51 protein-coding genes and 1 pseudogene (1 of these 52 only partly in view) are annotated in these 56,301 nt (G+C 64.2%); 19 read left to right on the plus strand and 33 right to left on the minus strand.

The window, feature by feature from the left end:
* Positions 1-1,013: serine hydroxymethyltransferase (glyA, locus tag A9D60_RS03650; protein WP_302621838.1), on the minus strand; the 1,013-nt coding region annotated here is incomplete at both ends.
* Position 1,014: 1 nt separating this feature from the next.
* Positions 1,015-1,290, minus strand: a pseudogene (gene glyA, locus A9D60_RS25950) (serine hydroxymethyltransferase); the annotation flags it as partial.
* Positions 1,291-1,459: 169 nt separating this feature from the next.
* Here glyA (A9D60_RS25950) and A9D60_RS03660 point away from each other — a divergent pair.
* Positions 1,460-2,221, plus strand: coding sequence for an NAD kinase (locus A9D60_RS03660; RefSeq protein WP_065266352.1), 762 nt, complete (start codon positions 1,460-1,462; stop codon positions 2,219-2,221).
* A 349-nt stretch (positions 2,222-2,570) separates the two neighbouring features.
* On the opposite strand, the gene A9D60_RS03665 is transcribed toward A9D60_RS03660, so the two are convergent.
* From A9D60_RS03665 to A9D60_RS03680, 4 genes are all read right to left on the minus strand, one after another.
* Complete coding sequence (locus tag A9D60_RS03665; RefSeq protein WP_065266353.1) at positions 2,571-4,013, minus strand: amidase family protein; 1,443 nt, start codon at positions 4,011-4,013, stop codon at positions 2,571-2,573.
* A 143-nt stretch (positions 4,014-4,156) separates the two neighbouring features.
* Complete coding sequence (gene prpE, locus A9D60_RS03670) at positions 4,157-6,046, minus strand: propionate-CoA ligase PrpE (protein WP_065266452.1); 1,890 nt, start codon at positions 6,044-6,046, stop codon at positions 4,157-4,159.
* A gap of 263 nt (positions 6,047-6,309) precedes the next feature.
* Positions 6,310-6,702, minus strand: coding sequence for a GFA family protein (locus A9D60_RS03675; protein WP_065266354.1), 393 nt, complete (start codon positions 6,700-6,702; stop codon positions 6,310-6,312).
* Between the two features lie 48 nt (positions 6,703-6,750).
* Positions 6,751-9,024, minus strand: coding sequence for an NADP-dependent malic enzyme (locus tag A9D60_RS03680; protein WP_065266355.1), 2,274 nt, complete (start codon positions 9,022-9,024; stop codon positions 6,751-6,753).
* A gap of 163 nt (positions 9,025-9,187) precedes the next feature.
* Between A9D60_RS03680 and A9D60_RS03685 the strand changes: the two genes are divergently transcribed.
* From A9D60_RS03685 to A9D60_RS03710, 6 genes are all read left to right on the plus strand, one after another.
* A complete protein-coding gene (locus A9D60_RS03685) occupies positions 9,188-10,273 on the plus strand; it encodes a cupin domain-containing protein (protein WP_065266356.1) in 1,086 nt (361 codons plus the stop codon).
* 105 nt (positions 10,274-10,378) lie between these two features.
* The gene (locus A9D60_RS03690) at positions 10,379-10,771 is read left to right on the plus strand and encodes a cytidine deaminase (RefSeq protein ID WP_065266357.1); all 393 of its coding nucleotides are present in this window, start codon (positions 10,379-10,381) and stop codon (positions 10,769-10,771) included.
* Positions 10,771-12,075 (plus strand): thymidine phosphorylase, encoded by a 1,305-nt coding sequence (locus tag A9D60_RS03695; RefSeq protein WP_065266358.1) that lies wholly within the window; start codon positions 10,771-10,773, stop codon positions 12,073-12,075. The genes A9D60_RS03690 and A9D60_RS03695 overlap by 1 nt, the downstream gene beginning before the upstream one ends.
* Complete coding sequence (locus tag A9D60_RS03700; protein ID WP_065266359.1) at positions 12,075-13,286, plus strand: phosphopentomutase; 1,212 nt, start codon at positions 12,075-12,077, stop codon at positions 13,284-13,286. The genes A9D60_RS03695 and A9D60_RS03700 overlap by 1 nt, the downstream gene beginning before the upstream one ends.
* A 76-nt stretch (positions 13,287-13,362) precedes the next feature.
* The gene (gene upp / locus A9D60_RS03705) at positions 13,363-13,995 is read left to right on the plus strand and encodes a uracil phosphoribosyltransferase (RefSeq protein ID WP_065266360.1); all 633 of its coding nucleotides are present in this window, start codon (positions 13,363-13,365) and stop codon (positions 13,993-13,995) included.
* Between the two features lie 173 nt (positions 13,996-14,168).
* Entirely contained in the window at positions 14,169-15,446 is a 1,278-nt protein-coding gene (locus A9D60_RS03710; protein WP_065266361.1) for an SPOR domain-containing protein, read from the plus strand.
* 70 nt (positions 15,447-15,516) lie between these two features.
* Here the strand turns inward: A9D60_RS03710 and A9D60_RS03715 are convergent, their stop codons facing one another.
* The 3 genes from A9D60_RS03715 to A9D60_RS03725 all read right to left on the minus strand — a co-directional run bounded on the left by A9D60_RS03715 (position 15,517) and on the right by A9D60_RS03725 (position 19,166).
* Positions 15,517-16,329 carry a class I SAM-dependent methyltransferase gene (locus tag A9D60_RS03715; RefSeq protein ID WP_065266362.1) on the minus strand — a complete coding sequence of 271 codons (813 nt, stop codon included), beginning with the start codon at positions 16,327-16,329 and terminating at the stop codon, positions 15,517-15,519.
* Positions 16,330-16,421: 92 nt separating this feature from the next.
* Positions 16,422-17,432 (minus strand): hypothetical protein, encoded by a 1,011-nt coding sequence (locus A9D60_RS03720; protein WP_065266363.1) that lies wholly within the window; start codon positions 17,430-17,432, stop codon positions 16,422-16,424.
* A gap of 105 nt (positions 17,433-17,537) precedes the next feature.
* Positions 17,538-19,166 (minus strand): AMP-binding protein, encoded by a 1,629-nt coding sequence (locus A9D60_RS03725; RefSeq protein WP_065266364.1) that lies wholly within the window; start codon positions 19,164-19,166, stop codon positions 17,538-17,540.
* A gap of 76 nt (positions 19,167-19,242) precedes the next feature.
* Between A9D60_RS03725 and A9D60_RS03730 the strand changes: the two genes are divergently transcribed.
* From A9D60_RS03730 to A9D60_RS03740, 3 genes are all read left to right on the plus strand, one after another.
* Positions 19,243-20,166: a DMT family transporter gene (locus A9D60_RS03730; protein WP_065266365.1), complete on the plus strand. Its 924-nt coding sequence runs from the start codon at positions 19,243-19,245 to the stop codon at positions 20,164-20,166.
* 144 nt (positions 20,167-20,310) lie between these two features.
* Entirely contained in the window at positions 20,311-20,976 is a 666-nt protein-coding gene (locus A9D60_RS03735; RefSeq protein ID WP_065266366.1) for a sulfotransferase family 2 domain-containing protein, read from the plus strand.
* Between the two features lie 181 nt (positions 20,977-21,157).
* Positions 21,158-21,832: a Hint domain-containing protein gene (locus A9D60_RS03740; protein WP_065266367.1), complete on the plus strand. Its 675-nt coding sequence runs from the start codon at positions 21,158-21,160 to the stop codon at positions 21,830-21,832.
* A 79-nt stretch (positions 21,833-21,911) separates the two neighbouring features.
* On the opposite strand, the gene A9D60_RS03745 is transcribed toward A9D60_RS03740, so the two are convergent.
* The 9 genes from A9D60_RS03745 to A9D60_RS03785 form a co-directional block, all read right to left on the minus strand.
* Positions 21,912-24,113 carry a 3-hydroxyacyl-CoA dehydrogenase NAD-binding domain-containing protein gene (locus tag A9D60_RS03745; protein WP_065266368.1) on the minus strand — a complete coding sequence of 734 codons (2,202 nt, stop codon included), beginning with the start codon at positions 24,111-24,113 and terminating at the stop codon, positions 21,912-21,914.
* Positions 24,110-24,595 carry a cupin domain-containing protein gene (locus tag A9D60_RS03750; RefSeq protein ID WP_065266369.1) on the minus strand — a complete coding sequence of 162 codons (486 nt, stop codon included), beginning with the start codon at positions 24,593-24,595 and terminating at the stop codon, positions 24,110-24,112. Before A9D60_RS03750 ends, A9D60_RS03745 begins: the two co-directional genes overlap by 4 nt.
* Positions 24,595-25,806: an acetyl-CoA C-acetyltransferase gene (locus A9D60_RS03755; protein WP_065266370.1), complete on the minus strand. Its 1,212-nt coding sequence runs from the start codon at positions 25,804-25,806 to the stop codon at positions 24,595-24,597. Before A9D60_RS03755 ends, A9D60_RS03750 begins: the two co-directional genes overlap by 1 nt.
* Before the next feature lie 10 nt (positions 25,807-25,816).
* Positions 25,817-26,449, minus strand: coding sequence for a glutathione S-transferase family protein (locus A9D60_RS03760; protein WP_065266371.1), 633 nt, complete (start codon positions 26,447-26,449; stop codon positions 25,817-25,819).
* 277 nt (positions 26,450-26,726) lie between these two features.
* Positions 26,727-27,875, minus strand: coding sequence for an acyl-CoA dehydrogenase family protein (locus tag A9D60_RS03765; protein ID WP_065266372.1), 1,149 nt, complete (start codon positions 27,873-27,875; stop codon positions 26,727-26,729).
* 23 nt (positions 27,876-27,898) lie between these two features.
* Positions 27,899-28,111 (minus strand): hypothetical protein, encoded by a 213-nt coding sequence (locus A9D60_RS03770; protein WP_065266373.1) that lies wholly within the window; start codon positions 28,109-28,111, stop codon positions 27,899-27,901.
* A gap of 73 nt (positions 28,112-28,184) precedes the next feature.
* Positions 28,185-29,966 (minus strand): acyl-CoA dehydrogenase C-terminal domain-containing protein, encoded by a 1,782-nt coding sequence (locus A9D60_RS03775; RefSeq protein WP_065266374.1) that lies wholly within the window; start codon positions 29,964-29,966, stop codon positions 28,185-28,187.
* 73 nt (positions 29,967-30,039) lie between these two features.
* Entirely contained in the window at positions 30,040-30,441 is a 402-nt protein-coding gene (locus tag A9D60_RS03780) for a MerR family transcriptional regulator (protein ID WP_039170295.1), read from the minus strand.
* 285 nt (positions 30,442-30,726) lie between these two features.
* Positions 30,727-31,095: a MerR family transcriptional regulator gene (locus A9D60_RS03785; protein ID WP_065266375.1), complete on the minus strand. Its 369-nt coding sequence runs from the start codon at positions 31,093-31,095 to the stop codon at positions 30,727-30,729.
* Positions 31,096-31,218: 123 nt separating this feature from the next.
* Between A9D60_RS03785 and A9D60_RS03790 the strand changes: the two genes are divergently transcribed.
* From A9D60_RS03790 to A9D60_RS03800, 3 genes are read left to right on the plus strand one after another with little or no spacing between them, the layout of a single operon-like run.
* A complete protein-coding gene (locus tag A9D60_RS03790; protein ID WP_019295800.1) occupies positions 31,219-31,641 on the plus strand; it encodes a PaaI family thioesterase in 423 nt (140 codons plus the stop codon).
* On the plus strand, positions 31,638-32,156 hold the full coding sequence (locus tag A9D60_RS03795) for a PaaI family thioesterase (RefSeq protein ID WP_065266376.1): 519 nt from the start codon (positions 31,638-31,640) through the stop codon (positions 32,154-32,156). Before A9D60_RS03790 ends, A9D60_RS03795 begins: the two co-directional genes overlap by 4 nt.
* Positions 32,157-32,160: 4 nt before the next feature.
* A complete protein-coding gene (locus A9D60_RS03800) occupies positions 32,161-33,480 on the plus strand; it encodes an MATE family efflux transporter (RefSeq protein WP_065266377.1) in 1,320 nt (439 codons plus the stop codon).
* A 112-nt stretch (positions 33,481-33,592) separates the two neighbouring features.
* Here A9D60_RS03800 and arsC read toward each other — a convergent pair whose 3' ends face one another.
* From arsC to A9D60_RS03815, 3 genes are read right to left on the minus strand one after another with little or no spacing between them, the layout of a single operon-like run.
* Positions 33,593-33,934, minus strand: coding sequence for an arsenate reductase (glutaredoxin) (arsC, locus tag A9D60_RS03805; RefSeq protein ID WP_065266453.1), 342 nt, complete (start codon positions 33,932-33,934; stop codon positions 33,593-33,595).
* Positions 33,931-34,989: a quinone-dependent dihydroorotate dehydrogenase gene (locus A9D60_RS03810; RefSeq protein ID WP_065266378.1), complete on the minus strand. Its 1,059-nt coding sequence runs from the start codon at positions 34,987-34,989 to the stop codon at positions 33,931-33,933. Before A9D60_RS03810 ends, arsC begins: the two co-directional genes overlap by 4 nt.
* Positions 34,986-35,324, minus strand: a complete 339-nt coding sequence (locus tag A9D60_RS03815) for a DUF952 domain-containing protein (protein WP_065266379.1) — start codon at positions 35,322-35,324, stop codon at positions 34,986-34,988. Before A9D60_RS03815 ends, A9D60_RS03810 begins: the two co-directional genes overlap by 4 nt.
* A gap of 163 nt (positions 35,325-35,487) precedes the next feature.
* Between A9D60_RS03815 and A9D60_RS03820 the strand changes: the two genes are divergently transcribed.
* Complete coding sequence (locus tag A9D60_RS03820) at positions 35,488-37,068, plus strand: bifunctional metallophosphatase/5'-nucleotidase (RefSeq protein ID WP_065266380.1); 1,581 nt, start codon at positions 35,488-35,490, stop codon at positions 37,066-37,068.
* Between the two features lie 162 nt (positions 37,069-37,230).
* A complete protein-coding gene (locus A9D60_RS03825) occupies positions 37,231-37,539 on the plus strand; it encodes a J-domain-containing protein (RefSeq protein ID WP_065266381.1) in 309 nt (102 codons plus the stop codon).
* Between the two features lie 6 nt (positions 37,540-37,545).
* On the opposite strand, the gene A9D60_RS03830 is transcribed toward A9D60_RS03825, so the two are convergent.
* Entirely contained in the window at positions 37,546-39,294 is a 1,749-nt protein-coding gene (locus A9D60_RS03830) for a tetratricopeptide repeat-containing sulfotransferase family protein (RefSeq protein ID WP_065266382.1), read from the minus strand.
* A 90-nt stretch (positions 39,295-39,384) separates the two neighbouring features.
* On the opposite strand from A9D60_RS03830, the gene A9D60_RS03835 reads away from it, so the two are divergent.
* A complete protein-coding gene (locus tag A9D60_RS03835) occupies positions 39,385-40,074 on the plus strand; it encodes an SOS response-associated peptidase (protein WP_065266383.1) in 690 nt (229 codons plus the stop codon).
* Positions 40,075-40,077: 3 nt separating this feature from the next.
* Here the strand turns inward: A9D60_RS03835 and A9D60_RS03840 are convergent, their stop codons facing one another.
* Positions 40,078-40,665 (minus strand): MarR family winged helix-turn-helix transcriptional regulator, encoded by a 588-nt coding sequence (locus tag A9D60_RS03840; protein WP_441295054.1) that lies wholly within the window; start codon positions 40,663-40,665, stop codon positions 40,078-40,080.
* Positions 40,666-40,731: 66 nt separating this feature from the next.
* Here A9D60_RS03840 and mnmH point away from each other — a divergent pair, with 66 nt between their 5' ends.
* A complete protein-coding gene (mnmH, locus tag A9D60_RS03845) occupies positions 40,732-41,784 on the plus strand; it encodes a tRNA 2-selenouridine(34) synthase MnmH (RefSeq protein WP_065266384.1) in 1,053 nt (350 codons plus the stop codon).
* A gap of 81 nt (positions 41,785-41,865) precedes the next feature.
* On the opposite strand, the gene selD is transcribed toward mnmH, so the two are convergent.
* From selD to A9D60_RS03880, 7 genes are read right to left on the minus strand one after another with little or no spacing between them, the layout of a single operon-like run.
* Positions 41,866-44,028 carry a selenide, water dikinase SelD gene (gene selD, locus A9D60_RS03850; protein ID WP_065266455.1) on the minus strand — a complete coding sequence of 721 codons (2,163 nt, stop codon included), beginning with the start codon at positions 44,026-44,028 and terminating at the stop codon, positions 41,866-41,868.
* 31 nt (positions 44,029-44,059) lie between these two features.
* A complete protein-coding gene (locus A9D60_RS03855; protein WP_065266385.1) occupies positions 44,060-44,461 on the minus strand; it encodes a Na+/H+ antiporter subunit G in 402 nt (133 codons plus the stop codon).
* Positions 44,462-44,471: 10 nt separating this feature from the next.
* The gene (locus tag A9D60_RS03860) at positions 44,472-44,741 is read right to left on the minus strand and encodes a K+/H+ antiporter subunit F (protein ID WP_065266386.1); all 270 of its coding nucleotides are present in this window, start codon (positions 44,739-44,741) and stop codon (positions 44,472-44,474) included.
* Positions 44,738-45,235: a Na+/H+ antiporter subunit E gene (locus A9D60_RS03865; protein ID WP_065266387.1), complete on the minus strand. Its 498-nt coding sequence runs from the start codon at positions 45,233-45,235 to the stop codon at positions 44,738-44,740. The genes A9D60_RS03860 and A9D60_RS03865 overlap by 4 nt, the downstream gene beginning before the upstream one ends.
* A complete protein-coding gene (locus tag A9D60_RS03870; RefSeq protein ID WP_065266388.1) occupies positions 45,232-46,770 on the minus strand; it encodes a monovalent cation/H+ antiporter subunit D in 1,539 nt (512 codons plus the stop codon). The genes A9D60_RS03865 and A9D60_RS03870 overlap by 4 nt, the downstream gene beginning before the upstream one ends.
* Positions 46,770-47,123 carry a Na+/H+ antiporter subunit C gene (locus tag A9D60_RS03875; RefSeq protein WP_065266389.1) on the minus strand — a complete coding sequence of 118 codons (354 nt, stop codon included), beginning with the start codon at positions 47,121-47,123 and terminating at the stop codon, positions 46,770-46,772. Before A9D60_RS03875 ends, A9D60_RS03870 begins: the two co-directional genes overlap by 1 nt.
* Positions 47,124-47,125: 2 nt before the next feature.
* Entirely contained in the window at positions 47,126-49,987 is a 2,862-nt protein-coding gene (locus tag A9D60_RS03880; RefSeq protein WP_065266390.1) for a monovalent cation/H+ antiporter subunit A, read from the minus strand.
* A gap of 256 nt (positions 49,988-50,243) precedes the next feature.
* Here A9D60_RS03880 and A9D60_RS03885 point away from each other — a divergent pair, with 256 nt between their 5' ends.
* Together A9D60_RS03885 and A9D60_RS03890 are read left to right on the plus strand one after the other, a co-directional pair.
* Positions 50,244-50,717 carry a rhodanese-like domain-containing protein gene (locus A9D60_RS03885; RefSeq protein ID WP_083194095.1) on the plus strand — a complete coding sequence of 158 codons (474 nt, stop codon included), beginning with the start codon at positions 50,244-50,246 and terminating at the stop codon, positions 50,715-50,717.
* Between the two features lie 62 nt (positions 50,718-50,779).
* Positions 50,780-51,559, plus strand: coding sequence for an alpha/beta fold hydrolase (locus A9D60_RS03890; RefSeq protein WP_083194096.1), 780 nt, complete (start codon positions 50,780-50,782; stop codon positions 51,557-51,559).
* 227 nt (positions 51,560-51,786) lie between these two features.
* On the opposite strand, the gene mdoH is transcribed toward A9D60_RS03890, so the two are convergent.
* The 3 genes in view from mdoH to A9D60_RS03910 are tightly spaced (each overlapping or abutting the next) and all read right to left on the minus strand, a layout consistent with a single transcriptional unit that may run on beyond the window.
* A complete protein-coding gene (gene mdoH, locus A9D60_RS03900; protein ID WP_065266457.1) occupies positions 51,787-53,664 on the minus strand; it encodes a glucans biosynthesis glucosyltransferase MdoH in 1,878 nt (625 codons plus the stop codon).
* The gene (locus A9D60_RS03905; protein ID WP_065266393.1) at positions 53,661-55,169 is read right to left on the minus strand and encodes a glucan biosynthesis protein; all 1,509 of its coding nucleotides are present in this window, start codon (positions 55,167-55,169) and stop codon (positions 53,661-53,663) included. Before A9D60_RS03905 ends, mdoH begins: the two co-directional genes overlap by 4 nt.
* On the minus strand, positions 55,166-56,301 hold the 3' portion of the coding sequence (locus A9D60_RS03910) for an OpgC family protein (protein ID WP_065266394.1). The gene runs 127 nt beyond the window's last position; 1,136 of the gene's 1,263 nt are visible here — the last part of the coding sequence; its start codon lies beyond the right edge, outside the window — the gene reads right to left on this strand; it ends in the stop codon at positions 55,166-55,168. Before A9D60_RS03910 ends, A9D60_RS03905 begins: the two co-directional genes overlap by 4 nt.

The raw sequence follows: 56,301 nt of genomic DNA on the forward strand, positions 1-56,301 counted from the left end.
TGGGCGCGGCCCAGCGCCTTGTCGGCGATGTTGCCGGTGACGCCCTTGGGGCGCAGGTCCACGAGCATCACATGGGTGTCGGTGCCGCCGGTCACGATGTCCAGGCCGCCCTGGATCAGCTGGTCCGCCAGTGCTGCCGCGTTGGCGCGGACCTGCTTCTGGTAGGCCTTGAACTCCGGCTTCAGCGCCTCGCCGAAGGCTGCCGCCTTGCCTGCGATCACATGCATCAGCGGGCCGCCCTGGATGCCCGGGAAGATCGCCGAGTTCACCTTCTTGGCGATCGCCTCGTCGTTGGTCACGATCATGCCGCCGCGGGGGCCGCGCAGGGTCTTGTGGGTGGTGGTGGTGGCGACATGCGCATGCGGGAACGGCGAGGGGTGCTCGCCAGCCGCGATCAGRCCTGCGATATGGGCCATGTCGACCATGAAATAGGCRCCGACGCTGTCGGCGATTTCACGGAACCTGGCGAAGTCGATCTGGCGCGGGATGGCGGAGCCGCCGGCGATGATCAGYTTCGGCTGGTGCTCGTTGGCCAGCGCCTGRATCTGGTCGTAGTCGATCAGGTTGTCGCTCTGGCGCACACCGTAATGCACTGCGTTGAACCACTTGCCCGACTGGTTCGGCGCCGCGCCGTGAGTCAGGTGGCCGCCGGAGGCCAGGTCCATGCCGAGGATGGTGTCGCCGGGCTGGATCAGTGCCTGGAACACGCCCTGGTTGGCCTGCGAGCCGGAGTTCGGCTGCACGTTGGCGAATTCACAGCCGAACAGCGCCTTGGCGCGGTCGATCGCCAGGTTTTCAGCGACGTCGACATACTGGCAGCCGCCGTAGTAACGGCGCCCCGGGTAGCCTTCGGCGTATTTGTTGGTCAGCACCGAGCCTTGCGCTTCCATCACCGCGGCGGAGACGATGTTCTCGGACGCAATCAGCTCGATCTCGTCGCGCTGGCGGCCCAGTTCGGCAGTGATCGCGCCAAACAGTTCAGGATCGCGCTCAGAAAGCGCTTGGGTGAAAAANCAGCGCCTTGGCGCGGTCGATCGCCAGGTTTTCAGCGACGTCGACATACTGGCAGCCGCCGTAGTAACGGCGCCCCGGGTAGCCTTCGGCGTATTTGTTGGTCAGCACCGAGCCTTGCGCTTCCATCACCGCGGCGGAGACGATGTTCTCGGACGCAATCAGCTCGATCTCGTCGCGCTGGCGGCCCAGTTCGGCAGTGATCGCGCCAAACAGTTCAGGATCGCGCTCAGAAAGCGCTTGGGTGAAAAAGCCGGTGTCACGGGTCGCTTCAGTCATGGTGGCTCCGTTGGAGTAGGGATCAGAATTGAGGGATTTCCTATAGGAAACATCCTTGCGCCGGAAGCCTGTAAAGCGACATTTCCCTGCGACAGAACGGCAACTATGGTCATCGGCGGAAAGCTGTGATTGTTTCGGAACCAGATGCCTAATACCGGAAACAGGTTTCATGAGTTTGAGAATCGCCTTTCTGGCCAGCGACGTTGATGTCGCACAGGATGCGCTGGCTGAGCTGAGCCGCCGCTACGGCCATGTGCCCCCGGAGGAGGCCCAGGTGATCGTGGCGCTAGGCGGTGACGGCTTCATGCTTCGGACCCTGCATACCATGATCGATCACCCGGCGCCGGTTTACGGCATGAACCGCGGCACCGTCGGCTTCCTGATGAATGAGTACCGCGAGGACGGGCTGATCGAGCGGCTTGAGGAAGCAGTGCAGGAGATCATCAACCCGCTGTCGATGACCGCAATGGACCGCCGCGGCGAGGTGCACAAGGCTCTGGCGATCAATGAGGTCTCGCTGCTGCGCGCAGGCCCCCAAGCGGCGCGGCTCCGGATTTCGGTAGACGGAAGGGTGCGGATGGAGGAACTGGTCTGCGACGGCGCGCTGGTTTCCACCCCGGCGGGCTCTACCGCCTATAACTACTCCGCCCATGGCCCGATCCTGCCGATCGGCTCCGATGTTCTGGCGTTGACCGCCATTGCTGCTTTCCGCCCGCGGCGCTGGCGAGGCGCGCTTTTGCCCAGCAATGCGATGGTGCGCTTTGACGTCCTGGAGGCGGACAAGCGCCCGGTGATGGCCGATGCCGACTCGATTTCGGTGGCCGATATCGACTGGGTGGAGATCCGCACCGACACGCAATTCCGCCATAAAATACTGTTCGACCCAGGCCATGGGCTGGAAGAAAGACTGATTTCCGAACAGTTTACCTGATTGTTTAACGCGGGGTTCACGAGGCCGTGAACCTCCCGGTAACCATTCTGTGCGAGGATTTATCCACAGGCCGATGTTGTTGGCGTCGCCTGAGGCTGCAAAGCCGATGTGCCGGACCGGCGGTTTTGATGTGTTCCAGTTTTGTGATTGATGCCGGTCTGGCCCGGCACGCCTGCGCGAAGTCCGGCAGGCGGGAAATGCCGCGCTGGTAGTGAGTGTCTTGGGTCAGGAAGAACCCCGGGGGCAGCTGAGGCTGCTCCCGGGGACTGCATACTCTTTTGCGTAACTGGGATGTGAGGGCAACCTTGCGGAAGCGCCCGAGGCCAGCACTCTGACGCCGGGCAGGCCGCTACACGACGCCAGCTGCCATCTTCGTCCACAGCGGCAGGCACATGCGCCCGGCCCGGGCTTCAATTGCGGCGCAGGCATCTACCGCCAGATCCTCGCGCCAGCGCCGGGCGGCGATCTGCACGTTGATCGGCTGCGGCCCTTTGGGCAGTTCGGACAGCCGGGCAGGAACCGAGGCGGCAGGCAGGCCGAGGAAGTTCATCGCATATGAATAGACCGCGCAGCCCAGAACCTCATGCACGCCTGCCGCGCCTTCGGTATCACGGTCCGGCTTGAAGAAGGGCTGCGGCAGGAAGGGCGAGAGGACCAGCGGATACTCCTCCATGAACAGCGACCATTCCCGCGCATAGTGGGTCCGCTTGGCCATCATTTGCAGCAGTTCGTCCCCGGCAAAGGGCGGGAACTCCTGGAAATAGACCGCAAAGATATCGCGCACGGTCTGCGACCCGGCGGCGTCCACATCGCCTTTCATCAGCCCATAGATCTCACCCATCAGCGCGCGGTAGCCGGTGCGCCCGGCGTCGAACACGTTTGGTGGCTCAACCTCCTCGACGTGGTAACCGGCATCAGTCAAGGCATCGCGGGCAAACTCCAGCGCCGCCTCGACTTCGGGATGCAGGTCGTAGCCATGGGTGTTCTTGGTATAGGCCACCTTGATCGGGCCATCCAATGCGGCGCCGCGCCAGGGCATCGGCACATGGAAGGGGTCGCGGGGATCGGCGGCAATCAGTGCGGGCATCGACAGGTGCAGGTCCTCTGCCGAGCGGGTGATCAGCCCCTGCACCGACATCAGCTGCGCCAGCAGCCCGCGCTCCGCCGTCTGGCTGGGATTCCAGGCGGGCACCCGGCCCAGGCCCGGCTTGACGGTCACCGCGCCATTGGCGGCGGCGGGGAAGCGCAAGCTGCCGCCGATATCATTGCCATGGGCCAGCGCGCCGATCCCGGCCATCACCGCCGCCCCCGCGCCGCCGGAGGAGCCGCCGGGTGAGATGTGCCGGCCCCAGGGGTTACGGGTGCGGCCAAACAGCGGGTTGTCGGTATCGGCGCGGAACGAAAACTCCGGCGTGTTGGTGCGCCCGATCACCACCGCGCCGGCCTTGTGCAGGTTCTCCACCACAGGGGCGTCTGCCGGGGCAATCAGGTCCTTCAGCGCGGTGACGCCGTTGGAGGTGGCGTGGCCCTTCTGGTCGATATTGATCTTGATGGTGACCGGCACCCCGTGCAGCGGTCCGGGTGCCGCGCCGTCTGCGCGGGCCTTGTCCAGAGCCAGCGCGCGCTCCAGCGCCTCGGTGCTCAGGTTCTCGACCACTGCATTAAGGACGGGGTTCACTGCGTTCATCCGGTCGATGGAGGCCTGGACCGCGGTTTCCGCGCTCAGGTCGCCCGCGCGGGTAAGTTTCGTCAGTTCCGTGGCGCTCAGGCGCCAAATGTCGGTCGTTGCCATGCACAAGCCTCCCTGGCTGCAGCCTAGGCGGGCTGGGCGGAGTTGCAAGCAAAACCAGACGGAAAACAGGCTCCGCCAACAGGCGGAGCCTTCAAAATCCTCGCAGGATTTTTGGCCGTTTCCTGTGCCGGGAAACGCGCGCGTTACTTGGCGTAGCCGATGCTCTGAAGCGCCACGGTGATCTCGTCAAGGATTGCCGGATCATCGATGGTTGCGGGCATCTTCCACGGAGTCCCGTCGGCGATGTTCACCATGGTGCCGCGCAGGATCTTGCCGGAGCGGGTCTTGGGCAGGCGGTCGACCACAACCGCCAGCTTGAAGGCTGCCACAGGTCCGATTTTTTCGCGCACCAGTTTCACCACCTCGGACACCACTTCCGCGTTGTCGCGGTCGGCGCCAGCGTTGAGGCAAAGGAAGCCCACTGGCATCTGCCCCTTGAGGCTGTCCGCCACGCCAATGACTGCGCATTCGGCGACATCCGGGTGGCCTGCCAGAACTTCCTCCATGCCGCCGGTCGAGAGGCGGTGCCCGGCCACGTTGATCACGTCATCGGTGCGCGCCATGATGTAGAGGTATCCGTCCTCGTCCTTCATCCCCGCATCGCCGGTCTCGTAGTAGCCGGGGAAGGTGGTCAGGTAGCTCTTTTTGAAGCGGTCTTCGGCGTTCCAGAGGGTCGGCAGGGTGCCCGGCGGCAGCGGCAGTTTCACCGCAATCGCGCCCAGCTCGCCCGGCGCAACCGGGTTGCCGCCTTCGTCCAGGATGTCCACTTCATAACCGGGCATCGGCACCGCAGGCGAGCCGAGTTTCGTCGGCAGTTCCTCGATACCCAGCGGGTTCGCTGCAATCGACCAGCCGGTCTCTGTCTGCCACCAGTGGTCAACCACCGGCACCTTCAGCTGCTCCTGCGCCCAGGTGATGGTATCAGGGTCCGCGCGCTCACCGGCCAGGTAAACTTGTTTGAGGCAGCTCAGGTCATATTTCTTGACGAATTCGCCCTTCGGGTCTTCCCGCTTCACCGCGCGGAAGGCGGTGGGGGCGGTGAAGAAGCTCTTGACGTTGTGTTCGGAAATCACCCGCCAGAAGGTGCCCGCATCCGGTGTGCCAACCGGCTTCCCCTCGAACACGATGGTGGTGTTGCCGTGGATGAGCGGTGCGTAGCAGATATAGCTGTGGCCCACGACCCAGCCCACATCGGAGGCCGCCCAAAACACATCGCCGGGGTCGACGTTGTAGATGTTCTTCATGGTCCAATTGAGCGCCACCAGCTGGCCCGCGGTGTGGCGGATCACCCCCTTGGGCTGGCCGGTGGTGCCGGAGGTGTAGAGGATATAGGACGGGTGGTTGCCTTCGACCGGCACACATTCAGCAGGCTCCACGCCGTACTGGAAGCCGTGCCAGTTCACGTCACGGCCCGGGATCAGTTCCGCCACTTCCTGCTCGCGCTGGAAGATCACGCAGAAGTCTGGTTTGTGGCTGGCAAGCTCGATGGCACCGTCCAACAGCGGCTTGTAATGCACGATCCGGCCTGGTTCGATGCCGCAGGAGGCGGCGATGATCGCCTTCGGCTTGGCGTCGTCGATCCGCACCGCCAGCTCGTTGGAGGCAAAGCCGCCGAACACCACAGAATGCACCGCGCCGATGCGCGCGCAGGCCAGCATCGCCTCCAGCGCCTCGGGGATCATCGGCATGTAGATGATGACCCGGTCGCCTTTCTCCACGCCCTTGGCGCGCAGGGCGCCGGCCAGGTTGGCGACGCGGTTGCGCAGCTCGACATAGGAGATTTCACGCTTGGTTTGGGTGACCGGGCTGTCGTAAATGATAGCGGTCTGCTCGCCGCGGCCCTGTTCGACGTGGCGGTCAACGGCGTTGTAGCATGTATTCACCTTGGCATCGGCAAACCACTCGTAAAGGCCTTCGCCCTTGTCAAACAGCGCTTGCTTCGGGGCCTCGTCCCAGCTGATCGACTGGGCGGCCTCCATCCAGAAACCTTCCGGATCCTGTTTCCAGGCGGCGTAAATATCCTGATATCCCATGGTGTTCATCTCCTCCTGCCAATTGCGTAGGCGACTAAGCGGCGGCCGGGCAAGTTTTGCCGCATCTTCACGCAAGGTTCGTCAAGAAATTTACAGGTTTTGCCCGGATTTGCGCGGATGATTTACCGGATTTACAAGGCCGGGCGGGTTTGCACTCCGGCCGCTTTGCAAAGTGGTGTTTGCTGCAGAATATTCCGGAAAAGCCCGAAAAGTTTGCAAACTTGCAAATTTGGGCGCGGCGCACTCGGGCGTGCCGCCGGGAATCACCCGTCTGAGGATTTTGCGTAGCGGGGCAGGCTGTCTTTCAGCTCCAGCCAGCTCACATGGTCGGAATGGAACACATGGAACCTGGGCGGCATCTGGCTGGGGCTTTCCAGCGTCGAGGTATACAGGTGGATGTTCACCGGATCGCGGGCCGTGCGGTAGGCCATCTGGGTGCCGCAGGTGCTGCAGAACAGACGTTCGACGCCTTCCGATGAGTTGTAGATTTTGGGGTCCGCTCCAGACCAGTCCACCGCCTCATGCGGCAACCCGAAAAACGCGGTGACTGGTGCCGCGCAGTTACGGCGGCAGTCGGCACAGTGGCAATAGCAGCTCCAGGCGGCTTCGGCCTGGCTCTCCCAATGCACTGCGCCGCAGTGGCAATGCCCTCTCATATCCGGCCTCCCTGACTGGGCGGCCGGCGGTAATGCTGGGCCGCGCCGTTAACCGTAGTGCGCGACCGGGGTGCCGGCAATGGCGGCCATGTTCAGCAGGCCCCGTGCGGTGATTGAGGGGGAGACGATATGGGCGCGGTTGCCCATGCCCATCAGGATCGGCCCCACTTCCAGCCCGCCGGCCCGCATCTTGAGGATGTTGCGCACGCCGGAGGCCGCGTCGGCATGGGCAAAAATCAGCACGTTGGCGGCGCCGTCCAGCCGCGAATTGGGGAAGATCCGCTCGCGCAGTTCCGGGTCCAGCGCGGTGTCGATGTTCATCTCGCCCTCATAGACGAAATCGCGGCGCTTATCGTCGAGGATTTCGATGGCGGCGCGCAACCGGCTGCCGGTGTCGCAGGAAATATTACCGAACTGCGACTGCGAGCACATGGCGATCTTCGGCTCCATTCCGAAACGGCGCACATGGCGGGCGGCGCCGATCACGGTTTCGGCGATCTGTTCCGGCGTCGGTTCCACATGCACATGTGTGTCGGCGATGAACAGGGGGCCGTCCTCCAGGATCATCATGGACAGTGCGCCGTGCGGCGAGTAGGTGCCGCCGCCCAGCACCTGCTGCACATAGTTCAGGTGCCAGCGGTATTCGCCGAAGGTGCCGCAAATCAGGCTGTCTGCCTCACCGCGGTGCACCATGATGGCGCCGATGGCAGTGGTGTTGGTGCGCATGATTGCCTTGGCCAGGTCCGGTGTGACGCCACGGCGCTGCATCACCTTGTGGTAGCTGTTCCAGTAGTCGCGGTAGCGCGGGTCATTTTCCGGGTTCACCAGCTGGAAGTCGCGGCCCGGGCGCACGTCCAGACCCAGCCGTTCGCAGCGGCGTTCGATCACGTCCGGGCGGCCGATCAGGATCGGGGTCTCGGTGGTTTCTTCCAGGATCGCCTGGGCTGCACGCAGCACCCGCTCATCCTCGCCTTCGCTGAACACGATGCGGCGGGCGGCGGCGCGGGCGGCCTCGAAAACCGGCTTCATCAGCAGGGCGGATTTGAACACGGTCTGGTTCAGCTTCTGCTTATAGGCTCCCATATCCTCGATGGGGCGGGTCGCCACGCCGCTTTCCATTGCAGCCTTGGCCACGGCAGAGGACACAACCGCCACCAGCCGCGGATCAAAGGGTTTCGGGATCAGGTAATCGGCGCCAAAGGTCAGCTGTTCGCCCTTGTAGGCCGCTGCCGCCTCCGCCGAGGTGGTGGCGCGGGCCAGTTCGGCAATGCCGTCGACGCAGGCAATCTGCATCTCGTCGTTGATCTCTGTCGCGCCCACGTCCAGCGCGCCCCGGAAGATGAAGGGGAAGCACAGCACGTTGTTGACCTGATTGGGAAAATCGCTGCGCCCGGTGGCGATGATCGCATCCGGCGCCACCTTGCGTGCCTGGTCGGGCATGATCTCCGGCGTCGGGTTGGCCAGCGCAAAGATGATCGGACGCTTGGTCATCTTGGCGACCATTTCCGGCTTCAGCACGTTGGGGCCAGAGAGGCCCAGGAACATGTCGGCACCGTCCATCACCTCGTCAAGTGTGCGCAGGTCCGAGGCCTGGGCGAAGGCCGCTTTCTGCGGGTTCATGTCCTCTTCGCGGCCCTCGTAGACCAGCCCGTGAATGTCGCACAGCCAGATGTTTTCGCGCTTCACGCCCAGTTTCACCAGCATGTTGAGGCAGGCAATCCCCGCCGCGCCGCCGCCGGTGGAGACGATCTTGATATCCTCGAACGATTTGCCCGCCACATGCAGCGCGTTCTTGGCTGCTGCACCGACCACAATTGCGGTGCCGTGCTGGTCGTCGTGGAACACCGGGATGTTCATCCGCTCGCGGCACAGTTTCTCGACCACAAAGCAGTCCGGCGCCTTGATGTCTTCGAGGTTGATGGCGCCAAAAGTCGGCTCCAGCGAGCAGACAATATCCGCCAGCTTCTCCGGATCGCTTTCGTTCACCTCGATGTCGAAACAGTCGATGCCCGCGAAGTTCTTGAACAGCACCGCCTTGCCCTCCATAACCGGCTTGGAGGCCAGCGCGCCGATGTTGCCAAGCCCCAGCACAGCCGAGCCGTTTGACACAACCGCCACCAGATTGCCGCGGGAGGTATAGCGGGCGGCATTGGCCTCATCCGCCTTGATCTCCACGCAGGCCTCCGCCACGCCGGGCGAATAAGCGCGGGACAGATCGCGCCCGTTTGCCATCGGCTTGGTTGCGCGGATCTCCAGCTTACCGGGGCGGGGAAACTCGTGATAGTTGAGTGCGGCTTGCCGCGTGCTCTGTGAATCGGACATCTGGCGCTCCTCGGAAAGGGTATTGTTTAGCGTTAAACCATTTTTTCTGCCGGAAACATAGCCCAAACTGACGCAAACGGACGCGGCGGCAGCACAGGCGGCGGGTTCTTGCATATACCTTGCCGCAGGGTCACTGTCCTGCCAACAGATCAGGGAGTGAAAAATGAGCGAAACAATCGCCGAGATCCGCCTGCCGACGGATGAGCTGCGCAACGATATTCCGTTTTATACCAAGGTTTTGGGTATGAAGATGGACATGATCTACCCGGCGGATGATCCGCGCACCGCGGTGTTTTCCGGCCACGGGCTGCGGCTGCGGGTTGAGAAAGGCGCAGAGGAATCCCCCGGCACTATCCGCATTCTGACTGAAGATCCTGATGGATTTGCCGAAGGACAGCGCCGCCTGACTGCGCCCAACGGAACGGAAATCGAGATCGAGGAGCGCCACCCGCCGATGGTGATGCCGGAAACGGTGCACAGCTTCGTGGTCCGCCGCCTCAAGGATCAGGCCCCCTGGATCATCGGCCGCGCGGGTATGCATTACCGCGACCTGGTGCCGGACCGGCTGGGCGGGTCGATCATCGCCAGCCACATCCGCATTCCCGATGGAGGCCCGGTCCCGGATATGGTGCATTTCCACCGCGTCGGCTTTCAGCTGATCTTCTGCATCCACGGCTGGGTCGATGTGGTCTATGAGGATCAGGGCGAGAAGATGCGTCTGACGGCGGGCGACTGCTTTATCCAGCCGCCGGAAATCCGCCACCGGGTGCTGGAGGCCAGCGACAACGTGCAGGTGATCGAGATCGGCGTCCCGGCAGAGCATGTGACCGAGATCGACCACCAGATGACACTGCCGACACCTCACCACCGGCCCGAACGGGAATGGCAGGGCCAGCGGTTTGTCTATAACAAGGCGGAAGGCGCCGCGTGGGGTCTGTTCCGCCTGCCGGGCTATATCTGCCGCGACACCACGATTGCGGCAAACACGAAGGGCGTCGCAGGCGTGCAGGTGGTGCGCCGGGGCGACGGCGATCCGCAATGGGCGGCGCATGACACCGACATCCACTTTACCTTCGTGATGAACGGCGAAGTGACGCTGGAAGGGGAAGGCCGCGAGCCTTACCAGCTGGAGCAGGGCGACGCCTTCGTGATCCCGCCAGGCATGAAAACCCGCCTCAGCGCGCCGTCGGACGATGTGGAATTGCTGGAAGTGACGCTGCCGGGAGTGTTCAACACCACGCTGGGTTGAACTCAAACCAGAGCAAAGAACTGCACTGGGGGGCTTCCGCTCTCCAGAACAATTCAGCTATCCTGCGGCATCTTGACCAAATGATCAAAAAAACGGGGAATCGCCATGAGCCTCAAAGCCGCCGCTGCCGCTGTCCGTGAAAACGCCCACGCGCCTTATTCCAACTTCAAGGTCGGCGCCGCTGTCCGCTCCTCCTCCGGCCAGATCTATGTGGGCTGCAATGTCGAAAACGTCGCCTATCCCGAAGGTACATGTGCCGAGGCTGGCGCCATCGCCTCCATGGTGGCTGCGGGGGAGAAAGAACTGGCCGAGGTCTATGTGATCGCCGATTGCCCCACGCCGATTACGCCCTGCGGCGGTTGCCGCCAGAAGATCAAGGAATTTGCCAGCGGAGACGCCAAGGTCATCATGGCCACCACAGATGGCGACGAGCAGGAAACCACCATCGGCGCTCTGCTGCCTGGGGCCTTCGACGCGGACCATATGGAGCGCAGCTGATGGACGCCCGCGCCATCAACGCCTGCCTGCGCCGCGGTGAAACGCCGGGCGAGGACGCGCTGCGCTGGTTTGCCGAGGGCCTGGCCAGCGGCGCCGTCTCAGACGCGCAGGCCGGGGCCTTTGCCATGGCAGTCTGCCTGCAGGGCCTCAGCGTCGAAGGACGTCGCGCCCTGACGCTGGCGATGCGCGACACCGGCGATGTGCTGACGTGGGACCTGGACGGTCCGGTGCTGGACAAGCATTCCACCGGCGGTGTGGGCGATTGCGTCTCGCTGCTGCTGGCGCCTGCGCTGGCGGCCTGCGGGGCTTATGTGCCGATGATTTCGGGGCGCGGGCTGGGCCATACCGGCGGGACGCTGGACAAGCTGGAGGCGATCCCCGGCGTCTCCACCAGCGTCAGCGAAGACCGCCTGCGCCGGATGATGCAGGACATGGGCTGCGCCGTTGTTGGCGCCACCGCGCAGATTGCGCCTGCGGACAAGCGGCTTTATGCGATCCGCGACGTAACCGCGACGGTGGAAAGCCTCGACCTGATCACCGCCTCGATCCTGTCCAAGAAACTGGCGGCCTCTCCGGATGCACTGGTGCTGGATGTAAAGATCGGCTCCGGTGCCTTCATGAAGACCGCCGGTGACGCCCGCGCGCTGGCGCAATCACTGTGCGATACCGCAAATGCGGCGGGCTGCAAGACTTCCGCGCTGATCACCGACATGAACCAGCCGCTGGCACCAGCCCTCGGCAACGCGCTGGAAGTGGCAGAGGTGATGCGGGTGCTGACCGGCGGCGCATCCGGGCCGCTGGCAGAGATCACCGCAATTCTGGGCGGCGAGCTGCTGGTACTCGCAGGCCTCGCAGCGGATGCGGAGGAGGGAGCGGCAAAAATAACCGCAACCCTCACCGATGGCCGCGCGGCGGAGCGTTTTGCCAAGATGATTGCTGCCATGGGCGGACCTGCGGACTTTGCCGCAAAATGGCAGGATCACCTGCCTGGCGCGGAAGTGGTGCGCGAGGTAAAGGCGCCCGCTGCCGGGCATGCCGCAGCCATGAACGGTGAGGCGCTTGGCCTGGCGGTTGTTGCCCTCGGCGGCGGCCGGATGGTTGAAAACGACCGCATTCACCCCGGTGTCGGTATTTCGGACATTGTCCGCCTGGGCCAGCAGGTCGGGGCAGGGGACACGCTTGCGCGCATCCACGCCGCCAGCGATGATGCAGCAGACATGGCAGAGGCTGCGTTCCTGGCTGCCATCGCCATCGGCGACGCGCCGGACGACCTTCCGCCGCTGGTTCACGAAAGGATTTCCTGATGCCCCGTGCCTTCCTTGTGGTGATGGATTCCGTTGGTATCGGCGGCGCGCCGGATGCCGGGACCTTCTTCAACGGCGATCTGCCAGACCTCGGTGCTAACACGCTGGCCCATATCGTGCAGGCCTGTGCCGCTGGCCAGGCAGAGGAGGGCCGCAGCGGCCCGTTGAACGTGCCGAACATGGAGCGCCTCGGCCTGGGTGCCGCAATGCGGCTCGCGTCCTCTGTGCCGTTTCCGGGCCTGGATGACGCACCGCAGGGCCGCTGGGGCTGCGCCGCCGAACTCAGCCGCGGCAAGGACACGCCGTCGGGCCATTGGGAACTGGCCGGGCTGCCGGTGCCCTGGGACTGGCACTACTTCCCCGATCAGGCGCCGTCTTTCCCCGAAGACCTCTCTGCCTTTGTCGCTGAGCAGGCGGGCACTGATGGCATATTGGGCAATTGCCACGCCTCTGGCACCGTGATCCTCGATGATCTGGGCGCGGAACACATGCGGACCGGCAGGCCGATCTGCTACACCTCCGCCGACAGCGTGTTCCAGATTGCCGCGCATGAAGAGACATTCGGCCTCGACCGCCTTCTGAAGCTCTGCGAGACCGTCGCCCCGCGCCTTCATGCAATGAAAGTGGGCCGGGTCATCGCCCGCCCGTTCTTGGGCTCCGCGAAGGAGGGCTTCACCCGCACCACCAACCGCCGCGACTTTGCGATCACCCCGCCGGCGCCGGTGCTGACGAACTGGGTGCAGGGTGCGGGCGGCAAGGTCCACGCCATTGGCAAGATCGGCGACATCTTCTCCATGACCGGTATCGACACCCTGAAAAAAGGCGCCGATGCCCATCTGATGAAGCACCTGATCGACGCGGTGGAGACGGCTGAGGACGGCAGCCTGACTTTCGCCAATTTCGTCGAGTTCGACACCCTGTATGGCCACACCCGCGACATCTCCGGCTATGCAAGGGCGCTGGAGTGGTTTGACGCCGAACTGGGCCGCCTTCTGCCGCGCTTGCGGCCGGGCGATATGCTGGTGCTGACCGCCGATCACGGCAATGACCCCAGCTGGCCCGGCTCTGACCACACCCGCGAACAGGTGCCGGTACTGATCGCAGGCCTTGACGCGGGCCCCGTCGGGCAGGTCAAATTCGCCGATGTGGGCGCCTCTATCGCGGCCCATCTGGATGTGCCTGCGCAAGGTCCCGGCAAAAGCTTTCTTTGACCCCATGGTCAAAACACGCTTGCCTGCCGCGGCCAAGCCCGTAAAAGCGCGGAAAAGCAAACTTTAGGAGTGCCCCATGACCGACCACCTGACCGTTGTTGATCACCCGCTTGTGCAGCACAAGCTGACCCTGATGCGGGACAAGGGCACCTCCACCGCGGGGTTCCGCCGCCTGCTGCGCGAGATTACCCAGCTTCTGGCCTATGAGATCACCCGCGAAATGCCGCTGACCACCACCAGCATCGAAACCCCGATGGAGGAGATGGAGGCGCCGATCCTCGCTGGCAAGAAGCTGGCGCTGGTGTCGATCCTGCGCGCGGGCAACGGCATGCTGGACGGGGTGCTGGAGTTGATCCCTTCGGCCCGCGTCGGATTTGTCGGCCTTTACCGTGACGAGGAAACCCTGGAGCCGGTGCAGTACTACTTCAAGGCGCCCGAGGGCCTGAAGGACCGGCTGGTGATTGCCGTGGATCCCATGCTCGCCACCGGAAACAGCTCTGCTGCGGCCATCGACCTGCTGAAGGAGGCCGGCGCCAACAACATCCGCTTCCTGTGCCTGCTGGCCTCGCCCGAAGGCGTCGAGCGCATGAAGCAGGCCCACCCGGATGTGCCGATCGTGACCGCCTCCCTGGACCGCGAGCTGAACAAGAAGGGATATATTCTTCCAGGCCTCGGCGATGCCGGCGACCGGATGTTCGGCACCAAGTGATCGGTTGCAGCCAGGGCGGGGCGTACTTGTCCTGGCAGCCGTCTCCGGCACGGGACAGGAATTGGTTTCAATTTATGCAAAAATTGCCCGCATAAAGGCCTATTGTTGCTGCGGAATCTTTACTCACAGGCAAGATTCGGGCATCCTGTAGCCACATTTTGTGGGGCTCAGGAATGAAAATAACTAGAATTATTGCACTGGCCATCATCGCGGGGACAAGCAGCGCAGCGGGGATACAGGCACAAACCCTGCGCGACGCCAGCCCGCCAGCCGAATATCCGCCGCTCTCCTACAAGGGAAAGCAGTATGTGGACAGCCGCGGCTGCATTTACATCCGGGCGGGCATTGACGGGGACGTGAATTGGGTGCCGCGGGTCAATCGCGCCCGCAAGCATCTTTGCGGATACGCCCCGACCCGGGTTGCCGGAACCACCCGGCAGCGGCAGACCGCGTCAAAACCGGAACAGATCACTCTTGAACCCAGCCAGCAGCCCGCACCGGCCGCTTCGCAGCCAAGCGTTGTGACAACCGCCAAGCCGGTCCGGAAACCGCAACCGTCTAGCGTTCAGCCTGCAACGGTTGCGGCAGTGCCTGCGGCCCCCAAGCAGCCGGTCAGGAAGGTTGCCCCGGCCGCAGCAAAACCCGTAGCCGCGGCGCAACAGCCGTCGGGCAACACGGGCTGTGCAGGCCTGTCCGGTATCAGCCGGCAGTATTCCAATTCCAACGGCGTGCGGTGCGGCCCTCAGGAAGCTCCGCCCGTTACTTATGTCGGGCCGCAGTCCTCTGTGCGGATCACACCCAACACCCGTGTGGTGCAGACGCATATTTACCAGGAGCGTCGTCTCAGTAACAGCTTCCAGGTGCCCAAGGGCTACCGCCCGGTCTGGACCGACGGGCGCCTGAATCCGAAGCGGGCAGAGCGCACGGTGCGCCCGGCGGTGATCGTCAGCAGCGTCCAAGCCCCGGCAGGGTATGAGGTGGTGGAGCGGGAGGATGGCCGGATGAATCCGATGCGCGGTGTGCGCACGCCAGACGGCGACGCGCAGATGGCGCAGATCTGGACCCGAGGCGTGCCGCGCAAACTGGTTCAGCTGCCGCTGGACCGCCCCGCGCTCACGCTGCCGCGCGATGCGCGCGTCAGCCCGGCCGAGGCCCGGCCCAAGGGATTGCGCCTGTCGACGCGGTCGGCTCCCGGCGCCGCGGCGCCGGAACAGGCGGTTGTCAGCCGCCGCTATATCCGGGCAGCAACCTATGCGGATCCGTCCCAGGCCAAGGCGGCGGCCCGCAAACTGGCCGCCACCGGTCTGCCGGTGCGTCTCGGCACCGTCAGCCGCAAGGGTCAGCCTTACAAAGTGGTTCTGTCAGGGCCTTATCAGGATGGCAGCCAGGCGGCTGCGGCATTGGCCAAAGTGCAGCGCGCCGGTTTCAGCGGTGCCAGGCTCAGCAAGTAAGGAAGTGAATTGCCCTTTGTACAGGCCGGGCCGCTGCCCGGCCTTTTTGTTTAGGCCTGACAAGCGGAGGTTAGCGCCGGCGGCAGGTGAAAATGACAGCCTCCAGCGGCATCCGCAGCGGTGGCGGTCCGAAACGGTCCCGCATTTCGTCCAGAATGGCGCTGGCAACCTCATCGGGATCAACACCGCCACGGGAGCGGATCTCGTCGATCATCGGATTGCCATAGACCAGGGCTTCGGCAAATTTCTCTGGGTCTTCAATCGTCTTGTTCAGCTTGGCGGTTTCGTGGCTGACGTCTGACCAGTCGTTTCCGTCGAGGTCCGCTTTGACCGCTCCGGGCTCGCCGTAATGGAAGGGCACCTTGTAAAAGCCTGGCGGGTCGTTGGGGAAGAACTGCGCCGCGATGGTGTCGGCAATACCGGCAAACGGGTTCTGCGTCATGGGTGCCCAGACATTGAAGACGTAGTGCCCGCCGGGACTAAGGACCCGCGCGGCCTCACGGAAGGCGGCGGGTTTGTCAGGAAAGAACATCACTCCGAACTGGCAGGCAATCAGGTCAAAGCTGCCGTCAGCAAAGGGCAGCGCCATCGCGTCGGCGGGCTGAAAGCTGACATTGGTGGTGTCTGACAGCTTCGCCTTTGCCAGCGCCAGCATCGGTTCATTCAAATCTGTGACTGTCAGGTTGCAGCCGGGCGGTAGCCTGCGCCGCAGCCGCTGCGAGACAATGCCGGTTCCCGCGGCAAGTTCCAGAACGTCCTTGGCTGCAAAGGCACCGCAGCGTGCAGCCAGGTCATCAGCGTAATTGAAAAAGATGACTGGCCCGAGGCCGCTGTCGTAGTAACCCGGAATGTCCCCGGTGAAACTGGCTGAACTCTCCGGCATGGCTCACGTCCCCCATCATGCGTTTGCGCAGATTTGACGATCTTACCAGATCCGTCGCATTTTCGCGATTGGCGGGATGAGGCGCGGCAGAGTCAGCCGCAGATGTTCTGCAACTGCACCCAATCGCGGTCGTTCAGAACCGGCTCCAGCTCGCGGCCGGCCATCGGGTCTGCCTCGATCAGCCCCAGCACCGTCTCGCCGGTGATGTCCAGCGCATAGGCATAGGGGGAGGAGGGCAGGGCGGCGCGGGCGAACTCTGCCAGCAGCACTTCATCGGACAGCTGGGGCCGGGGGCTGGACAGGGTGGCCTCTGAGTAGGCATCCAGCGCCGCGCGGTCCAGCTCTCCCGTGGTCAGAAGCTTGAAGGTGGCGCGGAAACCACCGGCCTCCAGCAGCTCCTGCATCGGGTCGCTGGCCTCTGCCCGGGCGCGTTCGGCGAGAACCGCGCCTGCCGCAACGGCCGGGTCCTCGAAATCCTCGACGAACGAGCGGTTCAGCAGAACGATGCCGCCGGGCAGATGCAGGCTGCCGGGAATGCCGGAGCGCAGGATCGCCAGCTGCCGCACGCCGGTGCGCTGCGCCAGGGCTTTCAGGATCGGTACAGCTTCCGGCGTGGCGCAGGCGGGGCCGGAGACCCGCTCAATCCGCCCCAACAGCGCCTGTCCGATGGCCTTGCGCTTGATGTCCGGCACCACGCTGACCGCGTGGCGCGTGACGGCGCCGGGTAGCCACAGAACCAGCAGCGCGAGAACCAGTGCCAGGGTGCCCAGGATACTGACCGCCCGCAACCGCCCGGGCCGCGCGCGCGACCGCCCGATGGCGTTTTGCACCCGGGCGATGGCTTCCAGCATGGCGGTTTCGTCCTCCGTCAGCTCCAGCGTCTCGCCGGGGTCGCCGTCGGGGTGGAACAGGGCGGGAAATTCGCCGGGATTGGCACGCTCCACCGCCGCCAGCGACCAATGCGCCAGCGGCTGGTCGTTCATGCTGGCAATGGTCAGCGTCGCGTCCCCCAGCGAGATGATCACATCCCGCCGCTGCGCCTCAGGATCAGCGCGCCACAGGCCCGCAGCCTCCAGCCGCTCAAATTCCTTCAATGCCGTCATGCAGCCCGCCCGGTCCCCATCCTTATCGTTGGCGCCAGAATAATCACATAAAACAGGGGCGGCAATTTGCTTTGCCGCCCCCGGATGCAGTTTCGCCGTGAAAAGTTACAGGTTCTTGGCGATTTTTCTCAGTTCGAACTTCTGAATCTTGCCGGTGGAGGTCTTGGGCAACTCCTGGAACACCACTTTCTTGGGCGCTTTGAAACCTGCCAGCGTCTCGCGGGTGAAGGCGATCAGCGCCGCTGCGTCCTCTTTGGCACCGGCTTTCAGCTCGACAAAGGCGCAAGGAACCTCGCCCCATTTCTCATCCGGCATCGCGGCGACTGCAGCCAGCAGCACATCGGGATGCGCCATCAGCACGCCCTCCACCTCGACCGAGGAAATATTCTCGCCGCCGGAGATAATGATGTCCTTGGCCCGGTCGGCGATCTGGATGTAGCCGTCCGGGTGCTGCACCGCCAGGTCGCCCGAATTAAAGTAACCGCCCTTGAACGCTTCGGCAGTGGCCTCCGGGTTCTTGAGGTAACCCTTCATCACCACATTGCCGCGCAGGGCGATCTCACCCTGACTCTGGCCGTCCATCGGCAGCACATTGTGCTCGCTATCGCGCACCACCACCGGCTCCAGCATCGGCATGGCGACGCCCTGGCGCGATTTCTTGGCGGCGATGCTCGCCTTGTCCAGCGCGTCCCAGTCCTCTGCCTTCCAATAGCATTCGGTGACATGGCCGAAGGTTTCGGTCAGCCCGTAGACATGGGTGATGTTGAAGCCGAGGTTTTCGATCTTCGACAGTGTCGCAGGGGCGGGCGGGGCACCGGCGGTGAAGACTTCAACCGTGTGGTCAAAGGTGCGGCGCTCCTCGTCCAGCGCGTTGACGATCATGTTCAGCACGATCGGCGCGCCGCCGAAATGGGTGACGCCCTCGTAATGGATGGCGTTGTAGATGTTCTGCGCGGTGATATCGCGGCAGCAGACCAGGGTGCCGCCAACCAGCGGCATCATCCAGGTGTGGTTCCAGCCGTTGCAGTGGAACAGCGGCACGATGGTCAGGTAGACCGGGTGCAGCACCATCCGCCAGGACACCACCGTGCCCATGGTCATCAGGTAGGCGCCGCGATGGTGATAGACCACGCCCTTGGGCCGCCCGGTGGTGCCGGAGGTATAGTTCAGCGCCAGGCTTTCCCATTCATCCTCAGGCATGATCCACTGGAATTCCGGATCGCCGCTGGTCAGCAGCGCCTCGTATTCCATGTGACGGCCGGTGGCGTGCCAGCCGGCTTGGTCGTCGGCCGCTTCAATCAGGATCGGGGCAGGGCCGTCCATCTCCTTGACAGCGGCCTCCGCCAGCTCAATGAACTGAGGATCGACCAGCACCGCCTTGGCTTCACCATGCTCGAATATATAGGCTACCGTGCCCACATCCAGCCGGGTGTTGATGGTGTTCAGCACCGCGCCGCAGGCGGGTACACCGAAATGCGCCTCTGCCTGGGCGGGGATGTTCGGCAGCAGGGTCGCCACCACATCGCCGGGCTTCACCCCCAGCTTTACAAGGCCGGAGGCCAGGCGTGTGCAGCGCTCATGATACTCCGCATAAGTCTTGCGGTGCTTGCCATAGCTGACCGCTAAACGGTCCGGAAACACCTGCACCGCCCGCTGCAGATGGCTGAGCGGCGACAGCGGCACATAATTCGCGGCGGTCTTCTCCAGACCGGTTTCATCCGCCATCCACCCCATCAGTTTCCTCCCCTGAATCACTTTGGTGTCGCTTAGAGGACAGATATTGCGGAAAGTTGCGGGCAATGGGAAGGGTATGAAACAAACAGCCGCACTCTCCGCCCCGGGCACCAGCCAGACCGCAGCCGCGCAGGCGATGCTGGCTGCCATGCTGATTATCGGCATCACCGACAACGCCGTGCCGCTGATGGCGGAGAACATCGGGCTGGGCCAGTTCTACCTGTTGCGCACATTTGTCGCACTGCCGTTCCTGTGGCTGATGGCGCGCGCAGGGCTGGGCGGGCTGCGCTGCCGCAATTTCGGGGCCGTACTGCTGCGCGCGGTGCTGGTCGCGGTGTCGATGGTGTTCTATTTCACCGCCGTGGCGCTGATGCCGATCGCCCAGGCGCTGGCGGGGCTGTTCACCTCGCCGATCCTGATCGTGGTGATTTCCGTTCTGTTCCTGAAAATGCGGATCGGCTGGATCCGGGTCGGCGCGGTTCTGGGCGGCTTTGCCGGCGTCCTGATGGTGCTGCAGCCGGACACAGCCGCGTTCAACTGGCTGATTATGGTGCCGGTGGCGGGCGGCCTGTTCTATGCGCTCGGTTCCTTGGCCACCGGGCTTTACTGCCAGGGCGAAAGCACGGTGGCGATGCTGTTCATCTACCTGCTGGTGCAGGGCATGCTGGGGGCGATGCTGCTGGCCGGGCTGGAGATCTGGCCGCAGGATGTGCCGACCGGTGCGGATGGTTTTGCCGTTCGCGGGTGGGTCTGGCCGCTGTGGGAAATCTCGCACTTGATCCTGCTGCAGGGCTGCGCAGCGGTGGGCGGCGTCTTCCTGATCACCAAGGCCTACCAGCTGGGTGAGGCGTCTTATGTCGCGGTGTTTGAGTATTCGGTGATGATTGTCGGGCCGGGTGTGGCTTGGGCCTATTGGGGGCAGGCGCTGAATATCTGGCAGATGCTGGGAATCGCACTGATCATCACGGCAGGCACCACAATCGCGCTGCGCTCGAGGTAGCGGGCAGGGGCGCTGCCCCTCTTGGCCCCGAGGGGCCAATTCACCCCGGAGTATTTACGCAAAGGTGAATGGGCCGGCGAGGCGCTCAATGGCAGGCGTAATTCCATCGTTTCCTTGCGCAGATCAATATCCTAGGGTCGGCCCATGATCCTGAGCCAAGGCCGCCGCTACGTTTTCATTCACATCCCCAAGACCGGCGGCACCGCCTTGGCGCTGGCGCTGGAGGCACGGGCGATGGCGGATGACATGATGCTGGGCGATACGCCGAAAGCGCTGAAGCGCCGCCGCCGTCTGAAGGACACCGAAACGCACGGGAGGCTGTGGAAGCACTCCACCCTGGCCGATATCGAAGGTCTGGTCCCAAAGGACACTCTGCGCGGTATGTTTGCCTTCACCCTGGTGCGCAATCCCTGGGACCGCGCGGTCAGCTATTACCACTGGCTGCGGGAACAGAGCTTTGCGCATCCGGCCGTCGGGTTGGCGAAAACCCTGGAGTTCCGCGCCTTTGTGCAGCACCCGGAGATCATCGCGGCCTTCCGCAGCAGTCCGGCGTCTTCCTACATGCGCCATGCGGACGGGACGGAGCAATGCCAGCTGTATATCCGGCTGGAGAACTTTCAGACTGACGCGCAGCCGCTGTTTGATCACCTTGGGTTCTCGTTAGAGCTGCCTCTGGTGAACGAGAGCGGCCGCCAGCGGGACTGGCGCAGTTACTACGACGATACAACGGCCGAAGCAGTGGCCGGCGCCTGCACGCAGGATATCGCGCAATTTGAATACTCTTTTAACGATTCTATCCTATTCAGATAGCGTGAAACGCGCTGAATGCCTCCGGACCGGGGGTAATCCGGAACAGGTTCGGCAGATTGGCGCGGTAACGTGAACAATGTCCGGTTTTTGCCTTAGTTCCGTCCCATAAGTGGCAAGGATCAAGGAAAAAAATCGGTCCGGCCGGCGGGATTCCCGTCAGGCCTGCAGGAAAGGAAAGCGGATGCTGGATTGGCTTCTGAAACGCACCAGCACCCCGGCAGGCGGGGTCATGAACAGCGGCTTTCCCCTGGTCCCGGCGGGCCAGGGCGGTTTTCTGGCAGGCACCCATGTGGCTTCCAACCTGGGCTGGCGCCCGGTGGAGGCGCTGACGCCCGGTGACAAGGTTCTGACTTTCGATCATGGCATGCAAACCGTAGTGGAGCTGCAGCGCGAGGTTATGATCCCGGCGGAGGGTGATCTGGAACCCGCCCGCTGCCCGCTGTTTGTGCCGCGCGATGCGCTGATGAACCGGGTGCCGATGTGGCTGATGCCGGATCAAGGCGTGCTTCTGGAAAGCGAACTGGTGGAGGACGCCCAGGGCGATCCCTTTGCCATCGTTCCGGCCTGCACACTGGAGGGCTACCGCGGTATCCGCCGCATGCACCCCGGCGCCCAGCTGGAACTGGTGATGCCGCGATTCGCGGAGGACCAGGTGATCTATCTGGAAGCCGGGATGCTGGGCTACTCGGCGGCCCCTGTGAACCTGATGTGCGGCCGCCTGTTCGAAGAGCAAGGCGCCTACCGCGTGCTGAACCCGGACGAGGCGCGCGGCCTGGTGCTGTCTATGATGGCAGAGGAAGAATACTGGCCCGCAGGCGCCGCTGCCGGTGCGGCGCAGCCCGAGGTCCGGATGTAAGCTCCGGCCTCCAGCCTCCTGACCTGAAAGAAAAAAGGCCGGCGCAGGGGCGCCGGCCTTTCTCGTTTTATACTTGTCTTCAGGCCGCTGCGGAACTTTCCGGTGCAAAGCGGGTGTAGAAGCTCTGGCCCTTTTCCGCCATCTCGCGCAGCAGCGCCGGGCAGGCGAAACGCTCGCCGAACTGTTCGGTCAGGCTGTCGCAGCGCTCTGCCGCGTAAGGCGTGCCCAGGATGTCCAGCCAGCTGAGCGGCCCGCCCGACCACGGCGCAAAGCCCCAGGCCAGGATGGCACCGACGTCGCCCTCGCGGATGTCCATCAGCACGCCTTCCTCCAGCGCCCGCACCGCTTCCAGCACCTGCGCGAACATCAGCCGCTCCTGCACCTCGATCAGGTCGGGCTGTTCAGCCGCCAGCGGATATTTCTCCTGCAGGCCTTTCCAGTATTCGACGCGCTTGCCTTTGTCGTCATAGTCAAAGAAGCCCGCGTTCGACTTGCGGCCCAGACGGCCCAGTTCTTCCATCCAGAAGATCAGGTCATCTGCCGGGCTCTCCGGGTAAGCAGCGCCCATTGCCGCCTTGGTGGCGCGGGCGATCTTGGCACCCAGATCAATCGAGGTCTCGTCGGTCAGCTGCACCGGCCCGACCGGGAAGCCCAGCTGGCGCGCGGCGTTGTCGATCAGCACCGGGCTGACGCCCTCGGTGATCATGCGCAGGCCCTCGTTGATGTAGGGCAGGATGCAGCGGTTGGCGTAGAAGAAGCGCGCGTCGTTGACCACGATCGGCGTCTTGCGGATCTGGCGCACGTAATCCAGCGCCTTGGCCACCGCGCGGTCGCCGGTCTCCTTGCCCTTGATGATCTCCACCAGGAACATCTTCTCAACAGGTGAGAAGAAGTGGATGCCGATGAACTGCTCCGGACGGCTGGAGGCCTTGGCCAGCTCGGTGATCGGCAGGGTGGAGGTGTTGGAGGCAAAGATGCAGTCTTCGGAAATAATCGCCTCGACCTTTTGGGTCATCTCGGCCTTGACGCCCGGATCCTCGAACACCGCCTCGATGATCAGGTCGCAGCCCTTCAGCGCGTCCAGGTCCGGGGTGGCGGTGATCTGCGCCAGCAGCGCCTCTTTCTTCTCCTCGGTTGCCTTGCCGCGCTTGATGCCCTTGTCCATATAGGCGGCGGAATAGGCCTTGCCCTTGTCGGCGGAGTCCTGGTCGCGGTCGATCAGAACAACCTCCATGCCGGCCTGGGCGGACACCAGCGCAATGCCTGCACCCATCATGCCCGCGCCCAGCACGCCGATCTTCTTGACGGACTGGTCCGGCACATCCTTGGGCCGCACCGCTCCTTTTTCCAGCGCCTGCTTGTTCAGGAACAGGCTGCGGATCATGGCAGAGGACGACGGGTTCATCAGCACATTGGTGAACCAGCGCGCCTCGATCTTCAGCGCGGTGTCGAAATCAACCAGCGCGCCTTCATAGATCGACGAGAGCAGCGCCTTGGCCGCCGGGAAGGCGCCCTGGGTCTTGCCATGCACCATGGCGGAGGCGCCGACAAAGGTCATGAAGCCCGCGGGGTGATAGGGGGCGCCGCCGGGCATCTTGTAGCCCTTGGCGTCCCAGGGCTTGACCAGATCACCGTCCTTGGCGTTCAGCACCCACTCCTTGGCCGCAGCCAGCGCATCATCGGCCACGGCGTCGATCAGCTGGGCGCCCTTGGCCTTCTTCGGGTCCATCATCTTGCCTTCCAGCAGGACAGGGGCCGCCGCCATTGCGCCCACCATGCGGGAGTACCGCGTGGTGCCGCCGCCGCCGGGGAAGATGCCGATCATGATCTCCGGCAGGCCAATCTTGGCCTTGGGATTGGAGGTCATCACCCGGTGATGGCAGGCCAGCGCAATCTCGGTGCCGATGCCGGCGCAGGTGCCGTTGATCGCGCAGGCCACCGGCTTGCCGCCCTTCTTGGTCTTGGGGTCCATGCCTGCCAGCTCCAGCTTGCGCAGGATGCGGTGACCGCCCATGGTGAAATCGAACAACCCCTGAGCCGGGTTCTCGCCGGATTCCTCGCGGATGGTCGCCAGCACATTGAGGTCCATGCCGCCGGCAAAGTCCTTCTTGCCGCTGGTGATCACGATGCCCTTGACGGCCTCGTCCTCCAGCGCCCGGTCCACATATTCCTCCACCAGGCCAAAGGCCTCGCGGGTGAGGACGTTCATGGACTTGCCCTCGGCGTCCCAGGTGATGATTGCGACGCCGTCTGCGTCCACGTCGTATTTGAAATCGCTCATGTGTCTTCTCCGGTCTGGTCAGCCGTCAGCGGGCTGCCGTCCTTGCGGGTGAATGTGAACTCGCTCCTTGCGAATTTCACCATCATGTCCAAATCGCTGTAATAGCCGGTCTCTGTCGGGGTGCGGGTGCCCACCACCAGAAAGGCGGCAGGCTTGTCCGAACGGTTCACCAGATGGTGGCCGTTCGCCTCGCCCGCCGGAAAGGCGGCGCAGTCGCCCGGCATCATCTCATGCGCGCCCTGATCGTCGATCAGGGTGCAGATGCCCTCGGTCACCATCAGGAACTCGTCCTGCTCCATGTGGTAATGGCGCAGGGAGGAGGCCGCGCCGGGCTCCAGCCGCACGATGTTGACGCCGAACTGGGTAATTCCGCCGGGATCGCCCAGCGGCTGCACGCTGCGGCCCGCACAGGCCTCAGCCAGATTGCCGGGATAGCCCGATCCGGTGCGCCAGGGCAGTTGGGATAGGTCCAGCTTCGGCATCAGACGCGCTCGATGATGGTGGCGGCACCCATGCCCGATGCGATGCACAGGGTGGCGAGGCCGCATTCCTTGTCCTGCCGCTCCAGCTCATCCAGCAGGGTGCCGATGATGATCGCCCCGGTGGCGCCGAGCGGGTGGCCCATGGCGATGGAGCCGCCGTTGACGTTCACCAGTTCCGGATCGACGTCAAACGCCTGCTGGAAGCGCAGCACGACGGATGCAAAGGCCTCGTTTACCTCGAACAGGTCCAGGTCGCCGATGGTCATGCCGTTGTCGGCCAGGATCTTCTCCGTCACCGGCACCGGACCGGTCAGCATGATGGTCGGATCGGTGCCGATCTTGGCGGTGGCCTTGATACGCGCGCGCGGCTTCAGGCCGTGACGCTCACCAAACTCCTTGTTGCCGATCAAGAGCGCCGCAGCTCCATCCACGATGCCAGAGGAGTTGCCCGCATGGTGGATATGGTTGATCCGCTCCAGATGCGGGTATTTCAGCATCGCCACCTTATCAAAGCCCGGCATCTGCTCGCCCATCATCTGGAAGGCGGGGTTCAGCGCCCCCAGCGCCTGCATGTCGGTTCCGGGGCGCATGTATTCATCATGGGCCAGGATCGGCAGGCCGTTCTGGTCGGTGACGGTGATCACCGATTTGCCAAACCGCTTCTCCTCCCAGGCTTTGGCGGCACGGCGCTGGCTCTCCATTGCCAGTGCGTCTGCCTGATCGCGGGTAAAGCCATACTCAGTTGCGATAATATCGGCCGAAATGCCCTGCGGCACGAAATAGGTCTCCATCGCCAGCGAAGGATCCACCGCAATCGCCGCGCCGTCGCTGCCCATGGCCACCCGGCCCATCATCTCGACGCCGCCCGCGATATAGGCATCGCCCGCGCCGCCCTTCACCTGGTTCGCCGCCAGGTTCACCGCTTCCATGCCGGAGGCGCAGAAGCGGTTGATCGCCAGCCCCGGAATGCGCTCGTCCAGATCGGAGGCCAGCACGGCAGAGCGCGCCAGGCAGCCGCCCTGTTCCATCACCTGGGTCACGTTGCCCCAGATCACGTCCTCGACCGCGTGGCCTTCAAGGTTGTTGCGCTCCTTGATCGCGTTCAGCGTCAGGGCAGACAGGCGGACCGAAGTCACCTCATGCAAGGAGCCGTCCTTGCGTCCCTTGCCGCGCGGGGTGCGCAGCGCGTCATAGATATATGCGTCTGTCATTGTGCTCTCCTCAGGCCCGGTCCGACGGGTTGCCGGGCATCAAGTCATAGGGGTGTTTCCAGCCGGGCAGGGCGCTGATGCGGTCCAGCCAGGCGTCGATTCGCGGCCATTCGGCCCGGTCAAAGCCGAAGGGCTCCGGGTAGTAGAGGTAGCTGCAGCAGCTGATGTCGGCATTGGTGAGGCTGTCGCCAACAATCCACTCGCGGCCCTCCAGATGGTGTTCCAGCGTGGTATAGGCGGCCTTGAGGCGGCCTTGCATGAAGTTGATCACCTCTTGCGACCGGTGCTGCTCCGGCAGGAAGTTGATCAGAAAGCGGGTCATCCCGGCCTGGCTGGACATCTTGTGATTGTCCCACAGCACCCAGCGCAGCACTTCGTATTTTTCCTCGGGGCGGCCCCCGAACTTTCCGGTCTTGTCAGTGATATACTGCTGGATCGCCCCCGACTGGCTGAGCGTCAGATCGCCGTCCACCAGAACGGGCGCCTCGGCCATGGCGGAAAACTCCCGGAACTCCGGCGTGCGGGCCGCGCCGCCGAAAAAGTCGACAAAAACCGGCTCCCAGTCCAGCCCCGACAGTTCCAGCGCCAGCGCAGCCTTGTAAGAATTTCCGCTTTCGCCAAAGCAATGCAGTTTGAGTGTCATCTGTTGCTCCCTGTTTCGGATGGCGGAGCGGGGGTTTCTCAACCCCGCACCCCCGTGGAGTATTTTGGAAAGATGATGGGGCATTAACCCGCCTCATCGCTCCGTTCGCTACCTTGGGCTTGCGGTAAAGGCTGGAGAGCTGATGGCCGTGAAAGGTGAAGACGTCCCTGCCCATTTGGCGAAGGCCTGGGGGCAGGGGTTTTCCTGCTCCTTCATCTTTCTCCAAATACTCAAAATCCATCATCCGCTTCCAGCTACGCCGCCGCGGCCCCAGCGCCTACAGGGACCGCGCAATCAGTTCCTTCATGATCTCATTGGTACCGCCATAGATCCGCTGCACTCGTGCGTCGGCCCACGTCTCGCCCACAGCGTATTCCTGCATGTAGCCGTAGCCGCCATGCAGCTGCAGGCATTCGTCCAGCACTTCTCCTTGCGTGTCGGTGATCCAATACTTGGCCATTGCGGCCTTCTCGACGGTCAGCTTGCCCTGCAGATGCTCACTGATGCATTCGTCCAGGAACGCGCGCGCGACCTTGGTCTTGGTCAGGCATTCCGCCAATTTGAAGCGGGTGTTCTGGAACTGCGTCAGCGGCCCGCCAAAGGCTTCGCGCTCTTTGCAATAGGCGACGGTGCGCTCCACCGCGCCCTCCATCGCGCCGACCGCGCCGCAGGCGATGATCAGCCGCTCCTGCGGCAGTTGCTGCATCATCTGATAGAAGCCCTGGCCTTCGACTCCGCCCAGGATGTTCTCCGGCGGGATTTCCACATCGCTGAAGAACAGCTCAGACGTATCCGCCGCGTGGCAGCCGATCTTGTCGAGGTTGCGGCCGCGGGAAAACCCTTCTGCACCGTCGGTTTCCACCGCCACCAGCGACACGCCTTTGGCGCCCTGAGAGGGATCGGTCTTGGCCGCCACGAGGATCAGGTTGGCGTGCTGGCCGTTGGTGATGAAGGTCTTCTGCCCCGACAGCCGGTAGGCGTTGCCATCCCTTACAGCCTTGGTCTTGATCGCCTGCACGTCGGAGCCGGTGGAGGGCTCCGTCATCGCCAGCGCGCCAACCAGTTCGCCGCTGACCATCTTCGGCAGCCAGCGCGCTTTCTGCTCCTCAGTGCCGTAGGCCAGGATGTAATGGCCGACGATGCCGGAATGGATGCCATGGCCCCAGCTGGCCAGGTTGGCGCGGCTGCCCTCCATCAGGATCACCGCCTCATGGCCGAAATCGCCGCCGGCGCCGCCGTATTCCTCGGGGATCGAGGGCAGGAGAAGGCCCAGTTCGCCGGCCTGGGTCCAGGTCTCCCGGTCCATCAGGCCCTGCTTGCGCCAGGTCTCGAACTTGGGGGCCCATTCATTGCTGATGAACTGGGCCGTCATCTCCCCAAGCATTTGGTGCTCTTCCGTCATCCATGCGGAGTGCGTCTCGGTCATCTCTCTCCCTTTGCTGCGCTTTTCTAGCGCTTTCGCGCCTCCAGCTCGGCGTTGAACAGCCGCAGCCGGTGGCTCAGATTCTCGTAGTCCGTCACGCTGTCGAAATTCTCGAACAGGAATGACAGCGCTTCGCCTTCGTCCAGCCCCGCCTCCTGGGCGAACCTCTTCAGCCTGCGGTATCCGTCCTCCGTCATTGCGATCGGCAGGCGGCGGGTCAGGCGGAAACGTTTTGGCATCTTGTGGTCCTTTGCGTGTCAAGGCGCCGGCCGGGGCTGAACAGGGCGCCCCGGGAAGGGACGCCCGCGGGCATCAGAAGGCGTCCGCGTCAAGCGCCATCACCGTGTCCGCACCGCTTTCGATGCGCGCCAGGTGCAGCTTGGTCGCGGGCAGCCGCCGTGCCATGTAATACCGGCCGGTTGCGAGTTTCGTCTCATAGAACGCCGCGTCATCGGCCCCGGCGTCAAGCGCTTCCTGCGCCGCCTTGCCCATCCGCGCCCACATCAGGCCCAGGCAGACCTGCCCGAACAGATGCATGAAGTCATAAGAGCCCGCCAGCGCGTGGTTCGGGTTCTTCATGCCGCTTTGCATGAAGAACATGCCAGCCGCCTGCAGATCCTTGGAGGCCGCCTGCAAGGGCTTGATGAAGTCCTTGGTGAAAGCCCCTGAAATCTCTTTGTTTTCCTGGCAGAAGGTCTTGACCATATCAAAGAAAGCCAGGACGTATTTGCCGCCGTGCTGGCCCAGCTTGCGGCCCACCAGGTCCAGCGCCTGCACGCCGTTGGCGCCCTCGTAGATCATCGCGATGCGGGCGTCGCGGGTGTATTGCGACATGCCCCATTCCTCGATGTAGCCATGGCCGCCATAAACCTGCTGCGCCTGCACGGTCATGTCATAGCCCTGGTCGGTCAGGAAGCCCTTGATCACCGGCGTCATCAGCGAGATCAGCCCGTCCGCATCCTTGTCACCGGCGCGGTGCGCCTGGTCGATCAGGGTAGCGCCCCACAGCAGGAACGCGCGCGCGCCCTCGGCAAAGCTTTTCTGGTCCATTAGCGAGCGCCGGATGTCCGGGTGAACGATCAGCGGGTCCGCCGGTCCGTCCGGGTTCTTGACGCCGGTCACGTCACGGCCCTGCAGCCGGTCCTTGGCGTATTCCAATGCGTTCTGATAGGCGGCCTCGGCCTGCGCCAGACCCTGCATGCCGACACCCAGGCGGGCCTCGTTCATCATGGTGAACATGGCGCGCATGCCCTTGTGCTCTTCGCCCAGCAGCCAGCCGGTCGCGCCGTCATAGTTCATCACGCATGTGGAGTTGCCGTGGATGCCCATCTTCTCCTCGATCTTGCCGACCGAGACGCCGTTGCGCTCACCCACAGAACCATCCTCGTTCACCAGGAACTTGGGCACGATGAACAGGCTGACGCCCTTGATGCCCTCGGGGCCGCCGGGGATCTTGGCCAGCACCAGGTGCACGATGTTCTCTGCCATGTCGTGATCGCCGGAGGAGATGAAGATCTTCTGCCCGGAAATTTTGAAGCTGCCGTCGCCCTGCGGTTCCGCCTTGGTGCGCATCAGGCCCAGATCGGTGCCGCAGTGCGGCTCGGTCAGGTTCATGGTGCCGGTCCACTGGCAGCTGATCATATTGGGCAGATAGGTTGCTTTCTGCTCTTCCGTGCCATGCGCCAGGATCGCGGAGGCCGCGCCATGGGTCAGGCCCTGGTACATTGTAAAGGCCTGGTTGGCGGCAGAGAAAAACTCGCCCACTGCTGTGCCCATCACATAGGGCATGTTCTGGCCGCCGAATTCTTCCGGCATGTCCAGCCCGGTCCAGCCGCCTTCCTTCACCTGCTCAAAGGCTTCCAGGAACCCCTTCGGTGTGTAGACCACGCCGTTTTCCAGCCGGCAGCCCTCCTGGTCGCCCACCGTGTTCAGCGGGTGCAGCACTTCGCTGGCGATCTTTCCTGCCTCTTCCAGCACGGCGCCGGTGAAATCCGGTTCCAGTTCATTGTATCCGGGGATGTCCTGGCCGGAGACCTTCAGCACGTCGTGCAGGATGAACTGGGCGTCTTTGGCGGGGGCTCGATAGGAAGGCATTGCGGTCCTCTTCAGGGTCTTGGTGATCGTGGTCAATGCCGGACAGGCCGGCGGGAAAGGGCGGGGCGGCTGCTTATTGGGCAGCCTCCTGCTTGGCCTTCATCGAGGCGATCATCTTCTCGCCCCAGGCCAGCTGGTCCTTCAGGTCCTCGATTGCCTCGGTCAGCTCCTCGCGCTGGCGCTCCATATCGGCGAGCCGGTCACGCGCGACCTCATAGGTCTTGGTGAGCTGGGTCACCTGCTGGTCGCCGACGTGGTACAGCTCCAGCAGCTGGCGGATTTCCTCCAAGCTGAACCCGAACCGCTTGCCGCGCAGGATCAGCTTCAGCCGGGCGCGGTCGCGTTTGGTGAACAGCCGCTTCTGGCCGTCGCGGATCGGGAACAGCAGTTCCTTGGCTTCGTAGAACCGGAGCGTGCGGGGCGTCACGTCAAAGGCCTCGCACATCTCGCGGATGGTCATGGTTTCTTCGGTCATCATCGTCACTCTTACGGCTTGGTGCAGGCCCAAGCTGGGCGCAGTTCGGATTTCGATCAAGACTGACTTTACGTTTACGTAAGTTGTACGTTGCGTCACTTTTCGGAGTGTTACGGGTTCGCAAAACGCACATAAAGTGACGTAACGTTACCGGGTGGCTCGCTGTCTGCAGGCGAGTTCTGACGGCGTATATGGCCTGGAACCGAGCGAATCCGGCGGCGGAATCTGCAAAAGAAAAACCCCGCCACGGGGCGGGGTTCAGACTTCCGGAAAGATGTGCTGGGCCTATTTCAGCAGCGCCCGTGTGCTTTCGCGCAGCTCGCTCAGCTCTTCAATCGCCTCATTGATCTGCTCGCGCTGCTTTTCCAGCTCGACTAGCTGGCGGTCGGCCATTTCCATGAACGCATGGTTCTGGGCGTCATTGCCTTCGTTCTCATAGATCAGCAGCCACTGGCGGATCTCTTCCAGCTGAAAGCCGAACTTTCGCCCGCGCAGGATCAGCTTCATCCGGGCGCGTTCCCGCGCGCCATAAAACCGCGACCGGCCTTCGCGGTCCGGCTGCAGCAATTCGATGTATTCATAGTAGCGCAGCGTCCGCGGCGTGACCTCGAACTCGGCGCACATTTCCTTGAATGACAATCTTTTGTCGGTCATCCGTCGTCTCCCTTGCCGGGAACCTATGCACTTGCAGCGAACAGTGCAACCTCCGCGGCGGCACACTTGCTCTTTTGCCGGGGCAGGGCCAAAGATGGGGCAGAGAATTCAAAGGACACTCCCATGGCCGACAAGACCGACCTCGCGCGCCAGTTCATCGAAGCGATTCCGCACGCCAAGCAATTGGGAATGAAGCTGACAGAGATCGGCGACGGCACTGCCGAGATCCGCATGGCCTACGACGAGAAGCTGATCGGCGACCCGGCCACCGGCGTCATTCACGGCGGCGCGGTTTCAGCCCTGATGGACACATGCTGCGGCGCAGCGGTGATGAGCCACCCGTCCGCCCCCGGCGGCACCGCCACAATCGACCTGCGCATCGACTATATGCGTCCGGCAACGCCGGGGCAGGCGATCACCACCCGCGCCACATGCCACCACATCACCCGCACCGTAGCCTTTGTCCGCGCCGTGGCAATGGACGAGGACACGGACCGCCCCGTCGCAACTGCCTCCGGAGCCTTTACCGTGGAGAAGAAGTTTTGAGCCGCCCCCGTCCCGAACCGATCCAGGTGGTGAAGCAGCGCCGCGATGCAGCCCTGTCGGCGCTGGTGGATTCGGTGCCCTATATCCGCTTCCTGAACGTGACCTTTGAACGCCGCGGTGATGAGCTGACGGCGGTGCTGAATTTCGATGACAAGCTGATCGGCAACCCTTTCCTGCCTGCGATCCACGGCGGGGTGACGGCGGCGTTTCTGGAAATCACCGCGATGATCACGCTCAACTGGTCGCACCTGTGGCAGCGCATCGAAAACGGTGACCTGGACCCGGCGGAAATGGCCAAGGGCAACCTGCCGCGCCAGCCCAAGACCATCGACTTTACCGTCGACTACCTGCGCTCCGGCCTGCCGCGTGATGCCTATGCGCGGGCGCGGGTGAACCGCTCCGGCCGCCGCTATGCCTCGGTGCATGTGGAGGCCTGGCAGGATCACAAGGATAAGCTGTTTGCCCAGGCCACCGGCCATTTCCTGATGCCGCAGGACAATAACAGCGAAGGCTGACCGGATGACCAGCGCGAACACGGAGATTACCCACAAACGGGTGCTCAGCATCGCATTGCCGATTGTGCTGTCAAACGCAACGGTTCCCATTCTGGGCGCCGTCGATACCGGCGTTGTCGGCCAGATGGGCGAGGCCGCGCCGATTGGTGCGGTGGGCATCGGTGCGGTGATTCTGGCAACGATCTACTGGATCTTCGGCTTCCTGCGTATGGGCACCACAGGTTTGGCCGCGCAGGCGCGCGGTGCCGGGGACTGGGGGGAAACCGGCGCCCTGCTGATGCGCGGGCTGCTGCTGGCCTTTGCTGCCGGAGCCGTCTTTATCATCGCGCAAGGCGCCGTTTTCTGGGGCGCCTTCGCACTGGCACCCGCCAGCGCAGAAGTTGAAAGCCTGGCCCGCGATTACCTGCAGATCCGCATCTGGGGCGCGCCCGCCACCATTGCGCTTTATGCGGTCACCGGCTGGCTGATCGCGGTGGAGCGCACCCGCGGCGTATTCCTGCTGCAGGTCTGGATGAACGGGCTCAATATCGTTCTGGACCTGTGGTTCGTGCTGGGCCTCGGCTGGGGTGTGGAGGGCGTCGCCATCGCCACGCTGATTGCGGAATGGAGCGGGCTGGGGCTGGGGCTGTTCCTCTGCCGCGATGCCTTTGCCGGCGACCAGTGGCGCGACTGGGGGCGGGTGTTCGACCCTGCGCGGCTCAAGCGGATGATGCAAGTGAACGGCGACATCATGGTGCGTTCGGTGCTTCTCACCGGTTCCTTCACCACCTTCCTGTTCATCGGCTCCGGCATCGGCGATGTGAACCTGGCCGCCAATCAGATCCTGCTGCAATTTGTCGAGATCACCGCCTTTGCGCTGGACGGCTTTGCCTTCTCGGCTGAGGCGCTGGTGGGCGGCGCGGTCGGCGCCAAGGCGCGGGACCGGGTGCGCCGGGCGTCGGTGATCACCTCGCAATGGGGCCTGGGCGGTGCGGTGCTGCTGGGCATCGCCTTTGCTGTTGGCGGGCCATGGCTGATTGACCTGATGTCAACGTCGCCGGAGGTGCGCGAAGCTGGCCGGGTGTTCCTGGTCTGGGCCGCGGTGCTGCCGGTCCTGAGCGTTGCCAGCTACATGTTCGACGGGATCTATATCGGTGCCACCTGGACCCGCGACATGCGGTGGGCGATGCTGCAATCGGTTGCCATCTACGTAGCGGCGCTGCTGGTTCTGGTGCCGGCTTTTGGCAATCACGGGCTATGGGCTGCGCTGATCGTCCTGAACATCGCCCGCGGGGTTACGCTGGGGCTGCGCTACCCGCGGCTGGAGGCGCAGGTGGGCGTCTGAGACAGCCGGAATTCTGCGAGAATTCCGGCCTGTTTTCCGGCGCGGAAAACCGGTGCTTCGCCCCCCAATATTCCTTGCAGGACTATTGGCCGTTTCCCGCGCCGGGAAACAGTCAGAGCAGGGTTTCGATTGCCTCGGTCGGTCGGCCGATGACCGCTTTGCCGTCCTTGATGGCAATCGGGCGTTCGATCAAGATCGGATGCGCGGCCATCGCCGCCAGCAGTTCTTCCTCGGCGCTGTCCTTGGAAAGGCCCAGCTCCTTGAACACTTTCTCGCCGGTGCGCATCATCTCAACAGCAGAGACACCAAGCGCGGCCTGAACAGCCTTCAGTTCCTCAACCGAGGGCGCATCTTCCAGATAAGCGCGGGTCTGAACCTCTGCGCCGCGATCTTCGATCAGCGCAAGGCCCGCGCGGGATTTCGAGCATTTCGGGTAATGCCAATAGGTGATCACAGCCAATCCTTCCGTTTGGTTCCAACCGCTTGCGCGACATTCTCAAACCCGTCCCGCGCCAGCAGATCATCCAGCCCGCGGGCAATGTCCCCAGCCAGCGACAGCCCGCCATAGACCATCGCGGTGTAGAACTGCACGGCAGTAGCCCCGGCACAGATCTTGGCATAGGCCTGTTCCGCGGTGCAGATGCCGCCGACGCCGACAAGCGGCACTTGGCCGTCCAGAAGCTCCGACAGCTGCGCCAGAACGCGGGTGGATTTTTCAAACAGCGGCGCGCCGGACAGCCCGCCGGCCTCATCCTTGTGAGCGCTCCTCAGCCCATCGCGCGACAGGGTGGTGTTGGTGGCAATCACCGCGTCGATTCCACTTTCCAGCGCCACGGCGGCAATGTCCTCGATGCCTGCGCGGTCCAGATCCGGGGCGATTTTCAGGAACACTGGTACCCGGCGGCTGAGTCCCTCGCGGGTTTCAATCACGCCTGCCAGCAGCGCCGTCAGCGCCGCCTTGCCTTGCAGGTCGCGCAGTTTCTCGGTGTTGGGCGAGGACACGTTGACGGTGGCAAAATCCAGATGCGCACCGCAATGCGCCAGCACTTTGGCGAAATCCGCGGCGCGGTCCTCGCTGTCCTTGTTGGCGCCGAGGTTCAATCCGATGACCGCATCGCGCGGGCGCTGCGCCAGCCGGGCGCCGATCGCCTCCATGCCCTCGTTGTTGAAGCCGAAGCGGTTGATTGCCGCCTTGTCCTCGGTCAGGCGGAACAGGCGCGGCTTGGGGTTGCCGGGCTGCGGGCGGGGCGTTGCCGCGCCAACCTCGATAAAGCCGAAACCGGATTTCGAAAGCGGCGCCAGCGCCTCGGCGTTCTTATCATAGCCAGCCGCCAGACCAACCGGGTTCGGCAGATCAACGCCGGCCAGCGTGGTCTTGAGCCGGGCAGTGGTGACCGGGCCGGGAGCTGGGACTAGTCCCATCGTCAGTGCCTTCACCGACAGCCCGTGCGCTGCCTCCGGGTCGATCCGTTGCATGGCGGCAAGGGCCAGCTTTTCGGTCAGCTTCATGCCATCTCCTCCGGGAACTGATGCACGCCCTCCACCAGCGGCAGCGGCTTGGTCCAGACCACATCCGACATGCGGATATTGCGGTAGAGATGCGGAAACTCGGCGCCGCCGCGGGAGACTTCCCACTTCAGGTCATCACCCATCGCATCGGCGTTGCAGGCCAGGAGGGTCAGCCCCTCGGCACCGGCAAAATGCTTGGCTGCGGTTTCCGCCGCCTGGGTGGCGGTGGAGAAATGGACGTAGCCGTCCGCAACATCAATCGGCGCGCCCGGCGTCGCGCCCGCGGCTTGCAGCGCGGCCCATTCGTCCGCCCGGAAAATCTTATAAATCAGCATAAGCGCCTGATGCCCTGCGTTTACGGAGGAATCAAGGGGGATTGGGGCGCTGGTCGCCGGCCAAGCTGACGCAAGGGGAGGCAGCGTGGCGGCTTTTCCCCTTTGACGGGCGCGGGGTTTGGGCGCAGGCTCCTCTTAAAACAGAACAACGGGAGCGCTCCTCATGATTGCACGGATTCTCACATCGGTTGCGGCCCTGGCCCTGACCGCCGGCACCGCGGCGGCGGAGTACAAGCTGACCATCCTGCACACCAACGACTTTCATTCGCGGTTTGAGCCGATCAACAAATACGACAGCACCTGCGACGCAGAGGACCAGGCCGAGGGCAAGTGTTTCGGCGGCACCGCGCGGCTGGTGACGGCTATCGCGGACGCGCGGGGGCGGGCGGAGAACTCGATCCTGGTAGACGGCGGCGACCAGTTTCAGGGCTCGCTGTTCTATACCTACTACAAGGGCAAGGCCGCGGCGGAGTTCATGACCAAGCTGGGATATGACGGGATGACCGTCGGCAACCATGAGTTCGACGACGGGCCGGAGGTGCTGCGCGGCTTCATGGATGCGGTGGGTTTTCCGGTGCTGATGTCGAATGTGGATGTGTCAGAGGAACCGGTGCTGGCGGATGTGCTGAAGAAATCCACGGTGATCGAGCGGGGCGGTGAGAAAATCGGCCTGATCGGGCTGACGCCGGAGGATACGCATGAGCTGGCAAGCCCCGGCAAGAACGTGCATTTCTCCGATCCCGTGGCGGCGGTGCAGGCGGAGGTGGACAGGCTGACCGCCGAGGGCGTGAATAAGATCGTGGTGCTCAGCCACTCCGGCTATGGCGTTGATCAGCGCGTGGCGGCAGAGACCACCGGGGTGGACGTGATCGTCGGCGGGCATTCAAACACTTACCTTTCCAACACTTCCGAGAAGGCCGCGGGGCCTTATCCGACCGTGGTGAACGGGGTGCAGATCGTGCAGGCTTATGCCTATGGCAAGTTCCTGGGCGAGCTGAACGTGACGTTTGACGATGCGGGCAATGTTGTGAGCACCAGCGGCGAGCCGCTTATCATGGATGCCGCAGTCAGCGAGGATGCGGCGACCCTCGACCGGATCGCGGAACTCGCGCAGCCGCTGGATGAGATCCGAAACAAGGTGGTGGCAGAGGCCGCGGAACCCATCGAAGGCAGCCGCGATGTGTGCCGTGTGCAGGAGTGCCCGATGGGCAATCTGGTGGCTGATGCGATGCTGGACCGGGTCAAGGATCAGGGCGTTACCATCGCCATTGCCAACTCCGGCGGTATCCGCGCCAGCCTGGATGCGGGAGATGTCACCATGGGCGAGGTGCTGACCATCTTGCCGTTCCAGAACACGCTCTCGACGTTCCAGATAGACGGCAAGACGCTGGTTGAGGCGCTGGAAAACGGCGTCAGCCAGGTGGAGGACATCAAGGGCCGCTTCCCGCAGGTGGCCGGGCTGAAATTCAGCTGGGACAGCTCCGCCGCGCCGAACGAAGGCCGTGTCACCGAGGTGATGGTGGCAGAAGGCGATGGGTTTGTGCCGGTTGATCCGGCCAAGATCTATGTGGTGGTTACCAATGACTATGTCCGCAATGGCGGTGACGGCTATGCGATGTTCGAGGGCGACGACAAGAACGCCTATGATTTCGGACCCGACTTGGCGGATGTGCTGGCGGAATACCTTGCTGCGCAAGGCCCCTATACGCCCTATACCGACGGGCGCATTTCGCAGGTGAAATAGGCTGTGGCATTTAGGTCCGAACCTGTCCGAATGTTTCGCGCGCGAAACATTCGGACAGGAGGGCTGCCGCATTATCTTTAGGCATCCTTAACCTTCGCCGGCCCTTCGTTAACGGGCTGGCGGGGACTTTCGCCTGCCGCGCGGCCATGGCAGAATGATGCCATGGACCACCCGCTGATCGACCTCATCAATGCCCGCATCGAAGCCGCCGAGAAGGACGGCGCCTTTGACAATCTGGCGGGCGCAGGCAAGCCGCTGCCGGACTGCGACGACCCGGAGAATGAGCTGGTCAACCGGCTGGTGCGCGAGAGCGGCGGGGTGCCGGAATTCGTCAGCCTGTCGCGAGAGCTGCAGCGGCTGCGGGCGGAGCTGCGCGAGGCCGGCGACCGCAGCCGCCGGCAGGAGATCCTGAAAGAGATGTCGATGATGGACGCGCGGATCGAAATCGCGCGCAAGGCTTACACGAAGTAACTTCTGTTAATCTTTGATTTCCGGCCAGATTTCCGGGTCCAACCCGTCGATGAAGGGCGCAAGGACATCGGCGTATTTTTCCCATTTGCCGATTGAGCGCGTGTGCGCTGTCTGGCGGACCTGGGTGTTCGACAGTGTCAGCACCTGGCCCTCGTGGCGTTCCGGGTGGGCCATATCCTCGACCCAGTCCAGCCCGCAGAACGCGGCCAGCTTGCGGCTTTCGCCCTCGATATCGGCAACGAAGCTTTCATAGCGCAGGTCATGGATTCGCCCCGGCATCACCTGCCGCCAGTGCTGCATCAGCCGGCCATAGAGGTTGATGCGGTGCGCCATCGCCTTGAGGTCGTAAGCGTAGGTGAGCGAGCTGCCGGAGAAATAGCCGCGCCAGATCGACAGCGCCACATCGCGCGGGTCGCGGCAAAGATGAACAAACCGTGCATCCGGGTAAGCGGTGCCAAGGTGGCCCAGCAGGCGGTAGTTGTCGGGCATCTTGTCGACATAGACCGCGGTGCCTTCGGGCATTTCCGGCAGGCGGCTGATGTCCTCTGCCACGAAATTGCGGGCGGCCTCGGGCGTGAAGTCCTGATCCCTTTCGATAAAGGGGTGCAGCAGGAAGGCCGGCACGCCGCGCTCGCCCAAGGGGAACACGTCGGGGTGGAGGCCGATCACGGTTTCCGTCAGGGTGGTGCCGGAGCGGGGCATCCCCACCACATAGATCGGGCGCGGGCCGTCTGCTGCGGTCTCTGCCGGGGTGATCTGATCCGGGAAGGCCGCCATGATGCGAGTGAACTGGCGCTCGCTTTCCTCGTAGTCATAGGGGGTCTGGGCGGCCATACAGGCGTTGGCTTCGTCATTGTGGGCGGCAAATGCTTCCTTGTCGCCCGCCTGATCGGCGATCCGGGCGAGCGCAAAGCTGACGTTCGCACGGTCCAGCGAACGCGGCGCGGCAGCTTTCAGCGCCTTTTGCGCGATGGGCAGCAGCTCTGCGTTCTGGTCGCGGCTGCTGATGCGGGCCAGCATCTCCAGCACCTGGGTGTCCTTGGGGTCCAGCTCCATCAGCGCCAGGCACTGCTCGCGCGCGGCATCGCTTTCGCCGTTGGAAATAAGCTGGCTGGCCAGGCGGCGGCGGGCCTCCACGTTCTGGGGGGCCACGGCGACGGCCTTCTGGGCGGCCTCGGTGGCCTCGTCCTGGCGCATCAGGCGGGCCAGCAGAAGGCTGGCGTTCTGCAGCGCGTCGGCATCGTTGGGGTTCACCTTGAGCGCGGCCTGGTAATCCGCCAGCGTGGCCTTTTCATCGCCGAGCGTGTTCCAGGCCGTCGCGCGCAGCCGCRGMWKCYGCGGCTGGCGAGGGTCACGGGCCAGCGCGGCGGTGGCGGCCTCAATTGCGGCCTCTGCGTTGTTCATCACCAGATGCGCCTGCGCCTGCAGGTAGAGTGCGGCCTGATCGCCGGGCTGGTCCTTCAGCACCCGTTCCAGCAGTTTCATCGCCGGTTCGCCCTGCTGCATAAACAACAGAGTCTGCGCCAGGTTTTTGCGGGCGTCGTGAAAGCCGGGGGCCAGCGCCAGCGCCTTCTTGAAATAGGGGACAGCATCGCGGTGCTTGCCCAGGCCGGACAGGGAGATGCCGGCGATATTGGGGAAATCGGGGTGGCTCTTGTGCCGCTTCATGCCGCCCTTGGACTGTTTCAGCGCCTGTTTGAACTTACCCTGGTTGAGAAAGCCCAGGGCGGACTGGAGATCGTTCTGAAGAGTCATGAGGCCTATCTATCATCCTGTCAGGGCAGCTGAAAATCCTGCGCCGCGGAAGGTTTTGCAAACGCGCCGCGGGCTGGGTTAGAAATCAGCATGTGCGGACGATTTGCCATAACCCTGCCCACGGATGCAATGGCGCAGCTGTTTGCGGCACAGCCGGCAAATGATTTGCCCATAGTGCCCAATTACAACGTCTGCCCGACAAATCCGGTGCATGTGGTGCAGGCGGGAGATGCAGGACGGCAGCTGGTGTCCATGCGCTGGGGATTTCTGCCGCATTGGTACAAGAGCGAGAGCGCCGGTCCGCTGCTGATCAATGCGCGGGCGGAGACGATTGCGGAAAAGCCCGCCTTTGCCGCTGCGGCTCGCGAGCGGCGCTGCCTGATCCCGGCCAGCGGGTTTTATGAGTGGACCAAATCGGAGGAGGGCGCCCGGTTGCCCTGGTACATCCATCGCAGCGACACGGCCCCCATTGCCTTTGCTGCGGTCTGGCAGAGCTGGGGGGCTGATGATCCGGTCAAGACCTGCGCAATTGTCACCACCGCCGCTAACGAAGGGCTTTCACCTATCCACCATCGGATGCCGCTGATCCTGGAGGCGGAAAATTGGGGCAAATGGCTGGGCGAGGAGGGCCATGGCGCCGCCCGGCTGATGCAGCCGGGGGAAGAGGGCGTGCTGGATTTCCACCGGGTTGATCCGGCGGTGAACTCCAACCGGGCTGAGGGGCCGGAGCTGATCGAACCCTTCGGGGAGGAGGATACCCCGCGCGGGCAGCTGATCTGAGCGCTACTCGGCGGCGTGGCGGGCGGGCAGGTCGCGCTGCGGTGCGCGGCTGAGGTCATTGCCTGCCAGCGTCGCCTTTTGCAGCAGCGCCACAAAGACTTCCTGTTCCGCCTCGGTGAGCCCGGTCAGGATGCCGGGCTGGGAGGCCCGCACGATAGGCAGGATATGCTCCAGAAGCGCCGTGCCGTCGCGGGTCAGGCTGACCTCGCGGGCACGGCGGTCGGCCTTGGACACGCATCGCTGCACCAGCCCCTTGTCCACCAGCCGGTCCACCACCTTGCCCAGAGTGGCGCGGTCATAGGCGATCAGGCCCGCAACCGACGCCTGGTCGATGCCGGGATGGCGGTGGATTGCGGCCATGGCAGAGAATTGCACCGGCGTAAGATCGACGCCTTCTGCCGCCATATGGTCCATGAACTGGCCGACCGAAATCTGGTGCAGCCGGCGGATCAGGTGGCCGGGCAGGGAGTGGATGTCCAACGGGTCGGTCGTCATGGCCTTCTGGTCCTTGGCGGTCTGCTCCGCGGCATATTGCACGGAATTGGTCTGTTCGCAGAAAGTGCCATAGCGCCCTGTGCGCAATGCGCGCAAGACTTATCGCCGCGGCAGCAGCAATTGCGGCTTTTCCTTGCGCATGGGGCGCGGTAGGCATGGGCCATGGCGCTGAAATTCACCTCCCTGACAGAGTTCTATGCGCACGGGTTCGACACCGTGATCGACGTGCGCAGCCCGGCGGAATATGCCGAAGACCATGTGCCGGGGGCGATCAGCCTGCCGGTGCTGAACAACGAGGAACGGGCCGCGGTCGGAACGATTTACGTGCAGGACAGCCCCTTCAAAGCGCGTAAGCTGGGGGCGGCGCTGGTGTTCCGCAATGCCGCCAATCACATTGAGCAGAGCCTGAGCCACCACGAGGGCGGCTGGAAACCGCTGGTCTATTGCTGGCGCGGCGGCCAGCGGTCTGGGTCCTTCACCTGGATGCTGCAGCAGATCGGCTGGCGCGCCGAGGTGGTGGAGGGCGGCTATCAGACCTACCGCCGGCTGGTGAACGCAGCGCTTTACCAGACCGCGCTGCCGTACCGGCTGGTGGCGCTGGACGGCTATACCGGATCGGCCAAGACCGAGGTGCTGAAACGCGCCAGGCACCTGGGCGTGCAGGTGCTGGACCTGGAGGGGCTGGCCAATCACCGCGGCTCTTTGCTGGGCGACATGCCGACGCCGCAGCCCTCGCAGAAGGGGTTTGAGTCCGCTGTGGCGGGCGCGCTGATGAAGCTGGACCCGTCCCGCCCGGTGCTGGTGGAGGCGGAGTCGAGCAAGATCGGCCAGCGCATCATCCCGCCTTCGGTCTGGGATGCGATGAAGCGGGCGCCGAGGATTGAGCTGCAGGTGCCGGTGGCAGCGCGCTGCCGGTATCTGGTGGAAGCCTACGACGATATCCTGTCTGATGCGGACAAGCTGCGTGACAAGCTGGGCCCCTTGCGTGCGCACAGGTCCGGCGCAGTGGTGGACGGCTGGTTCGCCAGCATCGAGGCGGGCGACAAGGCTGCGTTGACCGAGGCGCTGATGGTGGAGCATTACGACCCCGCCTACCGCAAGTCCCGCGCGGCCATCGGTGCGGAGGTCGCGGCCACGGTGGAAGCGGATGCGCTGGATGAAGCGGGGCTGGACGCCGCTGCAGCGCAGGTGGCAGCGGTCATTTCCGGTCTCTGACGGGGGGTCTCCCGCCCGTCGCCGGAACATCTGCGATGTCCCGCTCCCGTTGGGCGTGGCGCTGCGCCGGGGCGCAGCGGGTCAGGTGCTGAGAGTAATGGCGCCGAAACCTTCGGTGACCTTGCCGATCCGGGCTGCCGGGTATCCTGCAGCTTGCAGCTGCTCCAGCAATGCATCAGCCTGATCTGCAGCAACCGCTGCCAGCAGCCCGCCCGCGGTTTGCGGGTCGAACAGCAGGTCCTGCCAGCCGGTCGTCTTCAACTCCGGCAGGGCTGCCTGATTGGCGGGGAAAAGGGAGGAACGGATGCCGCGATCCGCCAGCTCCGCAGCGCCCTGCATCAAGGGGATCTGCCCAGTGAACAGCTCCGCCCCGGTTCGGGACGCTTCGCAGATGCCAAGCAGATGGCTCAGGAGACCGAAGCCGGTCACATCGGTCATAGCGTGCGCGTCCTGCAGGATGCCGGCGGCGGCGCCCTGCGGCTGGCTCATCTGGTCAAGCGCGGCCGCCACCCATTCGCCCCTGGCTTCGCCGGCCATCTCCGCGGCCATCAGCACGCCGGAGCCGAGGGGTTTGGTCAGGATCAGCGCATCGCCGGGTTGCGCACCTGCGAGGGTGATGGCGGGGCGGGGGCAGAGGCCGGTGACGGTGAAGCCAATGGTCAGCTCATCGCCCAGCGAGGTGTGGCCGCCGATGATGGCGGCGCCGGCCGCCTGCATGACCTCGGAGGCCGCGCCCATGATCTCCTGCAGGGTGCGGGCCTGCAGGGCGGGCGACATGCGCGGCAGGATCAGGTTGGCGGTGGCGGCCTGCGGTTCCGCGCCCATCGCCCAGATATCGCCAAGCGCGTGCACGGCGGCGATGCGGGTCATCAGCACCGGGTCATTGGTGAAGCTGCGCAGGTGATCGGTGCTGATCACCTGATTGACGCCTCCGGTTGTCAGCAGCGCCGCGTCGTCGCCGGGCAGGGGCGTAAAGTCGTCGCGGTCCGCAGTCCCAAGGCCCGCAAGCGTGCCGAGCAGCGCGTCGCGCCCGACCTTGGCGCCGCAGCCGCCGCACATTGGTTTTTCGCCGAGGGCTTGCTCCATATCGAGGGTGTGTTCGGCGGGCAGGTCCGGCGGGTCCATGGCGGGAAGGTCGCGGAATTTCTCCATGAAGGCCTGGTCGATGCGGTCCTTCCAGGTCCACATCAGTGGTCCGGAGAGGGTAGTGCCGAAGCGTTCGCCAAGCGCCTCCTTGGAGCCCATGGAAATCAGTTTCAGGTAGTCTTTCTGAGGCTTGTATTTGCGCAGCGGATCGCCGGTCATCAGGGCGCGCAGGTTGTGGTAGAGCACCGGTGCCTGGCGGACGGCGTAGACGCCGGCCTTGGGGCGCGGGGCAAAATCCATATGGGCGCAGTCGCCGGCGGCAAAGACCTGGGGATCGGAGCTTTGCAAGGTTTCGTTGACGCGGATGAAGCCGTCGTTCAGGTCCAGCCCGCTGTCCGCCAGCCAGCCGTAGGGGCGGGCACCAGCGGCGCCGGTGGTGAAATCGGAGAGGATCTCCCGCCCGTCCTGCAGCGTGATGTAGGTGTCTTCGACACGTTTGATGTGCGCGTTCTCCTCCAGCCGCACGCCGTGTTCGACGAGGGCGCGCCGCAGAGACTGACTGGCCTTGCCTCCGATTGCGCGCAGGGCTTCACCGCTGTCGATCAGTGTCGCCTGCGCCAGACGGCCGCGGGACCTGAGGGCATGGGCCATGGCGAGGATCAGCTCCACCCCTGCAACGCCGCCGCCTATCACTGCCACATGGGCCGGGCCGTCCCCTTCGCGGAAGGCGGCCCAGCGGGCGGCGAAGCGGTCCAGCGGCTTGGCGGGGATGCCGTGGCCGGCAAAGCCTGGCAGATCCGGCATGGCGGAGGTGATACCGATGTCGATGGAGGCGACGTCATAGGCGATTGGCGGGCGGCCGGGCACATGCACCAGCCGGGCAGCGGTGTCGATATGCTCAGCTGCGCCCAGGACCACGCGGGCGCCCGCAAAACGGGCGAGGCGGACCAGGTCGATGTCCAGTTCGTCCCGCTGGTAATGGCCCGCTACAAAGCCCGGCAGCATACCGGAATAGGGGGCTGCGGGGCCGGGGTTGATCACTGTCAGCCGGGCGCCGGGCAGGGGCTTCATGCCCCATTTGCGCAGCACCAGCGCGTGGGTGTGGCCGCCGCCCACCAGAACCAGGTCACGGGTCAGCGGCAGGCGGGAAGTGTCGATCACGGGTCAGGCCTTCCTGGGTGCAGTGCGGTCAGTCTTCGGCGGGCGGGGTTTGGGAGGCGCTGCGGCGTTCCTCGTCTTCGGGCGTGTCATGGGTGGCCCAGTGGTCGTCGCCGCCGGCTTCGGGCATGGTGTCGCGGGTTTCCTGCCGGTGGATATGCACTTTGGCAATGAAATTTGCCGTGATCGGCGCGGTCAGGAACAGGAACAGAGTGATCATCAGCTCATGGTAGGAGAAGTATTTCTCAAACGCGGCTGCGTGCAGCATCGAGGCCAGCAGCACGCCGCCGACGCCCAGGGTGGTGGCCTTGGTCGGGGCGTGCAGCCGTGACATCTGGTCGTTCAGCTTGATCAGCCCGTAGGAGCCGACAATACCGAAGATGCCGGCGGTCACCAGGAAGGCGGCAACGAGGAATTCAAGGATGGTTTCCATGGCTTTCCCCTTATTCGATGATGTTGCCGCGCAGGATGAAGCGCGCGTAGGCCACGGTGGAGACAAAGCCGAGCATGGCGATGATCATCGCGGCCTCAAAGAAAATCTCGGTCCCCAGCGCCATGCCGTAAAGCACCATCAGGGCGATGGCGTTGATGAACATGGTGTCGAGCGCCAGGATGCGGTCGGCCACATCGGGGGCGGTGACGACCTTCCAGAGGTTCATCAGCATGGCGAGCGCGAAGCAGGCGAAGGCGAAGGTTGCGGCGGCTTCGATCATTCGAAAATCTCCATCAGCCGGCGCTCGTAGCGCTGTTTGATTTCATCCCGCACCGCGTCCGGGTTGGGGGCGTCGAGGCAGTGCACCAGCAGGGCGTGGCCCTCATCCGAGACATCCGCCGACAGGGTGCCCGGGGTCATGGTGATGGTGCCGGCAAGGGCGGTGATGGCCTCCGGCGTTTTCAGCTCCAGCGGGATAGTGATCCAGTTGGGGCGGCGGTCGGCGTTGGGTTTGAACAGCACGATGCGGGCAACGATGATGTTCGCTTGCACGATGTCCAGGAGCACCACCAGGATGTATTCCGCGATCTTGAGCGGGCGCCGCAGATTGGGGCGGTTAGGCCAGAACGGCTGGGTCACGAATGGGATGATGACCCCCAGCATAAAGCCGAAGACCAGAGAGTTCAGCGACCAGCGGTTCACCATCAGAAGCCAGGTGAGAGTCAGCAAAAGCGTCAGCAGGGGGTGCGGAAACAGGCGCCAGATCAGTTTCATTCCTCGGTCCTCCCTAGCACGGTGTCGATATAGGCCGAGGGCGCATAGAGCTGCGCTGCCGTGGCCTCGGCATAGCGGGTGGCGGGGCCGGCAAAGACGGTGAGCGCCACCAGACCGCCAAGCAGGCCGAAGCAAGCCACGAACGGCAGCTGTGCCGGCCGGGCGGGCAGGGTGCCAACCGGTGGTTCCTCGATGGTTCCCGGGTCTTCCGCAGGCAGGCCGTGGCCCTTCCAGAACAAGAGCGAGCCTGCGCGGGCCATGCCGATGATGGTCACCAGCGAACCCAGCAGGATCACGCCCCAGATCCAGGGGGCGAGGGCCGCACCGCGGGTGGCGTCAAGGACCAGCAGCTTGCCCAGGAAGCCCGACAGCGGCGGCATCCCTGCGAGCGCGATGGCCGCGGCAAAGAACAGGGCCGAGATCAGCCCGGTCTGCGGCATCGGAAGCTGCGGCAGAATCCACTGGCCCTGGCGTTCCATCACCAAGTCAGCAACCAGGAACAGAAGTGCGGCGGCCAGGGTGGAGTGCACCAGATAGTAAAGCGCGGCGGCGGCTGCGGTCTGGGTAAACAGCGAAATGGCGATCAGAAGCGTGCCCATGGAAGCGATGGCGCCGAAGGCAGCGAGGCGGCCCAGCTTCTTGGAGCCGAGGACACCGATGGCCCCGGCGCCGAGGGTCAGGAGGGCGGCGGGCAGCAGCCAGCTTTCGGTCAGGCCTGCGGTGGCCTCAACCTCGGGGCCGAAGACCAGCGTGTAGATGCGCAGGATCGAATAGGCACCGACCTTGGTCATGATTGCAAACAGTGCCGCCACCGGCATCGGCGCGTTGGCATAGGCCGAGGGAAGCCAGAAGTGGAGCGGCAGGAGCGACGCCTTGATGGCAAACACCAAGAGCAGCATCACCGCGCCAACGCGTAGCAACGCCGTGTCCTCCGCCGGGATCTGGGAGACCTTCACGGCGAGGTCGGCCATGTTGAGGGTGCCGGTCACGGAGTAAAGTGTGCCGAGGGCAAACAGGAACAGGGTGGAGCCCAGGAGGTTGAACACCACATACTGCACGCCGGCCTGGAAGCGGCGGGTGCCGCCGGAGTGGATCATCAGCCCGTAGGAGGCGATCAGCAGCACCTCGAAGAAAACAAACAGGTTGAAGGCGTCACCGGTCAGGAAGGCGCCCATGATGCCCATAAGCTGGAACTGGAACAGCGCGTGGAAGTTGCTGCCGCGGGTGTCCCAGCCGGAGCCGATGGCGTAGAGCAGCACCGGCAAGGCCAGCAGTGAGGTCAGCACGATCATCATCGCCGACAGCCGGTCCAGCACCAGCACGATGCCAAAGGGTGCGGGCCAGTCGCCGAGCTCATAGACATGCACGCTGCCGTCAGCGGCCTTTGCGGCCAGCGCCAGTGTGATGCCTGCCAGCAGCACCGCGCTGGCCAGCGAAAAGATTCGCTGCAGGTCCAGATGGTGGCGCAGCACCATGATGATGAAAGGCGCGACAAGGGCGGGCAGAACCACTGGTGCGATCAGAAGATGCTCCATCATGCGTCCTCCTCTGCGCCGTCTGCCTCAACCGGCATCGCGGTGCCGTCATCGCGGGACGAGAGGTATGCCCCCAGCGCGATCATCACCACCACTGCGGTCATGCCGAAGGAGATCACGATGGCAGTGAGCACCAGCGCCTGCGGCAGCGGGTCGGTATAGGCGACCTCCTCATACTTGTTGAGGATCGGCGGCGCGCCTGTGACCAGCCTGCCGGTGGCAAAAAGGAACACGTTGACAGCATAGGTCAGCAGCGACAGGCCCAGGATAACCGGGAAGCTGCGGCGACGCAGGATCAGGTAGATGCCGGCCGCCGTCAGGATGCCCACGGCCGAGGCAACGAGAAGTTCCATGCTTATCCCTCCGTCCCGGTCTTGGCCGCTTCGTCGCGTGCCGGGTTGATGTCCATTGCGTGTTCGGAGCTCATCCCCGGCTGCCAGGCAAAGCGCGAGAGGCTTTCGAGCGCTAGCAGCACCGCGCCGACAACAGCCAGGAAGACACCGAGGTCAAAGAGGGCAGCGGTTGCCCATTCGAACTCCTCCAGCGGCGGCCAGTGCAGGTAGCCGAAATCGCTGGTGAGGAACGGCTTGCCGTTGAACCAGGCGCCCATGCCGGTGGCGGCGGCGATCAGCACGCCGGAGCCGATGATGGCATGGTAGGGGTAGCGCTGGCGTTCGGTCGCCCAGGCAAAGCCGGAGGCCATGTACTGCATGATGATGGCGATGGCCGCGACCAGCCCGGCGATGAAGCCGCCGCCCGGCAGGTTGTGGCCGCGGAAGAAGATATAGGCCGCCACCATAAGCGCCAACGGCATCATCACCCGGGTTGCCACCACCATCATCAGCGGGTGGGCGTCGCCCGCCTGCGGCAGGTCGGGCTTGCGGTTCAGGAGATAGGCGCGGACCTTGGATCCGAGCACCGCCTCGGTCAGGGCAAAGATCACCATGGCGGCGATGCCCAGCACGATGATCTCGCCGAATGTGTCATAGCCGCGGAAGTCGACCAGGATCACGTTCACCACATTGGTGCCGCCGCCGCCCTTGTAGGAGTTGGCGAGGTGGAAATCCGAGATGGTCGGGAAGGCGAAGTCGCGTATCAAGAGCGCATAGATCAGCCCGCCGGCGCCAAGGCCCGCCACCACCGCAATCGCGCCGTCGCGGATGCGGGTGAGGGCCGGGGTTTCAACCGGGGTTTCCTTGGGCATGAAATTGAGCGCCAGCAGCATCAGAATGATGGTGACAACCTCAACCGAGATCTGGGTCAAGGCCAGATCGGGGGCGGAGAGGTAGTTGAAGGACAGTGATACAACGAGGCCGACCACGCCGATCAGCACCAGCGACAGCAGGCGGTTGCGGTGCTTGGCAACGATGAACAGGGTTGCCACCACCAGGGCAAACCAGCCGACAACCGGCAGCGCACCCGGGTCCTGCATTTGGCGGGTTTCAACGCCCAGGGTGCCGCCGCGGTAGGCGACATAGCTGATGGCCACGGTGAAGGTGACCATGATCGCCGCGTAACGGGTGAGAACGCCGTTGTGCAAGCCTTCGGTCACGAACTGGCTGAGGCGGGTGAAGGCGCCGATCAAGGCCTCGAAAATGGTCTTGGCCTCTGGCCGGGGCATGGCGTTCCAGGCCCGCTGCAGGGGCGCGTGCAGCGCCAGCAGGGTCAAGCCGCCGATGGTGGCCGCCGCCGACATATAAAGCGCCGGAGTGAGCCCGTGCCAGAGTTTGAGCGAATAGTAGGGCAGCTCGCCGCCGCCGATGACTGCGCCTGCTGCGGTGGCGACCATCGGTCCTGCGATCTTGGCCGAGGCCAGACCGATCAGCACCACCAGCACGACCAGGAAGGCCGGGCCGATCCACATGCCGGTGTTCGGGTCATGCGGGTGGCCGGGGTAGTCGTCTTGTTTGCGGCCGAGGAACACATGCACGATGAAGCGGAAGGAATAGGCGGCGGAGAACAGTGCCGCCACCGTGGCCAGCGCGGGCACGATCAGATGCGAGCCGTTCCAGATGGTGTGGGCAGTTTCCTCCAGCATCATTTCTTTGGAGAGGAAACCGTTGAGGGGCGGGATACCGGCCATGGACAGGGCTGCAACCGTGCCGATGGTGAAAGTGATCGGCATCAGGTGGCGCAATCCGCCAAGGCGCTTGATGTCGCGGGTGCCGGCCTCGTGGTCGACGATGCCTGCGGTCATGAACAGCGCTGCCTTGAAAGTGGCGTGGTTGATGATGTGGAAGACCGCGGCCACCGCGGCGATCTTGGTGCCAAAGCCCAGCAGCATGGTGATCAGGCCCAGGTGGCTGACGGTAGAGAACGCCAGCAGCGCTTTGAGGTCGTCCTTGAACAGCGCGATCACCGCGCCGACCAGCATGGTGACAAGGCCGGTGGTGGCAACGATGTAAAACCACTCCGGCGTGCCGGCCAGCACCGGCCACAGGCGGGCCATCAAAAACAGCCCGGCCTTCACCATGGTGGCGGAGTGCAGATAGGCCGAAACCGGTGTCGGGGCGGCCATCGCGTGCGGCAACCAGAAATGGAACGGGAACTGGGCCGATTTGGTGAAGGCCCCCAGCAGGATCAGGATCAGCGCGGGCAGGTAGAGGTCCGAGGATTGGATCGCTTCTTTGTTTTGCAGGATCACGCTGAGGTCATAGGAACCTGCAATGTTGCCGAGGATCAGCATGCCGGCAATCATCGCCAGCCCGCCGGAGCCGGTCACCGTTAGCGCCATGCGTGCGCCCTGGCGGCCTTCGGGCAGGTGCTTCCAGTAACCGATCAGCAGGAAGGAGCTGAGCGAGGTGAGCTCCCAGAACACCAGCAAAAGCAGGATGTTGTCGGACAGAACGATGCCGACCATCGCGCCCTGGAACAGCAGCAGGTAGCTGTAGAACTGCCCCATCGGGTCTTCGCGCGACAGGTAGTAGCGGGCGTAGAGGATGATCAGGAGGCCGATGCCAAGGATCATTGCCGCAAACAGGAAACCAAGGCCGTCCAGAAAGAAATGCGCGTTGAGGCCAAGTGCTGGCAGCCAGTCCACCGCGGCATAGACCGTCTCGCCGCGGAACACGGCGGGGATGTGCAGCATCAGGCCGATGAAGGCAAGCAGCGTGGTCAGCCCGGCGGCGGAGGCAGCCGCATTGCGTCCGGCGCGGATCAATAGCGCGGGGAAGACGGCTCCGAGAAAGGGCAGGGCCGCAATCAGGAAAAGGGACACGTGCAAGTCTCCTGTCGGGTTGGCGCGTCGTGTTTTGGACCAGTGCTAAGCAATTTTGTTGCTCAGAACCACCCCTGCCGCCCCGATTGCGGCGGGAATGCCGCACCCAAAGGCAGAGTGAATACGCTCGTTACGGGCATAATTGGGCAGCAGGCGCGTAATAACAAGAACTTGACCGATGGAATCGGGCTGTTTCTGGTGATCAAAGGTCAGCGGCCTGCTAGACCGGAGGTGCAGAAGCGTCAGCGGAGGCGGGATGGCACACGTCGAAACAGGGAACCCGAAGCTTACACGGCGGCTGGTGCTGCTGGGAGGCACCGCGGCGGCGGCAGGTTTCGGCTTCTGGTGGCAGCGCCGCCAGCCGCCGGATCACAGCCATCCGCGGCTGAGCGCGGCTGAGGCCTATGGCCAGGCGCAGGCAGGCGAGATCATTCTGGTCGATGTCCGCACCCCGCAGGAATGGCGGGCGTCGGGTGTCCCGGTGGGCAGCCATCAGATCGACATGCGGCGGGATGATTTCATTGCCGCCTTGCAGGCTGTGGCGGGACCTGACCCTTCGGTTCCGGTAGCGCTGATCTGCGCCCGCGGTGTGCGTTCGGCGCGGGTGACGCTGATGCTGGCCGAGGCGGGGTATACCCATGTGATCGACGTGCCGGAAGGGATGTTAGGGTCCGCAGCCGGGCCGGGCTGGATCGCCGGCAACCTGCCTGTGGCGCGGTGGCAGGGGTGATCCGGGGGCTGGGTAATGCTGCTGTTGCTGCAGTGTTTGCAGTGCTTTTGGTCAGTACGGCCATGGCGGGTTGCGGCGAGGAGCGAACCGCTTGCCGCTTGCAGGGCGGTCAGTACCATATCGTGGTGCCGGACAGGGAAGCTGATGACGGTTCCGTGCCTGTGGTGATGTTCCTGCACGGTTATGGGGGCAGCGGCAGCAGCGTGTTGCGCAACCGGGACATGGTCGAGGGTCTGACGCAGCGCGGCTATGCGGTGATCGCGCCAGAGGGGCTGCGGCGGGATGGCAGCGGGCCGCAGTCCTGGGGCTTTGGCCCGTTCACTGCGGGGCGCGACGAGGGCGCGTTTTTTGCGGCGGTGCTGGCGGATGCGGCAGAGCGGTTCGGGACGTCCCGGTCGCAGACGGTGCTGGCCGGGTTCTCGGCCGGCGCCTTCATGGTGCATTACCTGGCCTGCCGCGATCCTGGAGCCTTTGCGGCTTATGCGCCGGTCTCCGGCGCCTTCTGGCGGCCGCAGCCGGAGCGCTGCGCCGGGCCGGTGCGGCTGTTGCAGGTGCATGGCTGGCGCGACGAGGTGGTGCCGCTGGAGGGGCGGATCCTGGGCGGCGGCCGGTTCGAGCAGGGCGATGTCTTTGCCGAGCTGGAGGTCTGGCGCGAGGCCAACGCCTGTGCCTCCCATGCGCCGGACCGGGCGTGGAGTGCCGGGGGACTGATGCGCCGCCGCTGGGATTGCGGTCCGGGAGCGGATATTGAACTGGTGCTGTTTGACGGCGGCCATACGGTGCCTAAGGGCTGGGCGGAGCTGATGGCGGAGTGGTTCGAGGATCAGCCCGCGGTGCGCTGAAGCTGGCGGCGAGGCAAGCCGCGGCGGTCTCCCGCCCCTTTGGCCTCAAAATTAAAGATTTGCAGGCCAAAGCGTTGGGCCGGGCAGCGCGCCCTTTCGGGCGCGCTGCGGTTTCGTTTGCCACTGCCCGCGCCGCGCGGCAGCGCGGCGCCGGACCCAAGGCCGCCAAGGATGTGCCGGCAACAGCCGGGCATCCTGCGGGCGCGGGAGTTCCCTGATTGCGGCGGTTACTCCGCAGGGGTGCCGCGGGCGGCGGTGCCGTCCAGCAGCGCCTTCAGTTCGGCTCGGGCGGCACGGGCGGCGCGGGTGATCTGGGGTTCGGTGAACTCTTCCCGCGTGGCCATCCAGTGGCGGATGCGGTTCACGGTCTTGACGCCGGAGAGCGCAGACAGCGGCACCGCCAGCACCAGGGACAGCGCAATCGGCGCCAGCCACAGCGACACGGTTCCGGTCAGGATGCCGGCCCAGAGCGCAACACCGCTGACGGTTTCCAGCGCGTGGCAGGTCACCAGCGTGCGCAGCGAGTAGCTGCCGCCGTCACGCGCCTGCGGTGCCCAGCCGCGCTGCAGGCCAAGGGCGGTGCGGAACACCGCGATCATCTGCTGCACCATCAGGATCGGCGCATAGAGGATGGCAAGCACCACCTCGGACACGAAAGACAGCGCGAAATGCACCGGGCCGCCGTATTCGGAAAACCGGCTGCCGGTCAGCGGCAAGGCCGAGGCCGCCAGCATTTTGGGGGCCAGCAGCATGGCGTAGATCAGGATGATCACCAGCACATGCTTGGGTTCGGACATGTCCGGCCAGCTGGGGCGGAAGGGGTTGGCCTCGCTGAAGTAGCTGATCACCGAGGCTTCCTCGCTGCGGCCGATCACGGCCCAGAGAACCAGCAGCGCAAACCAGACCGGTGCCATCAGGTATCCGATCGCACCTGCAAAAAGGTGGAAGCGGGAAATTGCGCGGAAGCCTTTGGCGTGCAGCAGATTGAGGTGCTGCAGGTTGCCCTGGCACCAGCGGCGGTCGCGCAGGATGTGGTCGATCAGGGTGGCGGGTGTTTCCTCATACGATCCGCGGATGCGGGGCAGGAAGCGCACCGACCAGCCGGCCCGGCGCAACAGGCCGGCCTCGACGAAATCGTGGCTCATGATCAGCTTGTCGCCGCCACCGAAGCGCGAGCGCAGCAGCGGCAGACCGGCGCAGGCGGCAAAGGCGCGGGTGCGGATGATGGCGTTGTGACCCCAGTAGTTGCCTTCGTGGCCGGCCCAGCGGGCCAAGCCCTCGGCGAGTGCCAGGCCATAGACGCCATTGGCGAACTGCTGCATGCGGCCAAAGACGGACTGGGCGCCAATGAGCTGCGGATAGCTCTGGATCAGGCCGGCGCCGGGATCGCGCGCCAGCGCGTCGGCCAGCCTGGCAATGGCGCGGCCGGTCATCAGACTGTCGGCATCCAGCACCAGCATCGCCTCGTAGTCCGCACCCCAGCGGCGCACCCAGTCGGAGATGTTACCGACCTTGCGGCCCTCGTTGTCGTCGCGGCGGCGGTAATAGAGTTCGGTGCCTTCGGGCAGCATGGTGCGCAGCGCCTCGACGCTGGCGCGCTCCTGCGCAGCAATGGCGTCGTCGCGGGTGTCCGAGAGGATGAACATTGCGTATTCATGCAGGCCGCCGCGGCCGTGAAGCTCCTGCAGCATGGTCTGGGCGTTGCCCAGAACATACCAGGGCACCTCATTGTAGACCGGCATCAGGAGCGCGACCTTCATCGGGCGGGCAGCGCCGCGGGTGGCGGTTCGCTCGCGGCGCGAGAGGCTGTATAGGCCCAACAGAACGGTGGAAACGGTAAAGGCGATCCAGAAGAAGTTGAAAGCAATCAGCGCCAGCAGGATCACCTCCAGCACCGAGAAGCCGCCATCTGTGAACCAGCCGCCCATGACCCAGGTCAGGACGCCGGTTGCGGCCATCGCGGGCGAAAAGGCCAGCAGGCGCCAGAGCGCAACCTGTTTCGGCGCCGCGGCCCCAGGGGCCTCAGCATCGCGGAAGTCCTTGCTGAAGTCCTGTTCCGGCATCGCCAGCGGCTGTTCCGGGGGCATCAGATCACACGTAGTCATGCGGTCCACCTGTAAAGCCAGACCTCAGAGGCGGGGCTGCCGTCTTTCCTGAGCTGGGCGCGAAGTTCGATGTGATCCCGGTCTTCGGGGTCGAAGTTGAAGGCAAGCCGCAGTCCGCCGGTTTCGGGGTTGCGCTGCAGCACGCCTTCGCTGGTCGCCACATGGGGAGAGTGGATGTGGACGTCAAGATCCTCCGGGTCGCCATCGAGAAGCGGATGCGAGTCAAAGTCGATGGTCATGATCCGGCCAGGTCCGCCGAAGATCCGGGCACCCTCTGCAGTGGACAAAACCCGCGCCATCGGCAGCGACGGCTCGCTGCCCCAGGTGAGGCGGTAGCTGAGGCTGATCTCGCTGCCTTTCGCATAGGGCTCTCGCGGGCGCCAGTAAGCGACAATATTGTCGTAGATTTCCTTGTCTGCCGGAATTTCCACCAGGGTGACGGCGCCCTTGCCCCAGTCTTCTTTGGGTTCGACCCATAGGCAGGGGCGCTTGTGGTAGAAGGCTTCGAGGTCGTTGAAGTCCGACAGTTTGCGGGCGCGCTGCATCAGGCCGAAACCGCGCGGGTTTTCGTCAACGAAGGAAGACACCTGAAGGCGTTTCGGGTTGGCGAGCGGCCGCCACAGGGTTTCGCCATTGCCGTTCTGCACCAGCAGGCCGTCGGTGTCGTGCACCGCCGGGCGGAAATCGTCGAAGTCGTGGCGGTTCTTGGCGTCGAACAGGAACATCGAGGTGAGAGGCGCGAGGCCTGCGTGGGTCAGCTCTTCGCGGGCAAACAGCGTGGCCTCCACATCCATCACCGCGCTGCTGCCGGGGGTGATGGTAAAGCGGTAGGCGCCGGTGACTGAGGGGGAATCCATCAGCGCATGCACCACCATGTGCCGCTGGCCGGGGGCAGGGGCCTCCAGCCAGAATTCGATGAACTCTGGGAACTCCTCGCCCTCGGGGTCGGCGGTTTTGAGCGCCAGGCCGCGTGCCGACTGCCCATAGGCATTGCCGGTGCCGATGGCACGGAAATAGCTGGCGCCCTGGAATACGCAGAATTCGGTTTTCTTGCCGGGTTCAGACTGCTCTGTGCGCAGGCGCAGGCCGGAGTAGCCCAGGTCGCCCTCGGTGGTCAGATCGGGGGCTTTGTCGGATTTGTCGAACAGCGACAGATCAAAGGGCACCCGGCTGGACAGCCCGTTTGCCACGGTGTTGATCTGGATTGCGCGTGGAAAGTACAGCCCGGGCAGGAAGAAATCCACGTTGTAGCTGCGGTCTGTCCCGGCCCACAGCGCATCCTTGGTGCGGAACCAGCGCGCCTTGTAGTCGTCATAAGACTGATCCAGCCAGTCCTGCGGCACGGTGGGGCGTTCTGCATAGTCCGCGGCGGCCAGGGCGCGGGCCTTGGCAACGACAATGTCGCGGGTGAACGGCACGGCTTCGCTGGCCATGCCGGGCAGCGCGGCCAGGGCGGTGCTGCCCAATGCGGCAGCCATGAAGGTGCGGCGGGAAATAATGCTCATCGCTTGGCTCTCCAAGGTTGCGACTTGAACCAAGCTGCGGTGTAAGCGCAGACAATGATTAGGAAAAAACCAACCAGGTTGGCGAATGCCGTGGTCATAACCGCGCGGTCGGTCTGGTCAAGCGCAAAGCCGATGAATCGGGCCAGAGCCATCGAAAAAACAAACACTGCAAGCGATTGCTGGCCGACCTTGGTGATCAGTTTCAGCAAAACCGCCCATATGCGTGCAGCCAGCGAATGGCCGGTGGCAATGAGCCGCTTGCCGCCGGTTCCCGCGGCCACCCAGCCCAGATAAGCCAGCGACAGGAAATGGGTGTAGCGCAGCAGGCCGAAGTCGGTCTTCTCGCGCCACTCTGCGGTGATCTCCCAGGTGGGGCGGATCAGACTGGCGAGATCCTTGTTCGCCGCTTCCACCCACAGAAATACTTTCCAGGAGCCGAAGGGGGCTGACAGGATCAGGAATGCGGCGGCCAGGATCACCAGTGCCTTGGAGACGGGCGGCGCGGGCAGCCAGCCTTTCATGAAGGCAAAGCCGGTGAAGAACAGCAGCTGCCAGCCGAGCGGGTTGAAGAACCATTCGCGGTCCGACCACGGTTCCGCCGGGAAGGAGATGCCATTGGGGCCAAGGCCGATCATATAGGGGTTGGCGCTGAGCCAGATCAGCAGGCTGGCAGCGATCACTGCCCAGACCCCGGCCTTCTCCAGCCCCATCATCAGCGGCAACAGGAACAGCACGCCAAGGTACATCGGCAGCACGTCAAAGTAGTTCGGCACATAGGTGAGGGTCATCACCCCGACCAGCTGCTGAACTGTGTTGGTGAAGAACCAGTGCAGGTTCAATGACCCGATGTAGCTCTTGTCGAAGCCGCCGTAGAGGTCAAGCGTCGCCATCGAGGCCGCGAGGAAGAAGAACAGGCCGATGTGGGCCCAGTAGACCTGCCAGCAGCGGAAGACGACGCGGGCGGTGCCGAGCCACCAACCTTGTTTGGCAAAGGAGCTGCCGAAGGCGATGGCCGAGGCCATGCCTGAGCAGAAGACGAAGATCTCGGTTGCGTCGGAAAAGCCGAACCGGGCCGGAATCCAGCTGGCCCAGCGGTTGCCCGGGATATGCGCCACTAGGATGATAAACATGG

The sequence above is a fragment of the Leisingera sp. JC1 genome (assembly GCF_001679925.1).
GTDB lineage: Bacteria > Pseudomonadota > Alphaproteobacteria > Rhodobacterales > Rhodobacteraceae > Leisingera.

Coding starts and splice junctions, on each gene's coding strand:
- A9D60_RS03875 (WP_065266389.1), bottom strand. CDS start 47,123: ATGGAACTTCTCGTTGCCTCGGCCGTGGGCATCCTGACGGCGGCCGGC.
- A9D60_RS03870 (WP_065266388.1), bottom strand. CDS start 46,770: ATGGAGCATCTTCTGATCGCACCAGTGGTTCTGCCCGCCCTTGTCGCG.
- A9D60_RS03780 (WP_039170295.1), bottom strand. CDS start 30,441: ATGACCGAAGAAACCATGACCATCCGCGAGATGTGCGAGGCCTTTGAC.
- A9D60_RS03800 (WP_065266377.1), top strand. CDS start 32,161: ATGACCAGCGCGAACACGGAGATTACCCACAAACGGGTGCTCAGCATC.
- A9D60_RS03750 (WP_065266369.1), bottom strand. CDS start 24,595: ATGCCGAAGCTGGACCTATCCCAACTGCCCTGGCGCACCGGATCGGGC.
- A9D60_RS03730 (WP_065266365.1), top strand. CDS start 19,243: ATGAAACAAACAGCCGCACTCTCCGCCCCGGGCACCAGCCAGACCGCA.
- A9D60_RS03755 (WP_065266370.1), bottom strand. CDS start 25,806: ATGACAGACGCATATATCTATGACGCGCTGCGCACCCCGCGCGGCAAG.
- A9D60_RS03745 (WP_065266368.1), bottom strand. CDS start 24,113: ATGAGCGATTTCAAATACGACGTGGACGCAGACGGCGTCGCAATCATC.
- A9D60_RS03700 (WP_065266359.1), top strand. CDS start 12,075: ATGCCCCGTGCCTTCCTTGTGGTGATGGATTCCGTTGGTATCGGCGGC.
- A9D60_RS03695 (WP_065266358.1), top strand. CDS start 10,771: ATGGACGCCCGCGCCATCAACGCCTGCCTGCGCCGCGGTGAAACGCCG.
- A9D60_RS03660 (WP_065266352.1), top strand. CDS start 1,460: ATGAGTTTGAGAATCGCCTTTCTGGCCAGCGACGTTGATGTCGCACAG.
- A9D60_RS03665 (WP_065266353.1), bottom strand. CDS start 4,013: ATGGCAACGACCGACATTTGGCGCCTGAGCGCCACGGAACTGACGAAA.
- A9D60_RS03725 (WP_065266364.1), bottom strand. CDS start 19,166: ATGGGGTGGATGGCGGATGAAACCGGTCTGGAGAAGACCGCCGCGAAT.
- A9D60_RS03775 (WP_065266374.1), bottom strand. CDS start 29,966: ATGCCTTCCTATCGAGCCCCCGCCAAAGACGCCCAGTTCATCCTGCAC.
- A9D60_RS03785 (WP_065266375.1), bottom strand. CDS start 31,095: ATGACCGACAAAAGATTGTCATTCAAGGAAATGTGCGCCGAGTTCGAG.
- A9D60_RS03865 (WP_065266387.1), bottom strand. CDS start 45,235: ATGAAACTGATCTGGCGCCTGTTTCCGCACCCCCTGCTGACGCTTTTG.
- A9D60_RS03760 (WP_065266371.1), bottom strand. CDS start 26,449: ATGACACTCAAACTGCATTGCTTTGGCGAAAGCGGAAATTCTTACAAG.
- A9D60_RS03720 (WP_065266363.1), bottom strand. CDS start 17,432: ATGACGGCATTGAAGGAATTTGAGCGGCTGGAGGCTGCGGGCCTGTGG.
- A9D60_RS03825 (WP_065266381.1), top strand. CDS start 37,231: ATGGACCACCCGCTGATCGACCTCATCAATGCCCGCATCGAAGCCGCC.
- A9D60_RS03680 (WP_065266355.1), bottom strand. CDS start 9,024: ATGTCCGATTCACAGAGCACGCGGCAAGCCGCACTCAACTATCACGAG.
- A9D60_RS03890 (WP_083194096.1), top strand. CDS start 50,780: ATGGCGGGTTGCGGCGAGGAGCGAACCGCTTGCCGCTTGCAGGGCGGT.
- mnmH (WP_065266384.1), top strand. CDS start 40,732: ATGGCGCTGAAATTCACCTCCCTGACAGAGTTCTATGCGCACGGGTTC.
- A9D60_RS03815 (WP_065266379.1), bottom strand. CDS start 35,324: ATGCTGATTTATAAGATTTTCCGGGCGGACGAATGGGCCGCGCTGCAA.
- A9D60_RS03810 (WP_065266378.1), bottom strand. CDS start 34,989: ATGAAGCTGACCGAAAAGCTGGCCCTTGCCGCCATGCAACGGATCGAC.
- prpE (WP_065266452.1), bottom strand. CDS start 6,046: ATGGGATATCAGGATATTTACGCCGCCTGGAAACAGGATCCGGAAGGT.
- A9D60_RS03685 (WP_065266356.1), top strand. CDS start 9,188: ATGAGCGAAACAATCGCCGAGATCCGCCTGCCGACGGATGAGCTGCGC.
- A9D60_RS03675 (WP_065266354.1), bottom strand. CDS start 6,702: ATGAGAGGGCATTGCCACTGCGGCGCAGTGCATTGGGAGAGCCAGGCC.
- A9D60_RS03735 (WP_065266366.1), top strand. CDS start 20,311: ATGATCCTGAGCCAAGGCCGCCGCTACGTTTTCATTCACATCCCCAAG.
- A9D60_RS03860 (WP_065266386.1), bottom strand. CDS start 44,741: ATGATCGAAGCCGCCGCAACCTTCGCCTTCGCCTGCTTCGCGCTCGCC.
- A9D60_RS03715 (WP_065266362.1), bottom strand. CDS start 16,329: ATGCCGGAGAGTTCAGCCAGTTTCACCGGGGACATTCCGGGTTACTAC.
- upp (WP_065266360.1), top strand. CDS start 13,363: ATGACCGACCACCTGACCGTTGTTGATCACCCGCTTGTGCAGCACAAG.
- A9D60_RS03690 (WP_065266357.1), top strand. CDS start 10,379: ATGAGCCTCAAAGCCGCCGCTGCCGCTGTCCGTGAAAACGCCCACGCG.
- A9D60_RS03765 (WP_065266372.1), bottom strand. CDS start 27,875: ATGACCGAGACGCACTCCGCATGGATGACGGAAGAGCACCAAATGCTT.
- A9D60_RS03820 (WP_065266380.1), top strand. CDS start 35,488: ATGATTGCACGGATTCTCACATCGGTTGCGGCCCTGGCCCTGACCGCC.
- A9D60_RS03710 (WP_065266361.1), top strand. CDS start 14,169: ATGAAAATAACTAGAATTATTGCACTGGCCATCATCGCGGGGACAAGC.
- mdoH (WP_065266457.1), bottom strand. CDS start 53,664: ATGACTACGTGTGATCTGATGCCCCCGGAACAGCCGCTGGCGATGCCG.
- A9D60_RS03740 (WP_065266367.1), top strand. CDS start 21,158: ATGCTGGATTGGCTTCTGAAACGCACCAGCACCCCGGCAGGCGGGGTC.
- A9D60_RS03770 (WP_065266373.1), bottom strand. CDS start 28,111: ATGCCAAAACGTTTCCGCCTGACCCGCCGCCTGCCGATCGCAATGACG.
- A9D60_RS03855 (WP_065266385.1), bottom strand. CDS start 44,461: ATGGAAACCATCCTTGAATTCCTCGTTGCCGCCTTCCTGGTGACCGCC.
- A9D60_RS03835 (WP_065266383.1), top strand. CDS start 39,385: ATGTGCGGACGATTTGCCATAACCCTGCCCACGGATGCAATGGCGCAG.
- A9D60_RS03790 (WP_019295800.1), top strand. CDS start 31,219: ATGGCCGACAAGACCGACCTCGCGCGCCAGTTCATCGAAGCGATTCCG.
- A9D60_RS03905 (WP_065266393.1), bottom strand. CDS start 55,169: ATGAGCATTATTTCCCGCCGCACCTTCATGGCTGCCGCATTGGGCAGC.
- A9D60_RS03885 (WP_083194095.1), top strand. CDS start 50,244: ATGGCACACGTCGAAACAGGGAACCCGAAGCTTACACGGCGGCTGGTG.